Source organism: Delftia tsuruhatensis NBRC 16741, assembly GCF_001571325.1.
Classification (GTDB): Bacteria; Pseudomonadota; Gammaproteobacteria; order Burkholderiales; family Burkholderiaceae_C; genus Comamonas; species Comamonas tsuruhatensis.
The window spans coordinates 54,136-109,628 of record NZ_BCTO01000032.1; the positions used below are offsets into that span (position 1 = coordinate 54,136).

51 protein-coding genes and 1 tRNA gene (1 of these 52 running past the window's edge) are annotated in these 55,493 nt (G+C 67.1%); 24 read left to right on the forward strand and 28 right to left on the reverse strand.

The window, feature by feature from the left end; all coding sequences use genetic code 11:
* On the forward strand, nucleotides 1–481 hold the 3' end of the coding sequence (locus DTS01S_RS16325) for an NAD(P)/FAD-dependent oxidoreductase (RefSeq protein WP_370671618.1). The gene continues 854 nt to the left of window position 1, outside the view; only the last 481 of its 1,335 coding nucleotides appear in the window; the start codon falls outside the window, past its left edge; the stop codon is at nucleotides 479–481.
* A 20-nt stretch (nucleotides 482–501) separates the two neighbouring features.
* On the opposite strand, the gene DTS01S_RS16330 is transcribed toward DTS01S_RS16325, so the two are convergent.
* The 3 genes from DTS01S_RS16330 to DTS01S_RS16340 all read right to left on the reverse strand — a co-directional run bounded on the left by DTS01S_RS16330 (nucleotide 502) and on the right by DTS01S_RS16340 (nucleotide 2,357).
* Nucleotides 502–1,071 carry a flavodoxin family protein gene (locus DTS01S_RS16330; protein ID WP_016451661.1) on the reverse strand — a complete coding sequence of 190 codons (570 nt, stop codon included), beginning with the start codon at nucleotides 1,069–1,071 and terminating at the stop codon, nucleotides 502–504.
* A gap of 154 nt (nucleotides 1,072–1,225) precedes the next feature.
* The gene (locus DTS01S_RS16335) at nucleotides 1,226–1,633 is read right to left on the reverse strand and encodes a DoxX family protein (RefSeq protein ID WP_016447170.1); all 408 of its coding nucleotides are present in this window, start codon (nucleotides 1,631–1,633) and stop codon (nucleotides 1,226–1,228) included.
* Between the two features lie 22 nt (nucleotides 1,634–1,655).
* Entirely contained in the window at nucleotides 1,656–2,357 is a 702-nt protein-coding gene (locus DTS01S_RS16340; RefSeq protein WP_017403903.1) for a pirin family protein, read from the reverse strand.
* A 133-nt stretch (nucleotides 2,358–2,490) separates the two neighbouring features.
* On the opposite strand from DTS01S_RS16340, the gene DTS01S_RS16345 reads away from it, so the two are divergent.
* From DTS01S_RS16345 to DTS01S_RS16365, 5 genes are all read left to right on the forward strand, one after another.
* A complete protein-coding gene (locus DTS01S_RS16345; protein ID WP_016447172.1) occupies nucleotides 2,491–3,429 on the forward strand; it encodes a LysR family transcriptional regulator in 939 nt (312 codons plus the stop codon).
* A 134-nt stretch (nucleotides 3,430–3,563) separates the two neighbouring features.
* Nucleotides 3,564–4,691: an NAD(P)/FAD-dependent oxidoreductase gene (locus tag DTS01S_RS16350; protein ID WP_016447173.1), complete on the forward strand. Its 1,128-nt coding sequence runs from the start codon at nucleotides 3,564–3,566 to the stop codon at nucleotides 4,689–4,691.
* Between the two features lie 66 nt (nucleotides 4,692–4,757).
* The gene (gene gluQRS / locus DTS01S_RS16355) at nucleotides 4,758–5,696 is read left to right on the forward strand and encodes a tRNA glutamyl-Q(34) synthetase GluQRS (RefSeq protein ID WP_017403902.1); all 939 of its coding nucleotides are present in this window, start codon (nucleotides 4,758–4,760) and stop codon (nucleotides 5,694–5,696) included.
* A gap of 64 nt (nucleotides 5,697–5,760) precedes the next feature.
* The gene (trmB, locus tag DTS01S_RS16360; RefSeq protein WP_254787961.1) at nucleotides 5,761–6,516 is read left to right on the forward strand and encodes a tRNA (guanosine(46)-N7)-methyltransferase TrmB; all 756 of its coding nucleotides are present in this window, start codon (nucleotides 5,761–5,763) and stop codon (nucleotides 6,514–6,516) included.
* A gap of 34 nt (nucleotides 6,517–6,550) precedes the next feature.
* Nucleotides 6,551–7,573, forward strand: a complete 1,023-nt coding sequence (locus tag DTS01S_RS16365; RefSeq protein ID WP_016447176.1) for a GGDEF domain-containing protein — start codon at nucleotides 6,551–6,553, stop codon at nucleotides 7,571–7,573.
* A 22-nt stretch (nucleotides 7,574–7,595) separates the two neighbouring features.
* Here the strand turns inward: DTS01S_RS16365 and DTS01S_RS16370 are convergent, their stop codons facing one another.
* The 3 genes from DTS01S_RS16370 to alaS all read right to left on the reverse strand — a co-directional run bounded on the left by DTS01S_RS16370 (nucleotide 7,596) and on the right by alaS (nucleotide 12,663).
* The gene (locus DTS01S_RS16370; protein WP_017403899.1) at nucleotides 7,596–8,846 is read right to left on the reverse strand and encodes a GGDEF domain-containing protein; all 1,251 of its coding nucleotides are present in this window, start codon (nucleotides 8,844–8,846) and stop codon (nucleotides 7,596–7,598) included.
* Nucleotides 8,847–8,855: 9 nt separating this feature from the next.
* Nucleotides 8,856–9,947: an ABC transporter substrate-binding protein gene (locus tag DTS01S_RS16375; protein ID WP_017403898.1), complete on the reverse strand. Its 1,092-nt coding sequence runs from the start codon at nucleotides 9,945–9,947 to the stop codon at nucleotides 8,856–8,858.
* A gap of 91 nt (nucleotides 9,948–10,038) precedes the next feature.
* Entirely contained in the window at nucleotides 10,039–12,663 is a 2,625-nt protein-coding gene (gene alaS, locus DTS01S_RS16380; RefSeq protein ID WP_017403897.1) for an alanine--tRNA ligase, read from the reverse strand.
* Between the two features lie 83 nt (nucleotides 12,664–12,746).
* Between alaS and DTS01S_RS16385 the strand changes: the two genes are divergently transcribed.
* Together DTS01S_RS16385 and DTS01S_RS16390 are read left to right on the forward strand one after the other, a co-directional pair.
* Complete coding sequence (locus DTS01S_RS16385) at nucleotides 12,747–13,034, forward strand: hypothetical protein (RefSeq protein WP_017403896.1); 288 nt, start codon at nucleotides 12,747–12,749, stop codon at nucleotides 13,032–13,034.
* A gap of 66 nt (nucleotides 13,035–13,100) precedes the next feature.
* Nucleotides 13,101–13,400: a hypothetical protein gene (locus DTS01S_RS16390; protein WP_026062003.1), complete on the forward strand. Its 300-nt coding sequence runs from the start codon at nucleotides 13,101–13,103 to the stop codon at nucleotides 13,398–13,400.
* Nucleotides 13,401–13,541: 141 nt separating this feature from the next.
* Here the strand turns inward: DTS01S_RS16390 and DTS01S_RS16395 are convergent, their stop codons facing one another.
* Nucleotides 13,542–14,879 (reverse strand): MFS transporter, encoded by a 1,338-nt coding sequence (locus tag DTS01S_RS16395; protein ID WP_017403894.1) that lies wholly within the window; start codon nucleotides 14,877–14,879, stop codon nucleotides 13,542–13,544.
* Nucleotides 14,880–15,177: 298 nt separating this feature from the next.
* Between DTS01S_RS16395 and cyoA the strand changes: the two genes are divergently transcribed.
* The 7 genes from cyoA (at nucleotide 15,178) to DTS01S_RS16430 (ending at nucleotide 22,161) form a co-directional block, all read left to right on the forward strand.
* Entirely contained in the window at nucleotides 15,178–16,224 is a 1,047-nt protein-coding gene (cyoA, locus tag DTS01S_RS16400; RefSeq protein ID WP_061288122.1) for a ubiquinol oxidase subunit II, read from the forward strand.
* 65 nt (nucleotides 16,225–16,289) lie between these two features.
* On the forward strand, nucleotides 16,290–18,296 hold the full coding sequence (gene cyoB, locus DTS01S_RS16405) for a cytochrome o ubiquinol oxidase subunit I (RefSeq protein ID WP_016447183.1): 2,007 nt from the start codon (nucleotides 16,290–16,292) through the stop codon (nucleotides 18,294–18,296).
* Entirely contained in the window at nucleotides 18,289–18,921 is a 633-nt protein-coding gene (gene cyoC, locus DTS01S_RS16410; protein WP_016447184.1) for a cytochrome o ubiquinol oxidase subunit III, read from the forward strand. Before cyoB ends, cyoC begins: the two co-directional genes overlap by 8 nt.
* The gene (cyoD, locus tag DTS01S_RS16415; RefSeq protein ID WP_016447185.1) at nucleotides 18,922–19,356 is read left to right on the forward strand and encodes a cytochrome o ubiquinol oxidase subunit IV; all 435 of its coding nucleotides are present in this window, start codon (nucleotides 18,922–18,924) and stop codon (nucleotides 19,354–19,356) included.
* A gap of 71 nt (nucleotides 19,357–19,427) precedes the next feature.
* Nucleotides 19,428–20,156 (forward strand): SURF1 family protein, encoded by a 729-nt coding sequence (locus DTS01S_RS16420; protein ID WP_017403891.1) that lies wholly within the window; start codon nucleotides 19,428–19,430, stop codon nucleotides 20,154–20,156.
* 137 nt (nucleotides 20,157–20,293) lie between these two features.
* The gene (locus tag DTS01S_RS16425; RefSeq protein WP_016447187.1) at nucleotides 20,294–21,595 is read left to right on the forward strand and encodes an ATP-binding protein; all 1,302 of its coding nucleotides are present in this window, start codon (nucleotides 20,294–20,296) and stop codon (nucleotides 21,593–21,595) included.
* Nucleotides 21,596–21,624: 29 nt separating this feature from the next.
* Complete coding sequence (locus tag DTS01S_RS16430) at nucleotides 21,625–22,161, forward strand: response regulator transcription factor (protein WP_012205888.1); 537 nt, start codon at nucleotides 21,625–21,627, stop codon at nucleotides 22,159–22,161.
* A gap of 72 nt (nucleotides 22,162–22,233) precedes the next feature.
* Here the strand turns inward: DTS01S_RS16430 and cyoE are convergent, their stop codons facing one another.
* Together cyoE and DTS01S_RS16440 are read right to left on the reverse strand one after the other, a co-directional pair.
* Nucleotides 22,234–23,139 (reverse strand): heme o synthase, encoded by a 906-nt coding sequence (gene cyoE / locus DTS01S_RS16435; protein WP_016447188.1) that lies wholly within the window; start codon nucleotides 23,137–23,139, stop codon nucleotides 22,234–22,236.
* Nucleotides 23,136–24,323 carry a COX15/CtaA family protein gene (locus DTS01S_RS16440; protein WP_026062002.1) on the reverse strand — a complete coding sequence of 396 codons (1,188 nt, stop codon included), beginning with the start codon at nucleotides 24,321–24,323 and terminating at the stop codon, nucleotides 23,136–23,138. Before DTS01S_RS16440 ends, cyoE begins: the two co-directional genes overlap by 4 nt.
* Before the next feature lie 522 nt (nucleotides 24,324–24,845).
* Here DTS01S_RS16440 and DTS01S_RS16445 point away from each other — a divergent pair.
* The 4 genes from DTS01S_RS16445 to DTS01S_RS16460 all read left to right on the forward strand — a co-directional run bounded on the left by DTS01S_RS16445 (nucleotide 24,846) and on the right by DTS01S_RS16460 (nucleotide 26,075).
* Complete coding sequence (locus DTS01S_RS16445) at nucleotides 24,846–25,067, forward strand: hypothetical protein (RefSeq protein ID WP_017403888.1); 222 nt, start codon at nucleotides 24,846–24,848, stop codon at nucleotides 25,065–25,067.
* Between the two features lie 199 nt (nucleotides 25,068–25,266).
* Nucleotides 25,267–25,449: a hypothetical protein gene (locus DTS01S_RS16450; protein WP_016447190.1), complete on the forward strand. Its 183-nt coding sequence runs from the start codon at nucleotides 25,267–25,269 to the stop codon at nucleotides 25,447–25,449.
* A complete protein-coding gene (locus tag DTS01S_RS16455) occupies nucleotides 25,446–25,694 on the forward strand; it encodes a hypothetical protein (protein ID WP_017403886.1) in 249 nt (82 codons plus the stop codon). Before DTS01S_RS16450 ends, DTS01S_RS16455 begins: the two co-directional genes overlap by 4 nt.
* A 99-nt stretch (nucleotides 25,695–25,793) precedes the next feature.
* Nucleotides 25,794–26,075, forward strand: a complete 282-nt coding sequence (locus DTS01S_RS16460) for a hypothetical protein (RefSeq protein WP_016447192.1) — start codon at nucleotides 25,794–25,796, stop codon at nucleotides 26,073–26,075.
* 36 nt (nucleotides 26,076–26,111) lie between these two features.
* On the opposite strand, the gene DTS01S_RS16465 is transcribed toward DTS01S_RS16460, so the two are convergent.
* From DTS01S_RS16465 to DTS01S_RS31230, 6 genes are all read right to left on the reverse strand, one after another.
* Entirely contained in the window at nucleotides 26,112–26,900 is a 789-nt protein-coding gene (locus DTS01S_RS16465) for a class I SAM-dependent methyltransferase (protein WP_017403885.1), read from the reverse strand.
* A gap of 710 nt (nucleotides 26,901–27,610) precedes the next feature.
* The gene (locus DTS01S_RS30905) at nucleotides 27,611–27,748 is read right to left on the reverse strand and encodes a hypothetical protein (RefSeq protein ID WP_162233967.1); all 138 of its coding nucleotides are present in this window, start codon (nucleotides 27,746–27,748) and stop codon (nucleotides 27,611–27,613) included.
* 170 nt (nucleotides 27,749–27,918) lie between these two features.
* Complete coding sequence (locus tag DTS01S_RS29690) at nucleotides 27,919–28,455, reverse strand: cysteine hydrolase family protein (RefSeq protein ID WP_074931756.1); 537 nt, start codon at nucleotides 28,453–28,455, stop codon at nucleotides 27,919–27,921.
* A 442-nt stretch (nucleotides 28,456–28,897) separates the two neighbouring features.
* Nucleotides 28,898–29,401, reverse strand: coding sequence for a GNAT family N-acetyltransferase (locus DTS01S_RS16480; RefSeq protein WP_016447197.1), 504 nt, complete (start codon nucleotides 29,399–29,401; stop codon nucleotides 28,898–28,900).
* 415 nt (nucleotides 29,402–29,816) lie between these two features.
* Nucleotides 29,817–29,890 (reverse strand) — tRNA-Gly (locus tag DTS01S_RS16485).
* A 356-nt stretch (nucleotides 29,891–30,246) separates the two neighbouring features.
* Entirely contained in the window at nucleotides 30,247–30,693 is a 447-nt protein-coding gene (locus DTS01S_RS31230; RefSeq protein WP_017403883.1) for an adenine nucleotide alpha hydrolase family protein, read from the reverse strand.
* 208 nt (nucleotides 30,694–30,901) lie between these two features.
* Between DTS01S_RS31230 and DTS01S_RS16495 the strand changes: the two genes are divergently transcribed.
* Complete coding sequence (locus DTS01S_RS16495; RefSeq protein ID WP_139223835.1) at nucleotides 30,902–31,759, forward strand: hypothetical protein; 858 nt, start codon at nucleotides 30,902–30,904, stop codon at nucleotides 31,757–31,759.
* 378 nt (nucleotides 31,760–32,137) lie between these two features.
* On the forward strand, nucleotides 32,138–32,611 hold the full coding sequence (locus DTS01S_RS16500) for a hypothetical protein (RefSeq protein ID WP_043790505.1): 474 nt from the start codon (nucleotides 32,138–32,140) through the stop codon (nucleotides 32,609–32,611).
* 177 nt (nucleotides 32,612–32,788) lie between these two features.
* Here the strand turns inward: DTS01S_RS16500 and DTS01S_RS16505 are convergent, their stop codons facing one another.
* On the reverse strand, nucleotides 32,789–33,850 hold the full coding sequence (locus tag DTS01S_RS16505) for a helix-turn-helix domain-containing protein (RefSeq protein WP_016451626.1): 1,062 nt from the start codon (nucleotides 33,848–33,850) through the stop codon (nucleotides 32,789–32,791).
* 310 nt (nucleotides 33,851–34,160) lie between these two features.
* Between DTS01S_RS16505 and DTS01S_RS16510 the strand changes: the two genes are divergently transcribed.
* Nucleotides 34,161–34,988: an isocitrate lyase/PEP mutase family protein gene (locus DTS01S_RS16510; RefSeq protein WP_017403879.1), complete on the forward strand. Its 828-nt coding sequence runs from the start codon at nucleotides 34,161–34,163 to the stop codon at nucleotides 34,986–34,988.
* Here DTS01S_RS16510 and DTS01S_RS16515 read toward each other — a convergent pair.
* From DTS01S_RS16515 to DTS01S_RS16550, 8 genes are all read right to left on the reverse strand, one after another.
* Entirely contained in the window at nucleotides 34,973–35,278 is a 306-nt protein-coding gene (locus tag DTS01S_RS16515) for a hypothetical protein (RefSeq protein ID WP_017403878.1), read from the reverse strand. The two genes, DTS01S_RS16510 and DTS01S_RS16515, sit on opposite strands and share 16 nt — an antisense overlap.
* Entirely contained in the window at nucleotides 35,275–36,945 is a 1,671-nt protein-coding gene (locus DTS01S_RS16520; protein ID WP_017403877.1) for an SWIM zinc finger family protein, read from the reverse strand. The genes DTS01S_RS16515 and DTS01S_RS16520 overlap by 4 nt, the downstream gene beginning before the upstream one ends.
* Nucleotides 36,942–38,135 (reverse strand): VWA domain-containing protein, encoded by a 1,194-nt coding sequence (locus DTS01S_RS16525; protein WP_017403876.1) that lies wholly within the window; start codon nucleotides 38,133–38,135, stop codon nucleotides 36,942–36,944. The genes DTS01S_RS16520 and DTS01S_RS16525 overlap by 4 nt, the downstream gene beginning before the upstream one ends.
* 47 nt (nucleotides 38,136–38,182) lie before the next feature.
* A complete protein-coding gene (locus tag DTS01S_RS16530) occupies nucleotides 38,183–40,645 on the reverse strand; it encodes a DUF5682 family protein (protein ID WP_017403875.1) in 2,463 nt (820 codons plus the stop codon).
* A complete protein-coding gene (locus tag DTS01S_RS16535; RefSeq protein WP_016451620.1) occupies nucleotides 40,635–41,759 on the reverse strand; it encodes an ATP-binding protein in 1,125 nt (374 codons plus the stop codon). Before DTS01S_RS16535 ends, DTS01S_RS16530 begins: the two co-directional genes overlap by 11 nt.
* Nucleotides 41,759–44,686 (reverse strand): DUF4132 domain-containing protein, encoded by a 2,928-nt coding sequence (locus DTS01S_RS16540; protein WP_061288124.1) that lies wholly within the window; start codon nucleotides 44,684–44,686, stop codon nucleotides 41,759–41,761. The genes DTS01S_RS16535 and DTS01S_RS16540 overlap by 1 nt, the downstream gene beginning before the upstream one ends.
* A gap of 23 nt (nucleotides 44,687–44,709) precedes the next feature.
* Entirely contained in the window at nucleotides 44,710–47,694 is a 2,985-nt protein-coding gene (locus tag DTS01S_RS16545; RefSeq protein WP_061288126.1) for a DUF4132 domain-containing protein, read from the reverse strand.
* A gap of 76 nt (nucleotides 47,695–47,770) precedes the next feature.
* Nucleotides 47,771–50,713, reverse strand: a complete 2,943-nt coding sequence (locus DTS01S_RS16550; protein WP_061288128.1) for a DUF4132 domain-containing protein — start codon at nucleotides 50,711–50,713, stop codon at nucleotides 47,771–47,773.
* Nucleotides 50,714–51,105: 392 nt separating this feature from the next.
* Between DTS01S_RS16550 and DTS01S_RS16555 the strand changes: the two genes are divergently transcribed.
* Entirely contained in the window at nucleotides 51,106–51,828 is a 723-nt protein-coding gene (locus DTS01S_RS16555) for an alanyl-tRNA editing protein (RefSeq protein WP_017403871.1), read from the forward strand.
* A 45-nt stretch (nucleotides 51,829–51,873) separates the two neighbouring features.
* Here DTS01S_RS16555 and DTS01S_RS16560 read toward each other — a convergent pair whose 3' ends face one another.
* The gene (locus tag DTS01S_RS16560) at nucleotides 51,874–52,155 is read right to left on the reverse strand and encodes a hypothetical protein (protein ID WP_227468558.1); all 282 of its coding nucleotides are present in this window, start codon (nucleotides 52,153–52,155) and stop codon (nucleotides 51,874–51,876) included.
* Nucleotides 52,156–52,490: 335 nt separating this feature from the next.
* Here DTS01S_RS16560 and azu point away from each other — a divergent pair, with 335 nt between their 5' ends.
* Nucleotides 52,491–52,949 (forward strand): azurin, encoded by a 459-nt coding sequence (gene azu, locus DTS01S_RS16565; RefSeq protein ID WP_016446217.1) that lies wholly within the window; start codon nucleotides 52,491–52,493, stop codon nucleotides 52,947–52,949.
* Between the two features lie 170 nt (nucleotides 52,950–53,119).
* On the opposite strand, the gene DTS01S_RS16570 is transcribed toward azu, so the two are convergent.
* The 3 genes from DTS01S_RS16570 to DTS01S_RS16580 all read right to left on the reverse strand — a co-directional run bounded on the left by DTS01S_RS16570 (nucleotide 53,120) and on the right by DTS01S_RS16580 (nucleotide 55,493).
* Nucleotides 53,120–53,629, reverse strand: coding sequence for a hypothetical protein (locus tag DTS01S_RS16570; protein ID WP_017403869.1), 510 nt, complete (start codon nucleotides 53,627–53,629; stop codon nucleotides 53,120–53,122).
* Nucleotides 53,616–54,953, reverse strand: coding sequence for a hemolysin family protein (locus DTS01S_RS16575; protein WP_017403868.1), 1,338 nt, complete (start codon nucleotides 54,951–54,953; stop codon nucleotides 53,616–53,618). The genes DTS01S_RS16570 and DTS01S_RS16575 overlap by 14 nt, the downstream gene beginning before the upstream one ends.
* A 189-nt stretch (nucleotides 54,954–55,142) precedes the next feature.
* Nucleotides 55,143–55,493, reverse strand: a complete 351-nt coding sequence (locus tag DTS01S_RS16580) for a hypothetical protein (RefSeq protein ID WP_017403867.1) — start codon at nucleotides 55,491–55,493, stop codon at nucleotides 55,143–55,145.

Below are 55,493 nucleotides of genomic sequence, written 5' to 3' on the forward strand. Positions count from 1 at the left end.
GGCGGGCGCGCACATCCTGCCCGGGGGCGAGACAGGCTCGACCTCGCAGCGCCTGCTGCTGTACTTTCGCAAGGACGCACAAGGCCGTCTGCTCATGGGCGGGCGCGGACATTTTGCGGACCCGCAGGGTGCAGGCGACTATGCCCACCTGGAACGCGCCGTGGCGCTGATGTTCCCCGGACTGGGCCCCCTCCAATATGAGTACCGCTGGGCAGGGCGCATCGCCGTCACACGCGACTTCATGCCCCACCTGCACCAGCCTGCCCCCGGCATCACCATGGCCCTGGGCTACAACGGCCGCGGCATTGCCATGGCTACCCTGCTGGGGCGGGAGGCGGCCGTGCTGATGGCCGGCGGAAATGCGCCGGCATGCCCCTTTCCTGTAACGCCGGTTCAGCCGATACCGCTGCATGGGTTGCAACGGTTGTACATAGCGGCAGGGGTAGCTTGGTACAGCCTGCTGGACCGGCTGGGTGCGTGAGGTTCAGTGGAGCCGGCCGATCAAGCCGCGCCGGCCTGGCGCATCAACCGCAGCGCCTGCTGCGCCACGCGCTCGCCGAACAGGCGCGCGGTCTCCAGGTCGCCCGGCAGCATCTCGGCGGCCGAGGCATCCGAGGCCGATTGCGCCATGGCGCCGCTGAAGGCGCCTATCCAGTTGAGGTCGTTGCGCTGCGCGGCGCGCGCGTTGGACGGCAGCATGCCGCTGCCCACCCACAGCCCGCCGTGCTGCATGGCCAGCTGGAACAGGTAGTCCAGCGTGGTCTGCTTGTTGCCGTTGACGCTGGCACTGTTGGTGAAGCCGGCGAACAGCTTGTCCTTCCAGGCCTGCACGAACCACGGCTTGGACGAGGCATCGGCAAAGCGCTTGAACTGCCAGCTGGGCCCGCCCATGTAGGTGGGCGAGCCGAAGATGATGGCATCTGCCGCCGCCAGCAGCTCCCAGCCGCCGGCAGGCAGCTGGCCGTCGCTGTCTATGGCCAGCATGCGCGCACCCGCGCCATCGGCCACGGCCTGGGCCATGCGCTGGGTGTGCCCGTAACCCGAGTGGTAGACCACCACGATATCTGCCATACAAGAAATCCTCGGGCGCCGGCCACGGCTCCAGGCCGGCAGGCGCCACATTCATCGATCATCCACGCCAAAAGGCCCCACAGCGCTGCTGCGGGGCCCACTCAGGCCGGTAGCCTAACAAAAATAAAGGAGCCGGCGGCAGTGCGCGGGCCACTCAATGGCGCCGTGCATCCACACTCCAGCCACCGGCGCCATGGGCGGCAAAGCCCAGCAGGCCGCCCGTGACGGCGATGTTCTTCCAGAACAGCAGCTGCTGCATCATGGCCGCGTCGGCCGGCACGCTCCAGTAGGCATGGAAGAAGAAGCTGGCCACCAGCGTGAAGAAGGCCAGCGCCAGGGCCGCCCAGCGCGTGCACCAGCCCAGCAGCAGGGCCAGCCCGCCGACGATCTCCACCACCAGGGCCACGGCCACGCCGATCTGCGGCATGGGCATGCCCACCGAGGCCGCATAGCCCACCGTGCCGGCGAAGCCTCCGATTTTCTGAAAGCCCGCAGGCACGAACATCAGCGCGATCAGGATGCGGCCGGCCAGCGCCAGCGGGTTGCTCAGACGGTTCAGCATGATGGTTACTCCTCGTGAATGCTCAGGCTTGCAGATCGAACACCAGGACCTCGGACTGTTCCCCGTCGTGCAGGCGCAGTCGCGGTTCATTCTCCACAAGGGCCGCATCGCCCGTTGTCAGCCGTTGCCCATTGACGCTCAGCGCGCCGCGCACCAGGTGCACATAGGTTTTGCGGCCGGAGGGCAGCTCCATTTCGGCGTGCTCATCGCCGTCGAACAGGCCGGCATAGAGCCGGGCATCGGCATGGACGGTGACCGAGCCATCCGCGCCATCGGGCGAGGCCACCAGGCGCAGCCGGCCGCGCTTTTCCTCGTCGGCAAAGGCTTTTTGCGCATAGCCGGGCGCAATGCCCGTCTCGCTGGGCAGCAGCCAGATCTGCAGGAAATGCGTGGTCTGGCCCGGCGCATGGTTGTGCTCGCTGTGGACCACGCCCGAGCCGGCGCTCATGCGCTGCACCTCGCCGGGCGAGATGGTCTGTTCGTTGCCCATGCTGTCCTTGTGCGAGAGCCGGCCTTCGAGCACGTAGCTGATGATCTCCATGTCCTTGTGGCCATGGGAGCCGAAGCCCGTGCCCGGGGCGATGTGGTCCTCGTTGATCACGCGCAGGTTGCCAAAGCCCATGTGGCGCGGATCGTGGTAGCCCGCAAACGAGAAGCTGTGGTGCGAGCGCAGCCAACCATGGTCGGCATGGCCGCGTTCCCGGGATTTTCGCAGGGCGATCATGTTTTTGTCCCTTTCCAACGTGTCAGATCTTCGAAACTCTTGCGTCGATGGCTCCACTGTAGAAGCCGCTGTAGCAGGCCAGGCACAGCGGGATTGATGGCATCATTCAAAGCTTTTGAATCCATAACGCCCCATGCCCAGCCCCCGCGACGTGCTCACTCCCGACAGCCTGGCCATGCTCCAGGCGATTGCCGAGGCCGGCAGCTTTGCCGCCGCCGCACGCCAGCTGGGCCTGGTGCCAAGTGCCCTGACCTACCGCGTGCGCCAGATCGAGGATGCGCTGGACGTGCTGCTGTTCGACCGCCGCTCGCGCCACGCCCAGCCCACCGAGGCCGGCCGGGAACTGCTGCGCGAAGGCACCCGGCTGCTGCATGAGATCGACACCGTGGCCCACCGCGTGCGCCGTGTGGCCACGGGCTGGGAGCCGCACCTGACCATCGTGGTGGACGGCGCCGTGGCGCGCACGCCCATGCTGGAACTGGTCGAGGCCTTCTACGCCATGCAGCCGCCCACGCGGCTGAAGCTGCGCGACGGCATCCTCACCGGCACGCTGGAGACGCTGACCTCGGGCCGCGCCGACCTGGCCATCGGCGTGGCCGTCAACTCCAGCAACGTGGCAGGCCTGCAGGCCTGCGAGCTGGGCGAGCTGGACTTCGTCTTTGCCGTGGCGCCACACCATCCGCTGGCCACGGCGCCCGAGCCCATCACCGACGCGACGCTGCTGCAGCACCGCATCATCGCCGTGGCCGATTCAGGCCTGCGCGACAGCGCCAGCATGGGCCTGCTCAGCGGCCAGGACATCTTCACCGTGGACTCCATGCAGGCCAAGATCGAGGCACAGGTGCGCGGCATAGGCTGCGGCTTCCTGCCCCATTTCATGGCCGACGTCTATGTGCAGGCCGGCCTGCTGGTAACGCGCCAGGTCGCCCGGCCCTCGCGCAATGTGCGCATGCACTACGCATGGTCCTGCCCGCCGCAGCAGGACCCGCCGCGCGCGCTGCAGTGGTGGCTGCAGCAGCTGGAAAGCCCCGCCACGCGCCGCGCTCTCATGGAAAATCATCACCGACATTGAGCTGGCGCACGCCGCCGGGCGGTCTGTGCGGGTGTAGAGTGGTTACAGGTCCCGGCCTGCTCCGCCGCTGCGGCGAAGCAGGCCGGCAAGGACATGCTTCCCGGAATCTGCCACTGCCCGCAAAGGTCTGCTCCATGAACGCTTCCCGCGCCGCCTCCAAGTCCACGGTCAAGAAAAAGGCCACCAAGCCCCCCGAAGCCTCCAAGGCGCGCCCCAAGGCCGGCGCGCGCCGCATCGCCGTGATCGGTGCCGGCATGGCGGGCCTGGCCTGCGCCCGCACGCTGATGCAGGCCGGCCACGATGTCCATGTCTACGAACGGCTGCCCCAGGTGGGCGGGCGCATGCGCTCCGTCAACGCCGCGCATGGCGCCTTCGACATCGGCGCGCAGTATTTCACCGTGCGCGACAAGCGCTTCGAGCTGGCCCTGCAGACCGTGCCCGGCCTGTGCCGCCCCTGGAGCGTGAGCACGCTGCGCGTGCTGGATGCGCAGGGTCGCCAGTCCAGCGCCGCACCCGCACCCACCGAGGCCCATTGGGTGGCCACGCCCGACATGCAGGCCCTGCCCATGGCCTGGGCCGCGCCGCTGTGGGACGCCGACCGCCTGCATCTGGGCCAGCGCGTGACCAAGCTCGAACGCCAGCCCGGCTCGCGCGGCTGGAGCCTGCATGTGGAGACGACCGAGCCGACCACGCAGATCCGCACGGGATTCGATGAAGTGATACTCGCCCTGCCCGCGCCCCAGGCGCGCCAGCTGCTGCAGACCACGCCCCTGGCCCTGTCGCTGGTGCAGGGCATGGCGGCCGTGGAGATGGCACCCTGCTGGGCGCTGACGCTGTCCTATCCCATGGCCACCGAGGCCGGCCTGTCCACCCTGGGCCCACAGTGGAATGCAGCCCGTACCACCCATGAGCGCGCGGTCTGGGTGGCGCGCGAATCGTCCAAGCCGGGACGCTCCCAGAGCGAGCGATGGACCGTGCTGGCCAGCCCCCAATGGTCCCAGGAGCACCGCTCCGACGACGCGCCCCGCGTGCTGGCCAAGATGCAGAAGGCCTTTGGCGAGATCACGCGCATCCGCATCCCCCCCCGCCATGCCAGCGTCTATCTCTGGCCCCATGCCCAGACCCTGTCGCCGCTGGGCAGCAGCCATTTGCGCAACAAGGACGCCGGCCTGGGCCTGTGCGGCGACTGGTGCATTGGCCGCCGTGTCGAGGATGCCTTCGTCTCGGGGCTGGAGATGGCGCTGGCCATGGTTGCGGACTGAGCCGGGGCAGTGTCCGGCTCCCAGGTCATGGCAAGGGGCGGCGCGAGGCTTTAACATCCGGCCCCGATGATTTGCGCCGTCCCTCAGTCCCCCGATCCCGGCATTGCCACCGCGGCCTCCCCCTATGTGGGCCGCTTTGCGCCCTCGCCCACGGGCCTGCTGCACGCAGGCTCCCTGGTGGCAGCGCTGGCCAGCTGGCTGGATGCCCGGGCCCACGGCGGGCGCTGGCTGGTGCGCATCGAGGACATAGATCCCCCGCGCTGCCAGCCCGGTGCCGACATGGCCATCCTGGGCCAGCTCGCCGCCTGCGGCCTGCTGCCCGACGAGGAGCCGGTCTGGCAATCCCGCCGCGGCGCCCTCTACGAGGCCGCTGTGGAGCAGCTCAAGGCCAGCGGCCTGGCCTATCCCTGCGGCTGCACGCGCAAGGACATCGAGGCCGCCTGGGACCGCCTGGGCTGGATCCATGAACGCCATGTGGAGCGCCCCTACCCCGGCACCTGCCGCGGCGGCCTGCATGGCAAGAGCCCCCGCGCCTGGCGCTTTGCGCTGGACCACTTTGCCGGCCGCCACCCCGTGCTGCACTGGCAGGACCGCCGCATGGGCGCCCAGCAGCAGGATGTGATCCACGGCGTCGGCGACTTCGTGCTGCGCCGGGCCGATGGCCTGTGGGCCTATCAGCTGGCCGTGGTCGTCGATGACGGCCTGCAGGGCGTCACCCATGTGGTGCGCGGCGCCGACCTCGCCGACAATACGCCCCGCCAGATGCTGCTGCAGCGCGCCCTGGGCCTGCCCGCCCCGCAGTACCTGCATACGCCGCTGGTGCTCATGCCTGACGGCGAGAAACTTTCCAAGCAGCACGGCGCCCCCGCCCTGGACCTGAGCGTCCCCCTGGCCACGCTTCGCACCGCCGCCACCCACCTGGGCCTGCCCCAGCCTTCTCCACAGACCGCATTGGGCGAAGCGCTGCAGTTCTGGGTACGGAGCTGGCGCCATACATACAATTGAGCCCGTGAACCCAATTCCTTCCTCCCACGCCGAGCAGTCCATGGACGGCGACATCCCGAACACCATGCCCGCTGCCTCCGGCACGCCGCATGATTGCCCTTCACCCTCCACGCCTGCGGCCGCGCGTACCGGCCAGCCGCCCGAGGGCGTGGCCCATCCCAAGACCATCAAGAGCTATGTGCGCCGCGCCGGCCGCACCACGACCGGCCAGGCCAAGGCCTTCGAGGAACTGGGCCCGCGCTTCGTGCTCAACTACCAGGCCGCGCCGCTGGACGCCTCGGCCACCTATGGCCGCCAGGGCCGGCTGATCCTGGAGATCGGCTTCGGCATGGGCGAGGCCACGGCACACATTGCGCGCGTGCGCCCGGACGACAACTTCCTTTGCTGCGAGGTGCACGAGCCTGGCGTGGGCGCCCTGCTCAAGCGCATTGGCGAGCAGGACATCACCAACATCCGCATCCTGCAGCACGACGCCGTCGAAGTCATAGACAACATGCTGCCCGAGGCCAGCCTCGACGGCGTGCACATCTTCTTTCCCGATCCCTGGCACAAGAAGAAGCACAACAAGCGCCGCCTGATCCAGGAGCCGCTGGTGGCCAAGCTGGCGCGCCGGCTGCGCCCCGGTGGCTACATCCACTGCGCCACCGACTGGGAACCCTACGCAGTGCAGATGCTGGAAGTGCTGGGCGCCGAGCCACTGCTGGCCAACACGGCACAAGGCTATGCCGCCAAGCCCGACTACCGGCCGCTGACCAAGTTCGAGAACCGCGGCATCCGCCTGGGCCACGGCGTATGGGATCTGGTGTTTGAGCGCCGCTGAGCCGGTCGCGCCCTCCTCCAAGACAAGGCCTCGCATGCAGCCATTGCTACAGAATCTGGTCGAGATGACGGCCCACCGGGACCATCTGCGATTGGAAATCTCGGTGCTGTCCACCTTGTTCAAGCTCAACGGCGTGGTGCAGGTGCGGGCGCTGGAGCTGTTCGCCATGCCTGACGGCAGGCACTGCGTGCGTGCGCGCACCTGGAGCCAGGGCGATGAGGTCATGTCCACCGATGCCGAGGCCCTGTACGACCCGCAGAGCGTGGAGCTGTCCTCCATGCCCTCGCTGCAGCAGGCCCTGCAGCAGCGCGCCCTGGTCGCCTCGGCCGTGCAGCCCGATGGCCGCCATGTGCTGTGGCTGCCGCTGTGGCGCCAGGAGACGGCCTACCACTGCCTGGAGATTGCCCAGTCCACGGCCTTCTCGCCCAGCCGGCTGGATGTGATCCAGGGCATCTTCGGCGTCTATCACAACTACCAGAGCCTGCTGGACTACAGCGAGCGCGACGCGCTGACCGGCCTGCTAAACCGCAAGACCTTCGACGAGCAGTTCCTGCGCCTGTCTCTGCAGGAGCCGCCGGCAGCCATGCCTGGCGTGGCCACGCAAGATGTTCCGGGCCAGTGGCTGGCCGCCATCGACATCGACCATTTCAAGCGCATCAACGACCGCTTCGGCCATCTGTATGGCGACGAGGTGCTGATCCTGGTGGCCAACATCCTGCGCAGCTGCTTCGATGCCAAGGACCGCGTATTCCGCTTCGGCGGAGAGGAGTTCGTGGTGCTGCTGCGCTCGGTCAGCCTGGCCAATGCGCGCAAGGCGCTGGAGCGCCTGCGCCACGATGTGGAGAGCTACGAGTTTCCCCAGGTCGGCCGCATCACCGTGAGCGCGGGATTTGCCGCCATGGGCACCGGCGCGCCCGTGGAGGTTCTGGGGCATGCCGACCAGGCGCTCTACCACGCCAAGGAACATGGCCGCAACCAGACCTGGTACTACGGCGACCTGATCACCCAGGGATTGCTGGCACCCCAGGTGAACAGCAACGACATCGAACTGTTCTGAGCCCGACCTGAGGCCAGGCCGGTCAGGCCGTGTCGGCCACGCGCACGCAGTCGCGCCCGGCGTGCTTAGCCTCGTAGAGCATGGCATCGGCACGCTGCAGCAGTTGCTGCACGCCCTCGCCGCCACGCAATTGGGCCACGCCAAAGCTGGCCGTCAGCATCAGATCCAGCCCGTGGACATGCACGGGCGTGGTGCGCACGGTCTCGCGCAGTTGACCGGCCAGTGCCCCGGCCCGGGCCGCAGCGACACCAGGGATCACGATCAGGAACTCCTCCCCGCCGTAGCGCGCCATCCAGTGCGCCGACGAATCCAGCTCCAGCGCACGCTGGCAGCGCAGCGCCACCTCGCGCAGCGCGGCGTCGCCAGCGGCATGGCCGTGCCTGTCGTTCACCCGCTTGAAGTGGTCCACGTCCACGAACATCACGCTCAGGGCCGCACCCAGGCGCTGGCCCTGGGCGACCTCGGAGGCCAGGCGCTCGTCCATGGCGCGGCGGTTGAGGCATCCGGTCAGCGCATCGGTCAGCGACATGCGCTTGACCTCCTCCACCAGCTCCTCCAGCTGGGCCGTGCGCTGGGCCACCAGCAGGTCCAGATGCTCGATGTGGCCGCGCAGGTCATGCTGCAACTGGCCAAAGCCCTGCACCACCATGTCGATCTCGTCGCGCTGCCCGCGGCGCACCCGCTCCAGCACCAAGGGCCTCGACAACTCGTTGGGCTTGAGGCTGGCCGCAAAGCCCGCAATCTGCTGCAGCGGCTGGCGCAGCTCCCTGCGCATCACCCAGGCCACCATCAGGCAGACCAGGGCCGTGAACAGCGCATAGCCCAGCAGCACGCGCAGCGTGGAGTCGCGCAGCACCTCCAGGTAGTGGCCCCGGTTCTCCCAGACCTGCAGTTCACCCAGCGGCAGGCTGGACTGGCTGTGCCTGGGCGCCGCAATGGCCATGGACACGGCGGGAGCCTGGCCATCCCTGGGCTCGCCGGCCTCGTACATCTCGCCCGTGGAGGTGACGCGCAGCTGCACATGGCCGACCAGGGGCAGCCGGCCCAGCCACTGCACCTGCTCGTGCACCAGGGCAGGCTCTATATCCCACAGCGCGGCCGACAGCGAGATCATGCTGTTGGTCACCACCGTCTCCATGGAACGGCGAAACTCCTGCTGCCCCTTGCGGTACTCCCACCAGGCGTGGGCACCGCCGAACACCAGCATGCAGGCCACGGCCAGCAGCATGATGCGCACAATCAGCAAGGAGGCGATCGAACGGAAGCGGGGCATGGGAGGCGCTCAGCGCAGCAGGTGCTTCAACTCGAATCCGTAGCGCCGCAGCCGGGGATTGAGGTGCTTGCTGTAGCTGCGAAAGTCCAGCGGAGCCAGGGGCGCGCTGATCCTGTGCTCGTAGCGGTCGATCTGGGACTTGTCCAGCAAGGCGAACATGGGCCGCACCTGCTCCAGCCCTTCGGTGGCGAAATCGCTGCCGTGCGCATGGTCGTACAGCATGACCAGGGCCCAGGCGCCCGTGAGGAAATGGCCGCCCGCCAATGCGCTCAGCTCGCCCGTGCGCAGCGCCGTCATGGCGGCGGCCGATGAATTGATGGCACTGAAGAAGGCATCGTGCCCGGGCGCTCCCCCGCGCGCGCGCCAGGCCTGCATGGCGCCAAAGGCCATCTCGTCGTTGCCGGCCCATACCAGGCGCACTTCGGGATAGCGCTGGAACAGCACGGCCGCCTGCTGCTCGGCGCGTTCGCGGCGCCATTCGCCAAAGACTTCCTGCTGCAGCACCACGTCACCGGCCTCGGCCGCTGCGCGGCGCATGCCGGCATTGCGCTCCACCGACGAGGGCGTGGAGCGGTCGCCGGCAATGGCCACCATGTGCAGCCGGCCATCGGCCGCACGCGCGTGGCCCGACGCCCGCGCGGCGGCGAACAGGGCCTTGGCCGTGAGGTAGCCGGCCTCTTCGGCGCCCGGCTCCAGGCTGCCCAGCCAGTGGCGATAGCGCTCCCGCGCCACGCCGGTCTGGCCGCGCAATGTCTCGGGCACGCCACTGAAGGCCATGAAGCTGTCGATGCCTGCCGCCTCCAGCGTGCGCAGGATTTCGGGCGCCACGCTGTAGTCGTTGGTGAACATCACGTAGCGGGGCCGCTGCGCCTTGGGCAGGGCCGCGATCTGCCGCGCGATCTCGATGGGGCGCAGGTGGTCGCGCTGCGCATAGCGCACCTGCAGCTGCATGCCCAGGCTGCTGGCCGCGTCCTGCATGGCCTCGCTGACCGTGGTCCAGTAGCGCTCGTCGGATCGGCCGGGGTTGATGAAGACCACGCTTTGCGCGGCGGCAGCGGCCGACTGCGCCAGCACGCCCATCACCCAGGCCATGTAGGTCATACGCAGCGCCCACGGCAAGACGCCCCGGTGGAGGAATCCACCGGGGCGTCCCGAAGCGGGAGCAGCAGCAATCATCTGCCGCGCAGCTGGATCAGGCGCGCTCTGCCACCCAGGCCTGCACGGCGGCCAGCGCGGCCGGCAGGCCCGCTGCATCCGTGCCACCGGCCATGGCCATGTCGGGCTTGCCGCCGCCCTTGCCGCCGACCTGGCTGGCCACGAAGTTCACCAGCTCGCCAGCCTTGATGCGCGAGGTCTCGGCCTTGGTCACGCCTGCGGCCAGTTGCACCTTGTCGCCATCGACGGCGGCCAGCACGATGGCTGCGGCGCCCAGCTTGTCCTTGAGCTTGTCCATGGTGTCGCGCAGGGTCTTGGCGTCGGCGCCTTCCAGCCTGGCGGCCAGCACCTTGATGCCCTTGACGTCCACGGCCTGGCCGGCCAGTTCGTCGCCCTGGCTGGAAGCGAGCTTGCCCTTGAGCGCAGCCACTTCCTTCTCCAGCGCACGGATCTGCTCCAGCGCGCCGCCGATGCGGGTGTTCAGCTCGGCCGTCGGCGCCTTCAGCGCAGCGGCCGCCTGGTCCACCGTGGATTCCAGCGATTGCAGGTAGGCCAGCGCGTTCTCGCCGGTCACCGCCTCGATGCGGCGCACGCCAGCGGCCACGCCGCCTTCGCCCACCACCTTGAACAGGCCGATGTCGCCTGTGCGCTGCACGTGGGTGCCGCCGCACAGCTCGCGGCTGGTGCCGATGTCCAGCACGCGCACGGAGTCGCCGTACTTCTCGCCGAACAGCATCATGGCGCCCGTGGCCTTGGCCGATTCGATGTCCATCACCCGCGCGTCGGTGGGCGTGTTGGCCAGGATCTCGGCGTTCACGCGGCGCTCGATCTCGCGGATCTCGGCAGCGGTCACGGCCTGGTTGTGGGCAAAGTCGAAGCGCGTGCGCTCGGCGTTGACCAGCGAGCCCTTTTGCTGCACGTGGTCGCCCAGCACTTCGCGCAGGGCCTTGTGCATGATGTGCGTGACCGAGTGGTTGCGCATGGTGGCGGCACGCAGCTGCGTGTCCACCTCGGCCTGCACGGCATCGCCCACCTTCAGGCTGCCGGACTCCAGCACGCCATGGTGGCCGAACACATCGGCCTTGATCTTGAGCGTGTCCTCGACCGCGAAGCGCGCGCCTGCGGTGCTGATCACGCCCTGGTCGCCCACCTGGCCGCCGGACTCGGCGTAGAAGGGTGTGGTGTCGAGCACGACCACGCCGCTCTGGCCGGCCTTGAGTTCCTGCACGGCGCAGCCTTCGGCATACAGTGCCACCACCTTGGCGGCCTCGGCCAGCTTCTGGTAGCCGGTGAAGGCATTGGCCTGGCCCGTGTACTCGAGGGCGCGGTCCATCTTGAACTTGCCAGCCGCGCGGGCCTTGTTCTTCTGTTCTTCCATGGCGGCCTGAAAGCCTGCCTCGTCCACGCCCAGGCCACGCTCGCGGCAGACGTCGTTGGTCAGGTCCAGCGGGAAGCCATAGGTGTCGTGCAGCTTGAAGGCCACGTCGCCGGGCAGCACCTTGGCGCCACCGGCCAGCGCCGCATCCAGGATTTCCATGCCGTTGGCCAGGGTCTCGAAGAAGCGCTCTTCCTCGACCTTGAGCACTTCGGTGATGCGCGCTTCCTGCTCGCGGATCTTGGGATAGGCGTCGCCCATCACGGCCACGAGGTCCTTGACCAGCTTGTGGAAGAACGGAGTCTTCTGGCCCAGCTTGTAGCCGTGGCGGATGGCGCGGCGCACGATGCGGCGCTGCACGTAGCCGCGGCCTTCGTTGGACGGGATCACGCCGTCGGCCACCAGGAAGGAGGTGGCGCGGATGTGGTCGGCAATGACCTTGAGCGACGGGGTCTCGAGGTCGGCAATGTGCGTCTCGCGCGCAGCCGCCTTGATCAGTGCCTGGAACAGGTCGATCTCGTAGTTGCTGTGCACATGCTGCAGGATGGCGGCCAGGCGCTCCAGGCCCATGCCGGTATCCACGCAGGGGGCGGGCAGCGGCTTGACGTTGCCCTGTTCGTCCATGTCGAACTGCATGAACACGTTGTTCCAGATCTCGATGAAGCGGTCGCCGTCTTCGTCAGGGCTGCCCGGAGGGCCGCCGGCCACGTGCGCGCCGTGGTCGTAGAAGATTTCCGAGCAGGGGCCGCAGGGGCCGGTGTCGGCCATCATCCAGAAGTTGTCGCTCTTGTAGCGGCCGCCCTTGTTGTCGCCGATGCGGATCACGCGCTCGGGCGGCAGGCCGATTTCCTTGGTCCAGATGTCGTAGGCCTCGTCGTCCTCGGCGTAGACCGTGGCCAGCAGGCGCTCCTTGGGCAGCTTGTAGACCTCGGTCAGCAGTTCCCAGGCCCACTTGAGCGACTCGCGCTTGAAGTAGTCGCCAAAGGACCAGTTGCCCAGCATCTCGAAGAAGGTGTGGTGGCGGGCGGTGTAGCCCACGTTTTCCAGGTCGTTGTGCTTGCCGCCTGCGCGCAGGCAGGTCTGCACCGAGGTGGCACGCGTGTAGGGGCGCTTGTCGGTACCCAGGAACACGTCCTTGAACTGGACCATGCCCGAGTTGGTGAACATCAGCGTCGGGTCGTTGCCGGGCACCAGGGGGCTCGACTCCACGATGGTGTGGCCCTTGGATGCGAAAAAGTCCAGAAAGCTCTTGCGAATGTCGGCAACGGTGAAAGTGGGTGTGCTCATGGTGTCTAGGAGTTCGGAGCGCGCACGCGGGGCGCTGTCCCTGGCGGGAGGGTGTCCCGTCGGGACCAACGCGCATTATAGGTTTGCCCCATCGTCGCGGCAGCGAGCCCTGCCTGGCCTCCATCACGCACGTGGCCAAAGAAGGCCTCTCCTCCCATCTGCCCGCCCTTGAGCACGATCTCCAGCCCGCCGCGCTGGCCGGATCGCTGACATGCGCGCGCAACAGCGGCGCGCGACTGGCCGGTCCGCGGCGCCTGCAGCCGTGGGTGGCGCCCCATCCGGGCCGCAGGGCCGACATTCTTGCGCTGGAGAAATGGCTGATGCAGGAGATGGGGGAGATGGCTGGCACAGGCGATCTCGCCGTTCCCTGATCCCGCTCAGACTGCGCGCGATGGGCGCCCTGGATAATCGCCAGCCGGAACCACAGCAAGCACACCATGGCGCAACCACCGACACCCGAGCCTCATTCCGCCGAATCGGCCCAACCAGGCAAAAGCCGCATCGTGCCCTGGCTCATCGGCCTGCCCGTGGCTTTCTTCGCTGTGCTCATGCTGGCCGGGCAGCTGCTGTCCACGCCCGAAGGTGAGGCGCGCTGGGTGGAGCGCGAAACCATCAAGATCTGCCGCAAGGAAACCGCACGGCCAGAGGCCGAGCGCAAGACGCAGCAGTTTGAATCGGTGCAGGACTGCGACAGGCTCGAATTCGACTTCAAGCAGCGCTACGGTGAAAACCCCTGAGGCGGAGCCGCAACGGAAAATGCCCCCACGCTCCCCTGCTTCGCAAGGTCCGCTGCCCCCCAGGGGGCCAGCTTTTTGCCTTGGGGCGGCCCGGCGACAAAAAAGGCCGGCAGAGCCGGCCTTTGGCTTGCAAGGGCCCGTTCAGTCGCGCGTCTCGATGGCCCGGTTGATGCCCAGCGCCGCCAGCGTGCACAGCGCGCCCGACAGCAGATAGATGCCCAGCGCCACCAGGCCGAAGCGCGAGGACACGCCCAGCGCCACCAGCGGGGCAAAGGCCGCGCCGACCAGCCAGGCCATGTCCGAGGACAGGGCCGCGCCCGTATAGCGATAGCGCGAGGGGAAGTTGGCCGTCACCGTGCCTGCCGCCTGCCCGTAGGACAGGCCCAGCAGGATGAAGCCGACGATGATGAACACGTTGTTGCCCGTGGTGCCGCTGCCCAGCAGCCAGGGAGCCACAAAGCTGAAGATGCCGATCAGGCAGGCCATGGTGCCCAGCGTGTTGCGCCGCCCCACTCGGTCGGCCAGCCAGCCCGAAACCATGATGGCGCCGGCCGCACAGAAGGCGCCAACGATCTGCACGCCCAGCACATGGTTCACCGACTGGTCCGAATACAGCGAGATCCAGGACAGCGGGAAGATGGTCACCAGGTGGAAGAGCGCAAAGCTGGCAAGGGCTGCAAAGGCGCCGATGACCACGTTGCGGCCCTCGTCGCGCATCAGCGGCACCACGCCCATGGGCTCCAGCTCGCGCTGCGCCAGCAGCTCGGTGTAGGACTGGCCCACCACCAGGCGCAACCGGGCAAACAGTGCCACCACGTTGATGGCAAAGGCCACGCAGAAGGGATAGCGCCAGCCCCAGCTGAGGAACTCGTCGGCATCCACATGGGCATAGATGAAGGCAAACAGGCCTGCCGCCAGCACAAAGCCCAGCGGCGCACCCAGCTGCCCGATCATCGAATACCAGCCCCGCCGGTTCTGGGGGGCCGACATGGCCAGCAGCGACGGCAGGCCGTCCCAGGAGCCGCCCAGTGCAATGCCCTGGCCGATGCGCAGCAGCGCCAGCACGATGATGGCGTTCACGCCCGCCTGCTGGTAGCTGGGCAGGAAGGCCATGCCCACCGTACACACGCCCAGCAGGAAGAGCGCCAGCGTCAGCTTGGTCGCCCGGCCCCAGCGCCGCTGCACGGCCATGGACAGCGCCGTGCCCAACGGCCGCGCCACGAAGGCCAGCGCGAAGATGCCGAACGACATCAACGTGCCGTCAAGCTTGGAAAGATAGGGGAACAGCAGTGCCGGGAAGACCAGCACGCAGGCGATGCCGAACACGAAGAAGTCGAAGTACTCCGAGGATCGCCCCAGGATCACGCCGACGGCGATCTCGTTGGGCGTGACATCTTCGTGGGTGTCGGCGCGGGACAGAGATTCTTTGCTCTCATAGCTTCCGCCGGGGAAGCTTGCAGTTGTGTCGAGGCCGCTCATAGATGGATGCTCCTTGTCTCGTCTCACTGACAGCTCTGTTCTACGCCCTCGCTTGATCTGGCGCAAGGCGGTTTCCACCTCGACCGGCCTCGGTGTTTGTCCTGCTGCGCGCGACGCGAAAATGCGGCCTCCGGACCGCCAGGCACCTGCCGTGCACCCGCCCAGGTAGCAGAAAGTTCCCGGCTTCTCCTTGACGTTGGACAAAATGTCCAATGGACAAATTTATACTTCGTAATACATTTGCCCGGATCTTGTAATCCGCGTTTCTATGTAAACGCGCTCTTGTTGCGCCCCTAGCATGCTAAAAATCAAGGAACTCCGTGGGCCTGCGTGGCTCACCGCGGCCGCTTTGACAGCCAGTCTCACTGGCTGCAGCAAAGCCGTCGTGCTCAACCCGGCCGGCGATATCGCCGCGCAGCAAGGCGACCTGGTGGTCACGGCCACCTTGCTGATGCTGATCATCATCATCCCGGTGATCATCCTCACGCTGCTGTTCGCCTGGAAATACCGCCAGTCGAACACCGAGGCCCACTACGACCCCGAATGGCACCACTCCACCACGCTGGAGCTGGTGATCTGGTCCGTGCCGCTGATGATCATCATCGCGCTGGGCGCCATCACCTGGATCAGCACCCACAAGCTCGACCCCTACCGCCCGCTGGACCGCGTCTCGGCCTCCAAGCCCTTGAGCACCGATGTCAAGCCGCTGGAAGTGCAGGTCGTGGCCATGGACTGGAAGTGGCTGTTCTTCATCCCTGAAAAGGGCATCGCCACCGTCAACGAGCTGGCCGCTCCCGTGGATCGTCCCATCCACTTCAAGCTGACAGCCACCTCGACGATGAACGCCTTCTACGTGCCTGACCTGGCCGGCATGATCTATGCCATGCCCGGCATGCAGACCGAGCTGAACGCAGTGATCAACAAGACCGGTGTGTTCCACGGCCTGGCATCGCACTACAGCGGCGCCGGCTTCTCGGGCATGACGTTCAAGTTCCACGGCCTCAGCGACGAGGAATTCGAGCAGTGGGTTGCCAAGGCCAAGTCCGAAGGCAAGGCCCTGAACCGCGACACCTACCTGAATCTGGTCAAGCCCAGCGAGCGCAACCCGGTCGAGCGCTTCGCCACCGTGGACGAAGGCCTGTACGACAAGGTGCTCAACCGCTGCGTCGAGGAAGGCAAGATGTGCATGCACCACATGATGGCCATCGATGCCGCAGGCGGTGAAGCCTATCTCAAGGCCGTGGGCATGAACCTGCCCCAGGATGTGTGCACGGTGCAAAACGCCGACCGCGTCGTGGCCTTCCTGGACCAGCGCGACGGCTCGGCCGCCAGCGCACAGCAATAAGCAGATAGCGGAAGCGGACGACGGCCAGCCCGCCGCCCGTTCCAAAACGACCTAAGAGACTCGATATGTCTGAACATACCTCCCCGGCACAGGCCCACTGGCTGCTGGGACGCATCACCTGGGACTCCATCCCGATGGCGCATGAGCCCATCGTGCTGGTGACCTTCATCGCCGTGGTGCTCGGCGGCCTCGGCGTGCTGGGCCTTCTCACCAAGTTCCGCCTGTGGGGCCCGCTGTGGCGCGACTGGCTGTGCAGCATCGACCACAAGAAGATCGGCATCATGTACATGATCCTCGGTCTGGTCATGCTGCTGCGCGGCTTCGCAGATGCGCTGATGATGCGCCTGCAGCAGGCCATGGCCTTCGGCGACAACCTGGGCTACCTGCCTCCGCACCACTACGACCAGATCTTCACCGCCCACGGCGTGATCATGATCTTCTTCGTGGCCATGCCCTTCGTGACCGGCCTGATGAACTACCTGGTGCCGCTGCAGATCGGCGCCCGCGACGTGTCCTTCCCGTTCCTGAACAACTTCAGCTTCTGGATGACCACGGGCGGCGCCGTGCTGGTGATGATCTCGCTGTTCCTGGGCGAGTTCTCCACCTCCGGCTGGCTGGCCCTGTCCAACCTGGGGGCGCAGAACCCGGGGGTCGGGCTTGACTACTACATCTGGGGATTGCAGGTGGCCGGTGTCGGCACCACGCTGTCGGGCATCAACCTGATCGTGACCATCATCAAGATGCGCGCACCCGGCATGAACCTGATGAAGATGCCCGTCTTCACCTGGACTGCCCTGTGCACCAACGCGCTGATCGTGGCCTCGTTCCCCATCCTGACAGCAGCCCTGGTGCTGATGTCGCTGGACCGCTACGTCGGCACGAACTTCTTCACGAACGACCTGGGCGGCAACCCCATGCTGTACGTGAACCTGATCTGGATCTGGGGCCACCCCGAGGTCTACATCCTGATCCTGCCGTGCTTCGGCATCTTCTCCGAGATCGTCTCGACCTTCAGCCGCAAGCGCCTGTTCGGCTACACCTCCATGGTGTACGCGACGGTGTGTATCACCATCCTGTCCTACCTGGTGTGGCTGCACCACTTCTTCACCATGGGCTCGGGCGCCAGCGTGAACACGTTCTTCGGCATCACGACGATGATCATTTCGATCCCGACGGGCGCCAAGATCTTCAACTGGCTGTTCACCATGTACCGCGGCCGCATCCGCTTCACCGTGCCGATGCTGTGGACCGTGGGCTTCATGTGCACCTTCGCCATCGGCGGCATGACCGGCGTGCTGCTGGCCGTTCCCCCGGCCGACTTCGTGCTGCACAACAGCCTGTTCCTGATCGCCCACTTCCACAACGTGATCATCGGCGGCGTGGTGTTCGGCGTGTTCGCCGGCATCAACTTCTGGTTCCCCAAGGCCTTCGGCTACAAGCTCGATGAGTTCTGGGGCAAGTGCTCCTTCTGGTTCTGGCTGGTCGGCTTCTGGGTGGCCTTCACGCCGCTGTACGTGCTGGGCCTGATGGGTGTGACGCGCCGCGCCAACCACTTCGAGGACCCCTCGCTGCAGATCTGGTTCATCATCGCCGCCTGCGGCGCAGGCCTGGTGGCCCTGGGCATCGGCAGCTTCCTGATGCAGCTCGTGGTCAGCTACTTCAAGCGCGACCAGCTGCGTGACGAAACCGGCGATCCATGGGAAGGCCGCACGCTGGAGTGGGCCACATCCTCGCCCCCGCCCCAGTACAACTTCGCCTTCACGCCCGTGGTGCATGAGATCGATGCCTGGTGGGATATGAAGAAGCACGGCTACCAGCGTCCGCTGACCGGCTTCAAGCCCGTCCACATGCCCGCCAACACCGGCGCCGGTGTCGTGATCGCTGCGCTGTCCACGGTCTTCGGCTTCGCGATGATCTGGCACATGTGGCCCCTGGCCATCGTGTCCTTCGCCGCCACCGTGCTGGCGTCGATCATCCACACGTTCAACTACAAGCGCGACTACTACATCCCCGCCGCGGAAGTCGCGGCCACGGAAGAACTGCGCACACAACAGCTGGCACGTCATGTCTGATATCCGTTACACCGCAGGCGGCGCTGCCGCCCTGGCCCCGCGTGAGTACCACCTCGCCGAGGAGCCCCATCCCGAAAACGGCACCGCTCTGGGCTTCTGGCTCTACCTGATGAGCGACTGCCTGATCTTTGCAGCGCTGTTCGCCACCTATGGCGTGCTGGGCCGCAACTACGCTGCAGGCCCCACGGGCGCCCAACTGTTCGACCTGCCCCTGGTGGCGATGAACACGGCATTCCTGCTGCTGTCGTCCATCACCTTCGGCTTCGCCATGCTGCAAAAGCAGCAGGGCAAGCTGGGCGGCACGCAGATGTGGCTGGCCATCACCGGCCTGTTCGGCCTGTGCTTCCTGGGCCTGGAACTCTATGAGTTCTCCCACCTGCTGCACGAGGGCGCTGGCCCTCAGCGCAGCGCCTTCCTGTCCTCGTTCTTCACGCTGGTGGGCACCCACGGCCTGCACGTGACCTTCGGCCTGATCTGGCTGGTCACGCTGATGATCCAGATCAACAAGCACGGCCTGACGCACGAGAACAACCGCCGCCTGATGTGCCTGTCGATGTTCTGGCACTTCTTGGACGTGGTCTGGATCGGCGTCTTCACTTTTGTTTATCTGATGGGGGTGCTGTAAATGGCTGCACACGACATCCACGCCGGCCACGGTCACCACGACCATCACGGCCATGACGACCACCACCACGATGCCGGCCCGCACAGCACGTTCTCGGGCTACATGTGGGGCTTCGTGCTCTCGATCATCCTGACGGCCATCCCGTTCTGGCTGGTGATGGGCAACATCATCTCTGACCGCTCGACGGCCGTGATGGTGCTCGGCGGCTTCGCCGTGGTGCAGATCCTGGTCCACATGGTCTTCTTCCTGCACATGAACGGCAAGATCGAAGGCGGCTGGACCCTGCTGTCCACCATCTTCACCGTGGTCTTCGTGGCCATCGGCATTGCGGGCACCCTGTGGGTCATGTTCCACATGAACACCAACATGATGCCCCAGCACACCATGCCGGCCGACCCTGCCGCGCAGACGGCACCGGCCGTGGTCACGCCTTGACCGCATCCGGAAACTCCGGGCCCTCCAGCCGCGCAGGCGCATCGCGCCGGCGCGGCCCACTCGCTCAGGCGATGCTCATCTCGGTGGGTATCGCCTTGTTTTTGGGCTTCATCTTCCTGGGCAGCTGGCAGGTCCAGCGCCGTGCCTGGAAGCTGGACTTGATAGAGCGTGTGGACCAGCGCGTGCACGCCGCGCCCGCTGCCCTGCCCCCGCCCGCCGAATGGCCGCAGATCACGGCCGCCGACCACGAGTACCGCGCCGTGCAGGCCAGCGGCCACTGGCTGGCCGGCAAGACCGTGCTGACCCAGGCCGTGACCGAATTGGGTGCCGGCTTCTGGGTGCTGACGCCGCTGCAGATGGACGACGGCAACCAGGTGCTGGTGAACCGGGGCTTCATTCCCACAGCGCAGCGCGCGCGCTGGCAGGATCAGCCCGCACAGGCGCCCCAGGACCCGGTGACGGTGGCCGGCCTGCTGCGCATCAGCGAGCCGCGCGGCGGCTTCCTCCGCGAGAACGATCCCGCGCAGCAGCGCTGGTTCTCGCGCGATGTGGCGGCCATTGCACAGGCCCAGGGCCTGGACCATGCAGCTCCCTACTTCATCGACGCAGGCCTGCCGGGCCAGCCCGTGGCAGACGGCACCTGGCCGCGCCCGGGCATGACCGTGATCCGCTTCCCCAACAGCCACCTGGTCTATGCGCTGACCTGGTACGGGCTGGCGCTGATGGTGGTCGGCGCGGCCTGGCTGGTCAAGCGCAATGACCGGCAGGCAAGCAGCAAGCAGCAAGCCGTAAAGCCGTAGAGCCGTAGAGCCGTAGAGCCGCAAAGCCGTCGCTCCAGGCAACAGGGCCACCGATGACATCGGTGGCCTTTTTTACGCCAGTCCTCTACAAGACCCTGCCGCGCCACGGCTGCCTGCGGTAGCGCACAATCGCCCGCGTGAATTCGCCTTCAGAGTCCCTGTTCCGCGTCGAGCGCACCACCGAACGCCAGAACATGCAGCTGCTGATACAGCTGCGCTGGTTTGCCGTGGTCGGGCAGGTGATCACCATCTCCCTGGTGCACTATGGCTTCGGCATCAACCTGCCGCTGCCGGCCATGGCCCTGGTGCTGATGGCCAGCGTATTCACCAACCTCGGCTACATCTACTGGTACCGCAGCCACCGCCGCCAGATCTCGGCGCGCAACCTGTTCCTGGCCCTGCTGGCCGACGTGCTCGCCCTGGCCATACAGCTGTATCTGAGCGGCGGCGCCAGCAATCCCTTCATCTACCTGTTCCTGCTGCAGGGCATTCTGGGCGCCGTGCTGCTCAGGCCCGTGCACGCCTGGATCATCGTTGCCAGCACCTCGCTGTGCACCCTGGTGCTGGCCATCGTGCACTGGCCCCTGCCCATTGGCGCGGCGGGACCGGACGGGCTGCCCGGCCTGTACGTGAGCGGCATCCTGATCAGCTTCGGGCTGACCACAGTGCTGCTGGTGGTCTTCCTGCGCCGCATCGTCTCCAACCTGCGACGGCGCGACGCGCGGCTGGCCAACATGCGCCAGCGCGCCAGCGAGGAAGAGCACATCGTGCGCATGGGCCTGCTGGCCACGGGCGCGGCGCACGAGCTGGGCACGCCGCTGTCGACCATGTCCGTCATCCTGGGCGACTGGCAGCGCATGCCCGTCATCACGCAAGATCCCGATCTGCTCGCCGACCTGCAGGAGATGCAGCAGCAGCTGCTGCGCTGCAAGTCCATCGTCTCCAGCGTGCTCATGTCCGCCGGCGAAACCCGCGCCGACGCGCCCCAGGCCACGACCTTGCATGCCTTCATGGATGGAGTGGTCGCCCAATGGCAGTCACGCCATGCGGTGGAGCGTTTCGACTATGTCCAGGCCGAAGAGGACTTCCCCATTCTTTCGGATACCGCGTTGCAGCAAATGGTTTGCAATGTGCTCGACAATGCCGCCGAGGCATCTCCCGGCCATGTGGCGCTGCACCTGTCCGTGCGCACCGGCATGCTGTGCATCACCGTGCGCGACAAGGGTCCCGGCTTTGCACCTGCCGTGCTGGAGCAGCTGGGCCAGCGCCATATCTCCACCAAGACGGAGCGCCCGGGCCGCGGACTGGGCCTGTTCCTGGTGCTCAACGTGGCGCGCTCGCTGGGCGGACGCGTTCAGGTGAGGAACACCCCGCCCAGGGGCAGCGAGGTGGAGATCCGCCTGCCCCTGTCATCGATTGCCATTGAACCCGGCGCCTGAAGCGGCGCCCACAGGAACCCGAATCGCCCATGGACAGCTCCCGCCTCCTGCTGCTGGTTGAAGACGATGCAACGTTTGCACGCACGCTGACGCGATCGTTCGAGCGGCGCGGCTACCGCGTGCTGCAGGCCGCCAGCGCCGAGGAAGTGCGCGAGCTGCTGCAGACGCACTCGCCGCAATACGCCGTCATGGACCTCAAGCTGGCGGGTAACGCGTCGGGCCTGAGCTGCGTGCAGATGCTGCACCAGCACAACCCCGAGGCGCTGATCGTCGTGCTTACCGGCTATGCCAGCATTGCCACGGCCGTGGAGGCCGTCAAGCTCGGCGCCTGCCACTACCTGGCCAAGCCGTCCAACACCGACGACATCGAGGCCGCCTTCGGCCGCCTCGAAGGCCGCACCGACGTGGAGCTGTCGCGCAACCCCACTTCCATCAAGACACTGGAGTGGGAACACATCCACGAAACCCTGGCCGAGAGCGACTTCAACATCTCCGAGGCCGCACGCCGCCTGGGCATGCACCGGCGCACGCTGGCGCGCAAGCTGGAAAAGCGGCAGATCAAGTAAGACTGCAGGCACCAAGACAAACCGGGCCTCAAGGGCCCGGTTTGTCATTGCGCGGCCATGGCCCTCAGGCCATCAGCCCAGCCAGAGGTAGTGATCGATCAGCAGTGCCAGGAACAGCACGCTCAGATGCACCAGCGAGAAGCGGAAAGTCCTGCGCGACAGCTCGTCCGAGTAATTGCGCCACAGCGCGAAGGCATAGCCGCAAAAGCCCACGCTCAGCACCACGGCCACCACCAGGTACAGCCAGGAGCTCATGCCGTACATGAAGGGCAGCATGCAGGCTGCGAACAGGATCACCGTGTACAGCAGGATCTGCAGCCGCGTGTACTCGCTGCCATGCGTGACGGGCAGCATCGGCAGGCCCGACTGGCGGTAGTCCTCCACGCGGTACAGCGCCAGCGCCCAGAAATGCGGAGGCGTCCACAGGAAGATGATGAGAAACAGGATCAGCGCCTCGGGTCCGACCTGGCCCGTCATCGCGGCCCAGCCCAGCACGGGCGGCATGGCGCCGGAGGCGCCGCCGATCACGATGTTCTGCGGCGTGGCGGGCTTGAGGATCACCGTGTAGATCACGGCATAGCCCACGAAGGTGGCCAGCGTCAGCCACATGGTCAGCGGATTGGTGCACAGCAGCAGCACCAGCGCACCCAGCGTGCACAGGATGGCCGAGAAGGCCAGGGCCTGCTGGCTGGTCAGCTCCCCGCGCGCCGTGGGCCGCCAGGAGGTGCGCTTCATGCGCGCATCGATATGGCGCTCCACCAGGCAGTTGAAGGCCGCTGCGGCGCCCGCCACCAGCCAGATGCCCAGGCAGGCCAGCGCCATGTGCAGCCACTGGTCGGCGTTGGGCCAGCCCGGCACGGCCAGCACCATGCCGATCAGCGCGCAGAACACGATCAGCTGCACCACGCGCGGCTTGGTCAGGGCATAGAACTGCGTCCAGCGTGAGGACTCGACACTCAGGGAAGCTTGTTTACTCATGCAATCTCTCCACGGGCAACCGGTAACCCGGCCCGCAGCGTGCCCGGGCGACTGGCCGCCAGGCACCAAACAATCACGGTCACCAACGCGGCTGCGCCACCCGTATGCAGCACTGCAGCCACCAGCGGCCAGTCCAGCACCACGTTCGACAGGCCTGTCAGCACCTGCAACACCAAAAACGCAGCCAGCACGCGGCGCTGCGGCGCCAGGGCAGGCGCCTCGCCCAACCGCCACCACAGCCCGGCAAGCGCGGCCACTACCACATAGGCCGCCAGGCGGTGCAGATAGTGGATGGCCGTGAGGCCCGCAAGGCTGATGTTGCTGCCGTCCTGCAGCAGGCCCAGCGGACGCCAGATCTGCAGCGCCTGCGAAAAATCCATGGCCGGCCACCAACTGCCCTGGCAGGTCGGAAAACTGCTGCAGGCCAGCACCGCATAGTTGGTGCTGACCCAGCCACCCAGTGCCACCTGCAGCACCAGCAAGCCCAGGCCCAGCCACAGCAGAGCACGCAGGCCCGGGGAAATCACCGTTGCCTGCTGCTGGCGAGCCGCCCGGCTCAGCCCCACGGCGGGCACGCACAGCAAGGCCAGCAGGCCCGTGCCGCCCAGCAGGTGCAGGGTCACGATGGCCGGAAACAGCTTCATGGTCACGGTCCAGGCGCCAAAGGCACCCTGCAGGCAGACCCAGAACAGCGCCAGCGTGGGCCACCAGGGGCTCATGGCCCCCCGCCGTGCGCCTTCCACGCCTTGGGCGCCCGCCCTGCCCTGGCGGCGCGCACGCCGCCAGGCCATGATGGTCATGGCGATGATGAGCACGCCCACGGTGGTGGCCAGATAGCGGTGGACCATCTCTATCCATGCCTTGCCATGCGTCACCGGCCCGGTGGGCATGGCGGCCTGCGCCTCGGCAATCTGCGCGCGGGCGCCCATGGGGCTGGCGCTGCCATAGCAGCCCGGCCAGTCAGGGCAGCCCAGGCCGGAATCGGTCAAGCGCGTAAAGGCGCCGAACAGCACCAGGTCGAAAGTCAGGAACAGCGTCAGCACCGACAGTGCCTGCAGCCGCTTGAGCGAGCCACCGTTGCGGTTGCGCAGCCACACCCAGGCCAAGGGTCCCAGCGCCAGCAACAGGCCCAGCAGCATCAGCTCCAGAACGGGGGCCAGATCGTACAGCGCCTGCTCGTTCACCTCCGCCCTCCGCAGCGCAGCGTCCACCGGACGGAACTGACCCCAGGCAAGCCGCAAGGCAATGCCACAGGCGCATCCGGTTGGCGACAGCAGAACTTCATAAATGAGAGCAATTTGACGAGAAGGCTCAGCCCCATGCGCGAGATTGGATCGCAGGCCGGGCCCACAGAGAATCAGGACATGCACCCAGATACAGGCTGCGGGACGGCACCCCATGCACAAGGCCCGCCAAGCGGGCCCGGTCGCTGCAACTTTCAGAGCAGCATGTCTTTGATATGAAACAATTCTACTTGCCTGCGCACCACTCAAGCGCCCAAGCGCGCAGTGCCCCTAGACCGCAGCCAGCTTCTTTTGGCCGGCGTGATGCGGCTTGGGCCGGGCGCACACGAATTTGCGCAGGGTGCCACCCGAGGCATCGGTGGCCCGGCTTTGCACAACTGCTCAGATTCGCTCAGACTCAGACGCCCAGCGTTCCTTAGATTGACGCTTTTACTTGGGGACCGGCAACCGCCGGGTGAGGCCATGATTGCAGGACGCTCGTGGACTGTGCTTGATGGGCGCGGACACGAAATCGGGCGTGTCGAAGGCGATGAATTCGTCCGGTGCGGGACCAGGCTCATCTACCGCATCGATGGGCCGGCGCTGTACTCCATGGACGGCTCGGCCAGACTGATGGGCTTTATCGAAGGGACCGAGGTCAGAACGCGGCAGGGGCGGATCTTTCTCAAATTCCTCGCGCATTGAACTGCGCTGCTCTGATCTGCGCAGCACCGTGCGCGTGCAGCGGCAAGCTTTCGGCCCCCTTCTGCGCCAGCCGATGACAATCTATATCAATTCATTCATAGCCAGTCGCTAAGACGCACAGATAATTGCCGGCATCGTGTGAATTGTGAGAAGGGACCGGGCCACGTGCCACGCCCTTCGCATGCTGGAGGATTGGCAGATGAGCGCCCCGGAAATGGAGGCCATACAGGAGCGGCTGAAGAAGCTGCGGGCCGACGAGGCGCAGGTAGCCGAGCAGCTGGAACGGCTGCAGACCCAGAAGGCTGCGCTGGAGCACAGGCAGGCCATGATCCAGGGCGCCTTGGAGGTGCTGGAAGAGATGCGGCAGGAGCTGGAGCCATGAACCGCGGCAAGCCCGGTTCGTCCCCGTCCTCGTCACCGCCCGCCACTGCCCTGCCAACAACCCAGGACTGGCTGGAAAGAATTGCAGCCCTGGATGCCACGCAGCCGCCGCCTACCCCACCTCGTCCGCGCAACACCCGCAAAGCAGCGCGCCGCAAGGCGGTCACCATCGTGGCAAGGCTGGTGCTGCTGGTGCTGCTGGCCATCGCCCTGGCCGTGGCGGCGCAATTGATGTGGGTCAAGTAGCTGCCTGCGGTATACCCTCGCATCCTGGCGAAGTTCCCATATTGTTTGCATGCTCACTTGCGCCTAGCATGGAGGCACACTCAACGCAGTGGAGGTGTCATGGCCGATCCCGAAGAACCGCTGGAAATACGCTCAGAACGCTGGCAGTCGCTGAAGGGGCTGGACATCGCCTCCGTGGATCTGGGCCCCATCTGCGTGGTGCTCTTGCTGACGTTGATCTGCATGGCCGTGATGCTGCTGCTGGCCAAGTCCGGCGCCGAGCAGGTGCGGCAGGCCCAGCCATCGCCCCAGGCCAAAGGCCCTGCTCCCCGACCGCAACCGGCGCAGCCCGTGGCAGAACCCGCCCAGCAACAGACCTGGATACCGGCCTTGCGCACCTGAGCGCGGCAAGGCCGGTCCAGGCCGTAGGTAGCGCGTTCAGACCTTCATCGAACGTGTCGCAATGAAGGTCGGCACGAACTTCTCGATCACAAAACGGGCGTGGGGCTGCCAGTCCTCGTGGAAGCCCGTCAGCACAAGCCCCGCATCCAACTGCCCCCCGATCTGATCGGCCAGCGTATGGCCGAACACCAGGGCCTCGTTGCGCTCGCGCTTGGCCGCAATCGCCTCGGGCGGCAAATCCGCCACATCGGAATACGGCAGGCGCCAGGCGGGCCGCACGAGTCCTTGCTCGCGCAATGCAGGATCACGGTCCTCCACGAAGACCACCGGATTCCAGAAGCTGGACAGAAGACGCCCGCCCGTCGTCAGCACCCGCGCGCATTCACGCCACACGGGCCGCACATCGGGCACGTAGAGGTTGGAGATGGGGTGAAAGATCACATCAAAGCTGGCGTCTGCAAAGACCCCCAGATCGCGCATATCGCCCTGCACGCAGGTCAGCGCAAGGCCTTCGCGCTCGGCCACATGCCGGTCCTGCGCAAGCTGGCCGGCTGAGGCGTCGAAGACGGTGACCTGGGCGCCCGCTGCCGCAAGAATGGGCGCCTGCTGGCCGCCGCCGCTGGCAAGGCAGAGGATGCGCAGGCCGCGTACATCATCCAGCCAGCCGGCAGGCAAGGGGCCTGGCGTGAGCCGCGCCTGCCAGCTTCCGGCGCGGGCCCGTGCTATTTCGGCGCTGTCGACCGGGCGCGACCAGTCGCAGGACTTGGCAGCCTGCTGGTTCCAGGCGGCCGTGTTGTGGGCAAGGATATCGATGGATTCCGTCATGGGCACTCTTTCAAAAATTCCGAAAGGAGGCCGCACGGCGACGCCGGGTTGCGTTCAGGAAACGCAGAGCAATCAACGAACAGGCAGGAGGTGACGCAGGCGTCCGCCGTCGGCCGGCAAAGGGCTTCGGGGGATTGGTCGGACGAAGGTCCGAAGGCGTCACAGGTTCATGTCAGGCTCGCAATGGTCGCAGGAACGCAAGCAAAAATTCTAGGGCTGCCCGAAGCACGCTGTCAAACAGCTGCGGCGCCTTCCCCACACGGTCATGCAAAAGTCACAACCGTGAGACGGCCTGGCTGTAAGTTGAACACGCACCCTCGATGGCGCCGGCTTCTGCTGCGCCTTGGCGCGCCCGCTGACGACCGCCTTTTCCAACCCGGCGCCCAATGGATACCGAGGAGCAACACTTTGAAGGAGAGCTATGCGTAGTCCCAAGAAAGGCAGAGAGCCGATCCGGCTCCTGGACCTGGCCCCCGCCGTCTTCTGCATGCAGTGCGAACAGGAAAAGCCCGCCACAGGCGCCCGCCAATTCCATGCGTGGCACGTGTGCAGCGATTGCTCGCAGAAGCTGGCCCGACTCCCCACGGCGCAAGCACCCACGGCGCACCCTGCGCACTGAGGCAAGCGATTCCCCAAAACGACAGCCCGCCAAATGGCGGGCTTTCTCATGCCCTTTCGGGCATGGGCGGGACCATGACAGTGGATCGCGCCTACCAGGGCGCAAACACCATCATCAGCGCCACGGCCACGACGGCTGCGGCGATGTACATGGTCCGCTTGGTGGCGAACCGGTTGCGGGACGACGACGTGGGCACTTGGCCAGGGGTGTTGGGAGGAGGTGTGTTCATGGCCTCAAGCATGGGTGCCGCCCAGGCACGCCCTTGTCGGACAAGCACAGGTCAGGGAATCAGCGCAAGGCAGGACTAGGCCGTCGGCATTGGCCCATGGCCCGGTGGTCTGAAAGACAAATGGCGCTGCAATCGCTAGCGTGTGCCTCAATATGGGCGGACTCCGCAGATCAGGTGTGAACCGGTGCCGAGAAATCCCAGGCGTTTGCGGACATGACCGCGCAAAACGCCCCTGCCAGCGTCGCGTTGTGGTGTTCCACAATCTTCTGCGCTGCAAGCTGGGGGGTGTCGGCACAAGTATGTCCATCCGCAATAAGGACGGCATCAAGGCCCAGATCGCGAGCGACCCGGCAATTGGTGTCCACGCAGTACTGAGTCTTCATGCCGGTGATGACCAGGCCGGTCACGTTGCGTGCTTGAAGCTGCTGCAACAGATCGGTGCCTGCAAAGGCGCTTGGGCGGTGTTTTTCGAACACAACCTCACTGCCGTCCAGTTGCAGTTCGGGTGCGAGTTGGGTCAGTGGGCTGCCTGGGCCAATGGGCGTTCCCACGGGACCGATGTGACGAGCCAGAAAAATTGGCGCTCCCGCGCGGCGGGCCTGTGCCATCAAGGTATTGATGGTGTCCAGCACCTCGGTGCAGCGCCACATGGGTTCAGGGCCTCGGACCAGGCCGACCTGAACATCGAGGACTAACAGAGCAAACATGAATGCAACTCCTTGCGTGGTGCCGGCGACGCAAGGGCAAAAAAAGGGCCCTGTCCATCGCTGGCGGGCCTGGGAAGTGGTTCAACTGAGACTCACGGCACTTCACACGGTCCGCAGGAAGCGGTCGTGGAGGTGGTAGTGGTGAGAGTGCAGTAAACCATGGAGTTCCATTGTAACGAGCGCCTTCGCCTGTCATCTCAGCACCTATGCGGCTTTTTTGCGTTTGTCGCGCCGCAGATCTCGCCCCTGTAGTTCCGGACGCTGTCCAGCTGTTTTCGGGGGAGACGTCAGGCAAGAACAAGCCCACTGTTAGGGCTTGTCTGCACCTCGGTGTGCTTTACCTTCTTCGACGTCTCGTCACTTCCCAGGATGACAAGGTGCTGCGTCCTTTGCGAGACCAGTTCATGGAGAACCCCCAGGCGCTGACGGATCCGGGCAGCGACTACGCCGACAAAAGCGCCCAGCGTTCGTGATCTCGCCAGCGACCACCGACCTTCATGAATGCGGGCGACAACCCCTCCAACTTGAAACCACAGGACTTCACCAGTGCTATGGCTGCCTTGTTCTCAGGCTGAATGTTGGCTTCCAGCCGATGCAGCTTCGAAGTCCTGAAGACCTGCTTCACGACATGCGCGAGGCCCTCCTTCATCAGGCCCTTCCCTTCGAAGCCCGAGAATGCAAAGAAGTCGATATGGGCAGAGCGGAACGGGTCCATCAGGATGTTCGTGATCTGCACGACCCCGGCAAAACCATCGCTGCGCCACTCCCAGATCACAAATGCCGCACCCGACGGCTCCTGCACGCGAGCCAGGTAGCCCTGGAACTCCTGTGCCGTGCTGGGCGGCGAAACCCATGGAGCGTGCAGTTTGCGGCTCTGTCCGACCGCGTCGATGAACTGCTGCTCCAGATCGGCGGTCAGCGTCGAAACGTAGATATCTGTGCCCATGACTTCCCTTCTCTGTGGAAAGAAAAGTGTAGCCAGCCCAGGAATCCGTCGGAAGCCTGGCAGCGCGCTTGCACCCTACAGCCTTGTCAAGTGCACCATAGCAACGACGAAGCCCGCTCGAGGCGGCAGCCTAAGAATTCGAGTTCAAGCTCGGCGCACCATCAAGAGGCGATGCGCAAGCGCTCGGGTCGAACGATATGGAAGAAATGGCGCGACTGCCAACGGCGCAGCGTTGTGGAGGCGAAGAAGAACTTGCTTTAAGCGGCCGGGCGAAATGGTGACCGTACGCATGTTCGACTGCCAGCTTGTGGAACTGCATGTCCACGTCGGCTTGCTCACTCGCTTTAGCCAGATTGGCCACTCTCAAGCCGCATTCTGTTTGTGCACCAGAACCGACGTCAGTAGGGAGTCTATCTGGAGCGGGCGATGGGAATCGAACCCACGTCTTGAGCTTGGGAAGCTCAGGTCCTGCCATTGAACGACGCCCGCCTTGGCCAAGCCATTGTCGAATCATGCATTTCTTCGCCAAGGGCTTGCATTTCTTGGAAATTTCACGGCGCGCTTGCCGCAGAACCTCAACTTGGCACCCAGCGAATCCATCTTCACTTACGAACTTGGCGTAGGTTCTGGCGTAGGTTTTTGCTCCCTACGCCGTTGGCAATAAAACCTACGCCATGACTCTGGAAGAGATTCTAGTGCTATTCGGTCCGCGTTCTTTCAAGCAGCTTGCTGCGTGGGCACGGGACTCACGGAGTGGTCGAGCATACGAACCTGGGCGGTCTTCGTCAGGGGCTTGCCAGGGGACGGTACGGTCGATGAGGTAGCCAGGAGGAAAGTCTTGGCCGTTATGGAGTTCGCGCGGCACCAGCATGCGCAACGTGATAGCCACGATCCTCCCAAGGCTCGCCCTTGAGCCACACGGTCGCGAACGCCAGGCGGTCGCGCGTGGTGGTCGTGTTCATGGGGTCGCGCAGGTCGCGGGCCGGCGTGCTGTTGAACCCGCCGTTGGCCTGGACCATGAAAGCAGAGGCGAGGTTTTGGCCGCCGCCGCTGGCCGTCGCGGGGCCCAAGGAGCCCTTGATGTATTTGGCGCCGTGGCTCCAGCGCTTGTTGCCGTCCTTGCCCTCGCCGTGTTCCGGACAGGCGAAGTCGTCATAGACAGCTTGATGCTCGTTGTCGGTGTCGCAGAAGACCGGGACCATGCTGCAGGATGGGCAGCGCTCCATGGCGAGCAGCAGCACGGCTGTGCTGTCCTTGCCGCCAGATACGGAAATGACGTGCTTTGTCGCCATGGATTGGGAATTCAGAACATCAAAAGCCCGAGTTGCCTGCACCGTTCGGGCTTCGGGGCGGGTTGCCGGCCTCTTGATGCAAGAGTTAGTGCGCAAATAGATTACCCAAATTGAATCCAAAACTTGACTTGAATTGGAATATCGCAGTCACATGATTGCCAGTTATAGTCAATCGTTTTTTTGCAGTTCAAACATCAATGGAGTCGTTATGAATCGTTTTGCCCGTAGTGCTGTGTTCTCTGCGCTCGTATCCTGCCTGGCTGCGCCGGCAATGGCGGCCCTGCCTGATTCAGGTATGTGGACGATTGACGGGGAGCTGAACGGCAAGCCAGGACGCGGCATTCAGATCGACAGGCAAAGCGGGCTGAACGTCATCGTCACCTATTACGGCTATAGGACGGACGGGTCGGCACTCTTCCTGCAAGCGGCAGGCCGGTTGAAGGACGAGAAGATCTTCGAGGGGGAGCTGGCCGAATACCAGGGCGGTCGCGTGCTGGGAGGTCCGGCGCAGAACGGCGAAGTTGCACAAGTCGTGGGCCCTGTTCGCATCGTCTTCGACACTGAGACATCGGCGTCCATCACGCTCCCCGGCGAAACCACTCAACTGATGAAGAGATTTCGCTTTGAAGACCACTTGAGCCGCCTTCACACAAAATCTTTCAGCTATTCCACCGCGGAGGAAATGGTCAGAAAGGTGACCCCTGGGACGATCCATATCTACGCAAAGGATGGCATCTTTCGGATGGAAGAAGAGTTGGTCAACGGCGGTTCATGCTTTTACGAAGGTGGACTCGAAGTCTCGGGGCAGTCTGTCAACTCCGCCGGGTCCGTGACCTGCAAGGACCCGTCTACTCGACCGAATGTCCATTCCTACAAGGTTGAGAACCTGCAAGTAGACGAGTATGGGGTCTTGACTGGGCGCTTCAACTGGTCCGGGTGGGACACGGCGGGAAATACGCTGAGCAATACGCGCACCGTGGTCGGCATCTGCAGCTCCAATCTGGAGCCGCTTGACGCAAAGGCCTGTCTTGAAAATGGTCACAGCTTCTATACGAAGCCGAATTGATCCGATTCCTTGATCCCAGGCCCACAGTACCGTGCTGAAAGAAAAAAGCCCCTGGCGCGTGCGCGCCCAAGGGCTTGAGGTGCCGCCTAGACTTGGCGCGCACCTGCCTGCTTGGTGTATCGGCAGTCCGTTGCCTAACTTTTGGCTGTTTCGATCAGGAATTGCTCCCTGTCCTTGCCGTCGATCCAGTTCGAGGTCTGCCTCGGTACTTCGGGGTGCCCACGCTGCCCAGGGGGACGACATCGGCAGCCGGCAGGGCGTCGCCGCGGCGGTGGTCTTCGGGCTGGCTACGGGCGTGGGCGCGGCGATTTGTGCGACAAATCCGAGCCAAGCGGGCTACAGTCGCAAGCAACGTTCCATCCAACCTCGGCAGACAGCATGCAGGACACCGTCTCTTGCGAGAGCACCAACGCAGAAATCCGGCTGAGCGGCTTGCGCGTGCAAAGCATGCGCCTCTGCGATTCCTACGTACGCATGCACATGAATCTCGAAGCCTGTGGCTCGCCCGACGCACTGGGCGTCATGCACCACTTCTTCAACTGCTACTGGCTCAACGACCTGGAGCTGCCCTATCTCACCGATCTGCTGGATTTGCGCAATCCGCAGGTGTGCCCCGTCAGCCTGCGGGAGGACGGCTGGGCGCAGATGGAGCCGGACCGACGCCAGGTACGAATCTGCAGCACCTATGGTGATTCACCCTGCGCGTTGATCGCCTGGGAAGAGTTCAGCGCGGCCATGCAGCTCAAGCACCGCTTTCTTTGCCTGATGCGGCAGTACGAGGGTCAGGGCATCCCTCGCTACAGCATCGCTGAAGGCTTCAGGGTTCGACTGCGTGCACCTGCTCGTGCATAGGCCGGGTGTCCACCCTGGAGACTAGGGACACGGAAATCTTTCCTCCTGATGCAAGCATGAAAAGGCTTTCAGAGGCCAGGGAGACCAGGTGCAGTTGCACACAGAGCATCCTGCATGCAGAAGCCCCTGACGTTTTCGACTGAGCGTCAGCCTGGGGCAAGACCATCCATCCGGCACTCAGGCCATGAGCCCCAGCAGCCAGTCCGCATACTCCACGGTGGCGGGAGTGGTCCCGGAAGGAGGCTTGATGCATGCCGCGCGTGTGGAATTCGCCATGGCGCGTATGTCGCTGGGTGTGTGGCCGAATTTGGCCCGGAATGCGCGGCTGAAGTGGGCCTCACTGGCAAAGCCCAGGCGCGCGGCCACCTCGGCGACACGCAGGCGTCGGTAGGCAGGGTTTGACAGGGCATGGAAGGCCTCTTGCAACCGTCGCTGCTGCACATAGCGCATCACACCCCCCAAAGGTTCGAAAAGGTGATAGAGCCGGTGACGTGAGATGCCGAAGCACCGGCAAAGCAGCTCGGGCGAGAGGGGAGCGGCCAGGTTTCGTGCGATATGGCGCTTGATACGGTCCAGCATTGCTGCCTGCAATTCAGTCCGAGCCTCGGCCACCGTCCGTAGACTGGGGCGCAGGCAGGCTGCCAGCATCTGGGTAGTGGCATGCACTATGTCGTCAGCCTGCTCCAGGCCGATGGAAGGCAGGCGTCGCTGCAGAGCGCAAAGATGATCTGCCAATAGCCCGGCGAAGATGCTGCTGCCGGTCAACACGGTTCCGTGCAAGCCTGAACTCGATGCACCCATTGCCTGGTCGCCAAGGCTGCGGGGCACGATCAACGAGAGCACATGGGAGTCGTCCGCAACGGTATGCTGGCAGCGAGCCATGTCGAAGAAGACCACATCACCTGCTTGCACCGTCAGCTCGTGACCATCGTCACAGCGCCCTGTGAAGCCGCCTCCCCGGTACCACTGCACCAGATAGTGGTCCAGCCCGTCATGGGCCGCGCGTGCATGTCCGCGCGAGAAGCGCTGTGCACCGAAGCGCAGGTCTCCCAAAAGCAATTGACCCAAGTGGACTGCATCTACCGAGGCGTGGAAGCCACCGCGCACCGTACCGCGTTCCAGCGGGGTCACATCGAACAGTACAGAGATGCCGCTGCGCCAAGCGTCGAACCTGTCCGCCTCCAGGCACTGCTCGGTGGTGAAGGTGGTGCTCGGCAGGGCTGAGGTCGGAGTCTGCATGTCGAATGATCTGGGCAAAAGAATGCCGTGGTGAAGCCGTCCCTCCGATAGCAGCCAAGGCGTTGCGACACACTCGCCCAGGACGGCTTTCATTTGAGAGCCGCGGCATCGTAACGCAATGTGTGCTGGGGCGAATCAAACTGACGAACGGTAGCCCGTCAAGATGCAACCCAGGCAGTGATGCAGGAAGATGCGCAGAAGTTGGTGCCTCGGCAGGTCCAGCAGCCATTCAGCCTGTGGCGGTGGATAGCGTTCACAGGCCTTGGAGAATCGATGCTTGAGTTTCTCAAGAGTCAAAACGGAGTGTTCCATGACCCCTACCACCGAACAAAAACGTGCCAGCTTCCGGGCCCTGCACCGCCAGGGCTGCTTTGTACTGCCCAATCCATGGGACGCCGGCAGCGCCCGCATGCTGCAGGGCCTGGGCTTCAAGGCGCTGGCCAGCACCAGCTCGGGCCATGCATGGTCGCTGGGCCGGCCCGATGGCGCCATCTCGCGCGACATGACCCTGGCGCATCTGCGCACCCTGGTCGCGGCCACCGACCTGCCCGTGAACGCGGACTTTGAAAGCGGCTTCGGCCTGGGTCCGCAGGAGGTGGCAAAGAGCGTTCGCATGGCCTTGGACACCGGCGTGGCAGGGCTGTCCATCGAGGATTCGACAGGCGATGCGGCCAACCCCTTGCGCAGCATCGAGGACGCCGTGGCCCGGCTGCGCGCCGCCCGCGCTGCCATCGACGAGGCAGGCGGCAGCACCTTGCTGGTCGGGCGTGCGGAGAATTTCTTCGTGGGCCGGCCCGATCTCGACGACACCATTGCCCGGCTCAAGGCCTATGCCGAGGCCGGCGCGGACTGCCTGTACGCACCCGGCATCCGCAGCGCCGAGCAGATCCGTGCCGTGGTGGCGGCCGTGGCACCCAAGCCGGTGAATCTGCTGATCGGAGGGGCCAGCGAATGGAGCCTGCAGGATGCCGAGGCCATGGGCGTGCGCCGCATCAGCGTGGGCGGCGCACTGGCGCGCGCAGCCTGGGGCGGCTTTCTGCATGCGGCGCGCTCCATTGCCGAGACGGGGCGCTTCGACGCGTTCGCCCAGGCCACGCCGGGCGCCGAGCTCAATGGCTTTTTTCAGGGCAAGGACTGATCCGCACCGGCCTGCAGCCGCTGCGCGGTCATGACCCAGACCGCGATATCGAGCAGGGCGGCCGCGCGCTCCACCGGCGCGAGCTGCGGGTCCAGCACGCCGTCCATCTGCCGTGCCAGGGCGGACCAGCCCAGCAGTGCGGCCTGATCGGCCCAGGCCCGGCCTGCGGCCAGCAGCGGTGCGCCGGCACCCACCAGGCCTGCGGCCTGCATATCGGCCAGCCAGACCTGGCCCTGTGCCAGCCAATGGCGCAGCGGCGCCTCGGCGTTTTCGTTCGGTGCCGTGCTCATGGCTGTTTCTCCCTGCTGCCCTGCGCTGGCGGCGGCTTCCAGGCCGTGCTGGGATGGTGCCAGTCCGTACTGTCCCGCCAGCGCACCGATGCCACGGCCATCTGCAATCGCCCGGCCACGAATTCCACGCGGCCAAAGACCTCCTGCAGCACCCGGCCGCACGCCAGCTCCCGGCGCAGGGCCTCGCCCGCCCTGCCCTGCATGCCGTGCAGATCACCAGCAAGGCATATGACGGGGCCGGAGGTTGGCAGCTGCGGTTGCAGCTCCATCGTCCAGCGCTGCAGCAGCAGGTCAGTCTGCGGCAGGCCGCTGCCGCTCACCTGCCATCGCGCCCAAAGGGGCGGCTGCTGGCGCCAGGGGTCTGCATGCAGCTCCTGCAGATGGCGGCGCAGCAGGACCTGGGGGTCGTCGGCCTCCGGCAAGGGGCCGGCCGCCTGGGCCGCCACCAGCCGGGTGGCATCCCGCGCCGAAAGGCGGCCGTCGTCGCTGACCCAGCCGTCCACCAGCACATGAGGACCTTGCAGCAGCTGCCTTGCCGTGAGGCCGCCCAGGGTTTCCGATTCCAGCGCCTGGGCAGGCTCCCATTGCGGATCAAAGCCCTCAGCGCGCGATGCCGACCAGGTCAGGAACCGGCCGCTGGCCGCATCCTGCAAGTGCACCGAAAAACCGCGCTGCCCTCCGCGCGCCAGCCACAGCTCGGCCGCCACGGCATGCAGGCACAGGCCTTGCACGCGCCGGTAGCTGCGCCTATGCACGCCAGCCAGCTCCTGCAGGGGCCGCGGCAGGGGTTGCTGGGCCAGGCCGCGCAGCAGCATCCACAGCGCGGCCAGCAGGGGCGCCACGCGCTCGGCCGCGCCGGCACGGCCCGCGCGCTCGTCGCGCAAGGCGCGCACCAGCAGGTTGAGCACGCTGGCGGGGCGCGGCAGGTCGGCCTGGCGCAGTTCGGTGGACAGTGCCTCGCCCTGGTCGAGGAAGGCCGGGCTCATGCCGGCACGGCCCTGCAGCACCCAGCCGGTCAGCCAGAGCCTCACCTGCGCCAGACGCTGCAGTGCGCCGGCTTCCAGCGCATGCGCAGGCAGCTCGGGCATGGATGCGCCCGCTGCGCGCCGGGCCTGCAATGCCACCAGGGCGCGGTGCGCGCAGGTGGCGGCCTTGCAGCTGCAACTGGCCGCCGCCAGGCCGCCAGCACGCGGCAGGCGCACGGTCACTTCGTCGGGATTGGAGAGTTCACCGACCAGCGCGGCCGGCGTCTCTTCCAGCACGGCCTCGAAACCCTGTGCCATCCAGCGCAGGGCCTTGCGCTGGGCAGCGCTGCCGAAGGCCCGCGCCACGGCCTCGGCATCGCCCTCCAGCCATGGCGCGATAGGGGCCTGTGCTGCCTCATCGGCCGCCCCTCCGCTGGCCAGGCGCGCGCGCAGGCCCAGCAGCAAGGCGCACAGATGGTGGCAGGGTCCATAGGCAGGGCAGCTGCATTGCAGCGTGGCAAAGCCCGCGCCGGCCAGGGTCTGGACATGGCCTTCGATATCGGCCCGGGCATGGCTGGCATCCAGCTCCCAGGCCGCCGCATCCAATGTCGCCAGGGCCTTTGCGCCTCGCTTGAGCAGGCCCTTGTTGGCCCAGTCGGCAATGGCGTCATCGTCCAGGGTGCGCAGCCATTCCTGCATCATGAGTAACGCCCTCCCTGCATGGCACAGGCCAGCCAGTCCACCAGATGGTCGGGCGTCATGGCGCCGACCTGCGCACCGCGTTCCACCAGTTGCGCAGCCAGGTCCCGGTCGTAGTCGGGATGGGCGCGGCGATCCAGGGCGGCCAGCACCAGCACGCGCGCACCGCTGGCGATCAGCCGCTCGGTCTCGGCGATGACGCGGGCCTCGTCATGGCCTTCGTAGAGATCGGTGATCAGCACGATCACGCTGCGGCGCGGCGCGGCCAGTTGCCCGGCCGCATGCGCCAGGGCGGCACCGATATTCGTGCCTCCGCCCAGTTGCGCGCCCAGCAGCAGTTCTTCGGGCGCATGCAACTGGCTGGTGACGTCGGCCACCTCGTCGGCGAACAGCAGCACATGGGTGCGCAGGGCGCGCACGCGCGCGAAGATGCTGCCCATCACGGCGCTGTGGATGACGGATTCGTACATTGAGCCGCTCTGGTCCACCAGCAGCCACAGGTCCCAGGTCAGGCGCTGCGCCTCGTTCTCCCTGAAGAACAGGCGCTCCAGCACCAGCACCTGCTCCTCGCTCTGGTAGTGGCGCAGGTTGTGGCGCAGGGTGCGCGGCCAGTCCAGGTCGGCCATCTGCCCCTGGCCCCAGCTACTGCGGCGCCTGCGCCGCCGCCCGAAGGCCGAGCGCACGCGCGAGGAAAGCCGTGCCTGCAGATCCGCCACCACGCGTGCCACCAGCCGCCGGGCCTCGTCCAGCACCTGCACGGGCAGGCTGGCGCGCACGGCCATCAGCGCGGCCACCAATTCAATGCTGGGCGTGGCCTGGGCCAGTACCTGGGGGTCGCCGAGCAGGCCGTGCAGCCCGTAGCGCGACAGCGCATCACGCTGCAGCGTTTCCACGGCGCTGTGCGGAAACAGGTCGCGCACCTCGCCCAGCCAGTGCACGGCCTGGGGCTCGGGCACGCCGCTGCCGCCCTGGCGCGCGGACAGCCCGCCCGTGCCCTGCCAGGCGTCGGTGCCTGCACCGTCGGGCTGCTCGCGCAGGCGGTGCTCGCGCTGGTAGAGATAGTCCAGTGCCGCGTCGCGGCGCGCATCGGCGCCATCGAGCGGCTGCGCCGCAGCCAGGGGCTGGGCCGCCTCGGGCCCGAGGATGAGGCGCCAGCGCCGCAGGGTGGCGGCATCGATTGCCTGTTCCTGCATTGGCGGCTCGTGCATTGGCGATTCGTGCATTGGCGGATCTTCCCGGCTCATGACAGTCCCCAGGGATGCAGCAGCCGGCCCACCTGGGCCGCCAAGGCGCGGCTGTGCGCCAGGGCCTCGTCCGATGGCAGGTGCACGCAGGCCAGCGTGGTTGCGCCGGGTGGCGTGGCCGCGCCCGACAAACCGGCCAGCCGCCCGGCCAGTTGCCGCAGTTCGGCACGGGTCAGCTGGGCAAAGGCCAGCCGCAAGGCCGGCAGGCCGGCCAGGAAGGCGTCTTGCGGCCAGTGCGCAATGCCGTCGCTGAGCAGGCGCAGCAGCGGCGGATGACTGAGCAGCCAGCCCTTGGCCACGCGCACAAAGCCCTGCAGGTACTCGCCCATGGCGGCAGCATCGACCTGCGCCAGGCCCAGCATGGCGCGCAGGGCGGCATCGGTCTGCGCAATCTGCCAGCGGCCGGCCATGCTCAGGATGCCGGCCGTGGCGCCGCGCACGCGCGCGGGCGTGCTGTCGGCGCCTGCCTCATGCAAGGCGGCACAGGCATCGTGGAACAGGCCGGCGTCGGCCCAGGGCACGGCGCGGCAGACCATGCCGTGCAGATCGGCCAGGGCATCCAGGGCCTGTGCCTGCTGGGATGCATCGCCCTCGCCCAGCCAGGGCAGGCGCAGGCAGGCCTGGGCAAAGCAGCGCCGCAGCAGCGGCAGCAGGCGCGCCAGGCCCACGCCGCCCAGCGCATGGCGGGCCTCGTAGGCCAGGGCCAGGCAGCCGGTGGCGCGGGCCAGGGCCAGGGCGTCGTGGCTGCGCTCCATCCAGGCCTGCACGGTGTCCAGCACCTGCTGGGCAATGCCGTCCAGGCCCATGACCAGCACTTCCAGCACGCGCTGCGCCGGCTCGGTGTCGGCGGTCTGCGACAGCCGCTCCAGCACGCGGTGGACAGCGGCCTCTTGCAGGCTGGAGCCGTGGCGCATGGCCTCGGTGAGTGCCACCGTGGTCTCGACCTGCCAGCCCAGCGTCCAGACCTCGCGCACGCGCGCCAGGCCGGTGCCCGCCACAAAGTCCGGTCCCGCCAGGCATTGCGCATAGGGCACGCCCAGGTAGCGCAGCCGGTGCAGTCCCTGCGACAGGCGGCGGTGGCGGGCGCTGCGGTAGATGTCCAGCTCCTTGCGCACGGGTGCGGCAGGCCGCACGGGCAGGCGGTGGCGCAGGCAGAAGGCCTGTACATCGACCAGCAGCGGGGCGGCCGGCGCGTTGGGTGGCAGCTGGCCGTAGTCGTCGGCGTCCAGCAGCCATTGACCAGTCTGCTGCCCGGCCTGCGGCTCCATAGGCTGCGGACGCAGGGCCTGGGCATGCTCCTTGAACACGGCGCTGTCCAGCGCTTCCAGCAGCTCGGCCCGGCCGCCGTGGCAGGCGCGCAGTGCAGCCAGGCCATGGGCCAGGCGCACGGCCTCTGCCGCGTCGGGCAGGCTGGCGGGCAGGCCCCGGGCACGCAGGCCGTTCACGGTGCGTGCCGCCATCTCGGGCCAGGCCTGGGCATCGGGTTGCGAGGCGCCCTGCTCCAGCGCCTGCCAAACGCCCTGGTAGTAGCCGGGCATGGGCATGCCGGCCGCGTAGCCGCTGGCACGCTCCAGCCGCTGCAGCGTGTAGGGGATGAGATGCACGCCCACATCGATGGGCTGACCGGCCGCAGCCGGACGCTCGGGCGCCGACAGGCCAGCGGTGATGCCAGCCACGATGCCCGCCACATGAAAGCCGCCGCAGACCACCAGGCAGCGCCCGCCTTCGGCCAGGGCCTCGCGGACCTGGGCGGCCATGTGGGCCTCGCGGGCCCTGTCTTCGGCATCAGGGCCCGCGCCGCCCGCTGCCTCGTCCCGCTCGCGCAGCAGCTGGCTGAAGGCCAGCACGCCGGCAAAGTACGCCTGGGGCGAGGCGTCCTCATTGCCCGATTCGTAATGCCGGTCCCACCATTCGTCGAAGTCTCGGCAGCCGCCGGCCTGGATGAGGCCGGCCAGCACGTCGGGCGCGCGCCGCGAGGGTTCGTCGGCCAGCAGGGGTTCGGGCGCGCAGGCGAAGTAGTCCAGCTGCGCGGCCTGGGCCAGCCGCGCCGCATAGGGCAGGTCGATGAAGCGCACATGGCTGCGCAGCCGCACCGCCTCGCGCAGGGCCACCCATTCAGGAGAGAAGGCCGCAAAGGGCACATAGCAGCGGCAGCGCCAGTCGTCCTCCAAAGCGCCATTCGCGCCATTCGAGCCATTCGTTTCATGTGCGCCATCGCCGCCTGCCACGGTCGCATGCAGGTAGGCCGCCAGCGGCGGACGCGCCTGGGCGTGCTGCAGCGCAGGCAGCAGGGCATCGAGCTCGCCCGGGCCTTCGATCAGCACGTGGCTGGGCTTGAACTCGCGCATCAGCGCGCGCAGGTGGTGGGCGCAGCGCGGGCTGTGGTGGCGCACGGGCACCAGGCGCAGCTGCGGCAGCGGCGCCAGCCAGGCGATGGCCTCTGCGGCCTCAGTGCTCACGGCCGCCTGCGACAAAGTCCTGCCAAGCCGGCTGCCCTGCACGCTGGCGTGCCACCACGCGCAGGTATTCGGCGAAGCGGCGACGGTCCTCGTCGTCGTCCTTGATCACCGTGCCCAGCAGGTGGCGCGCCAGGTGGGCCGGACCCACGCGCTCCTGCCCGAAGTACCAGCACTGGCAGGCGGCGTTGAAGGCCACGTCGATGGCCTCGGCCGTGGACAGCACGGTGCCCGGCCGCTCCACGGCCGTGCCCTCCACGCTGCCGCTGCGCAGCTCCTGGAAGGCCGTGGCCAGCAGGGCCAGCACATCGGGCGCGACGGTGGTGCCGATGCGCTGCTGCGCCAGTGCGCGGCCCACCTCCTGCCCTATCAATGCGGCCTGCGCGGCCACGCCTTCGAGCGGGCGCATGGTCTCGAAGTTGAAGCGGCGCTTGAGCGCGGCCGACATCTCGTTGACGCCGCGATCGCGCAGGTTGGCCGTGGCAATCACATTGAAGCCCGGCCGTGCCAGCAGCCAGGGCTGCTCGTGCTTGAGTTCGGGAATCTGCAGCAGCCGGTCGGAGAGCACGGGCACCATGCAGTCCTGCACTTCGGTGGAGCAGCGCGTGATCTCCTCGAAGCGCAGCAGCCGCCCTTCGCCCATGGCGCGGTGCAGCGGGCCGGGCACCAGGGCCTCGGGGCCGGGGCCGTCACGCAGCAGCAGGGCGTAGTTCCAGCCATAGCGGATCTGCTCCTCCACCACGCCGGCACCGCCCTGCACGGTGAGCTTGCTGTCGCCGCTGATGGCGGCGGCCAGCAGCTCGGACAGCAGGGACTTGGCCGTGCCCGGCTCGCCCACCAGCATCAGGCCGCGCTGGCCGGCCAGGGTGACGATGGCGCGTTCGACCAGGGCATCGTTGCCGTGGATCTTGCGCGCGATGGCCGGCCCGCCGCCGTCAGGTTCCGCACCGCCCAGGATGAAGCGCCGAACGGAGCGCGGGCTCAGGCGCCAGCCGTCGGGGCGCGGGCCCTGGTCGGCGGCCTGCAGGGCCGCAAGTTCCTGGGCGTGGGCCATCTCGGCCGGCAGCCGCTGGGCGGCAGGTTCCGGGGTGGGCGCTGCAATGCGTTTGGTGGCCATCAGTCGCTCTCTTTGGTGCTGGCCGATTTGGCGGCGATGGCCGCGAACTGCGCCATCAGCGTGGCCTGCAGCGCGCGCGGCCACTGCTGCGGCTGAAGCCGGGGCCAGCGGCCATCCTCGCCGCGGTGGCTGCTGTCATAGACCACGGCGTGGGCGATGTCCACGCGGTGGTCCAGTTCCATGAACGGCATGTAGCGCCCGTGGTGAAGCTCGATGTACAGCTGCGGGCCCGCCAGGTCCAGCCTGTGCTCGTAGATGCCGGGGCCGTCTTCCACGGGGCCAGGGCGGTAGTTCCACTTGGCCAACAGGCCGGACAGCGCGCCCTGGCGTATCTGCAGCGGGCCGGCAGGGTGCAGGGCATGGTTCTTCCACTGGCTGGCGTCGGGCAGTTGCGCACCCGCGCCCAGTTGGTCGATCAGCGGCTGCAGCTCGTAGTCGGCCAGGCAGGTGCGCCAGGCCTCAACCTCGCCCGCTGCGGCATCGACCGGATGCCAGAGCAACACCTGCGCATCGTCGGGCAGCTCCACGGCATCGTCTGCGGCATCGAGCAGGGAAAAGTCCTCGGCAATGCGAAAGCTGGCGCCCTGCTCCAGCCGCCAGATCAGGGTGCGGCCCATGATGCGCAGCAGGGGATGCTGCAGGAACAGGCGGCGCCAGCGCGGGACGGACCAGCGCTGTCCCGTCATGAAGGCGGTACCCATGCGCGGCGCCTGCTGCCTGGCGATGGCCTTGACGCCAGCGGCAACGGTCTTGAATTCGGCCTGTGCCGCATTCCACTGAAGGCGCAGCGATTCGTCCTTGAGCGCAGGCAGGGTCTTGGAGGCCTTGCCCTTGTCGCCCACCACGCGCAGGCTCAGGTCGCCCTGCAGCTGCAGGCGGTAGCGCTGCGGGCCCACCTCCAGCACCAGGCCTTCGCCGCCCAGGCCGAAATCGGGCGTCAGCTCGTCATACAGCTCGATCAGGCTCAGGCCGCGCCGCTGGGCGGCTGCCTCCAGCGCGTCATGCGCTGCCGCAATCACCAGGTCCTTGAGCTTGCGCGAGGTGGACAGGGTCTGGACCTGGGACAGCGCGTACAGCGTGTCCAGCGCACCGAGCTGCTCCACGGCGATGATGGCGCGCAGCTTCTTGCTCCAGCCCCAGGCCTTCACGGCGGCCACCAGGGTCTGCACCAGGCGGTCGTCGACATGGCCGTTGGCCAGTCGCAGCGCCCAGCGCGCCTTGGGCTCGCCCTCCAGGGCCACCCAGGCATTGACCAGGTGCAGGGACAGCTGGGCGCGGCTTTCGGCCGGCACATGGGCCAGCAACTGCTCCACCAGCGGCGGCAGCTCTTCCTCGGCCGTGGCCACCAGATGCAGCACGGTGCGGGCCGCATGCTCGGACAGCGGCGCGAACAGGGCCAGGGTCTCTGGCTGGTCATAGGCCTTGATGCTGCTGGAAAAGCGCTTGAAGCGCGCCACGCGGGCCTCCAGTGCGTCAAGCGGCACCCGGCCCCCCTCCCCCTGCGCCACGGTCAAAGTACCCGGCACTGGCACACCCAGGGCCAGCAGCCGGCCCTCGACCATGCTTTCGGAGCCCAGGTCCAGGCCCGTGCGCAGCAGCGCCTGCAGCAGCGGTGCGACCCCGGGATCGGGGTGGACCAGCAGGATGTCGCGGCAGGCCAGCTGCATCGCCTTCTCGCGCCGCTGCAGCCAGGCGTTGGACTCGAAGACAGCGCCTACGGCCTGCGCATCCAGTCCCTGCATGAAGCGCGCCACCGCTTCGCGCAGCGCCCGCGAGCTGCTGGCAGCCAGCAGTTCGCCCAGCAGGGGCAGCCGGGCATGCAGCATGGCCGGGTCCAGCTGCGCCAGCAGCGGGGCCAGGCGCACGGTGGGAATCTCGCGCAGATAGTCGGGCTGCTCGGCCAGCATCTGGTTGAGCAGGCCGATGAAGGGCTCGATCCGCGATTTCTGCAATATGCAGCGCAGCAGATGGGGCAAAAGCTCCGGGTAGCGTGCCTTCCAGATCTGCTGGGCGACCACCGCATCGAAGTGGTACTTGGGCTGCCATCCTTCGATCCAGGCGACAAAGGGTGCGGAATCCTCCCGCACCAGGCGGTCGAAAATGGGGATGAAGTAGTCGGCCGGCTCATGGTCCGCCCTGCCCAGCAGCAGGTTGACCAGTTCCAGGCGCCGCTGGGCATCGGCGCCGAGGTCCCAGCGCAGCGCGATCAGGCCCGGGTCTTCGTTGATGGGCTTGTCGTCGAACCAGTCGGGATGGCGGCGGTAGAAGTCGTACCAGGGCGCGCAGCGCTGCGGGTGCGGAACGTCGCTGTGCCGCGTCAGGTAGACATCGCGGATGTCGGCATAGAGCGCGCCACCGCGCTCGGCCAGCTCCATCAGGTCCTGGTCGTCCAGGCTGCCCAGCAGCAGCTTCCAGTCGGCTCTGTCATACCCGCCACCGGACTGGACGTTCAGCTCTGCGGCCCAGTCCAGCAGCTGCATCACCCGTTCACGGCTGATGCCCGGGTACCAGAGCCAGCCGAACATGTCCAGGATGCGGATTTCACGGTAGTCGTTGTCGCCGTCCGGCGCAGGTGGACGGGCCAGGCTGGCGCGCGCCATCTGCTCGAACTCGGCCGCAAGCTCGGGGCTATGGCGTGGAATGTCGCCGTCCAGGCTGCCGTCGATCCTGCACCCGAAGGGGATGGTCTGCCGCGCGAAGGCCAGCCACAGGTCATGGTCATGGGTCCAGGGCAGATCGAAGTTGCCCAGGGCGCGGATGGGGTTGGAATAGTCGTCGAAGGCCTTGCGCGTGAAGGCGCCCACTTCGTCATGCCGGCCCGCGCGCATGCGGCTGGCCAGCACCTGGACCAGTTCGGCGGTTGGCAGCGAGGCGCTCAGTTCCTCGAGCGTGGCCTGGTCGGTGTGTTCTAGGGTCGAAGAGTTCATGGATTCAGGGGTTCTGGAGGGAGTCAAACCTGGGCTGCAGCCGCGCCCGCAGCACGCGAGGCCAGGGCCTGGAGCATGGCGCACAGCGATGCCTGCAGCGGCAGCGGCCATTCGGCCGGGGGCAGCAGGCGGTCGGCGGCCATGTCGCGCAGGGCAAAGCCTTCGATGTCGATCTCATGGCCGGGCTCGTAGTACGGCATGGCCGCGCTGTGCAGCAGTTCCACGCGCCAGTGCTGCACGGCAAAGTCCCGCAGGTGCAGGTAGATGCCGGGGCCATCGCACACGGGGCCGGCATGAAAGCGCCATGGCCCTGCCAGGCCGTCCAGCGCCTGCTGCGTGAGCCGTATCGGTGCCAGGGGCTGCAGCAGTTCCTGCTGCCACTGGCTGGACAGCGGCAGGTCGGCGGGCGCATCGACCTGCTCGACCAGGGCCTTGAGGCCGTAGTCGGCCAGGCATTCGCGCCACTGCGCACGCTCCTGCTCGGTGGCCTGCGCGGGGTGCCACAGGGCGATGCGGCCCTCGGCCGGCAGTTGCACCGCGTCGCTCTCGGCATCGACCAGGGACAGGTCCTCGGCAATGCGCAGGCTGAACGGCTGGCCGGCCGCGGGCTCCACCCGCCAGACCAGGCCCTGGGCCACCACGCGCAGCAGCGGGTGTTCCAGGAAGAGGCGGCGCCAGGTGGCCAGCGGCCAGTGCCGGCCCAGCATCAGGCAGGACTGCAGGCGCGGCGCCTGCTGCTGCAGCACGGCCTTGATGCCCTTGGACAGCGTCTTGAGCCGCGCGGCGGCCGCCTCCCACTCCGTGCGCAGGCCCTCGTCGGCCAGGGCCGGCAGGCTGCGCACCAGCTTGCCGGCCGGCGTGCGCAGGCGCAGCGACAGGTCGCCCTGCAGCAGCACGTCATAGGTCTGCGCGCCCACCTGCAATTGCACGCCCCGGCCCAGGTCGAAGTCCGGGGTCAGCTCGTCGCCGAGGTCGGCCAGCGCCATGCCGCGCCGCGTGGCGGCCTCGGCCAGCACGGCCTGTGCAGCGGCCAGCACGCTGGGCTTGAGCGTCTTGCCGGTGGCCAGGGCCTGCACGCAGGACAGGGCATAGACCGTGTCGAGCCGGCCCAGCTGCTGCAGCGCGACCACGGCGCGCTCCTTGCGCGTCTTGTGCCAGGCCAGGGCGGCCGAGGACAGCACATCGACGATGCGGTCGTCCGCCGCGCCGGGCAGCAGCTTGAGCACCCAGCGTGATTCGGGCGCGCCATCGGCAGCCACCCAGTGCTGGACCAGGGCCAGGGCCAGCCGCGCGCGATTCTCGGCGCTGGCCTGGGCCAGCAGTTGGCGGGCCAGCGCAGGCAGCTCCTGCGGGCTGGTGGCCGCCAGGTGCAGCAGCGCACGCGCGGCCTGGGCGGACAGGGGCGCGAGCAGGTCCAGCAGCGCCGGCTGGTCCAGCGCGGCAATGGCGGGCGACAGGCGCTGCAGGCTGACGGCCTGGGCTTCAAGATCTGCCAGGGAGCCGGCACCATCGCTGCCTGCCGGCGCGGCCTCGCCGGCAGGTGGCCTGGCTGCGTCCGCAACCGGGGCTGCGGCACCCAGATCCTTCAGGCGCGCCTGCACCGGGCCTTGCTCGGCCACGTCCAGCAATCCACCGGACAGCAGTGCCGACAGCAGGCTGCCAGACGCCGGATCAGGATGGGCCACCAGCACATCGCGGTAGGCCAGCACCAGGTTCTTGTTGGGCTTGGCCAGCCAGCCGGCGGCCTGGGGCGCATCCACGGGCAAGGCAGACAGGGCCTGTGCCAGCGCCGCACGCAAGCCCTTGGAGGCACTGCTGGAGGCGGCCTTGCCCAGTTGCGGCAGCAGCCGCTGCAGCGTGTCCACGCGCAGCACGGGCAGCAGGTGCGTGAGCGGGCCGGCGGCCAGCCGGGCCAGGTCGCCAGGGCGATCGGCCAGCAGGGTCTCGGCCACCGGGGCGTAGCCGGCGCGGTCGGATTCGTGCTTGCAGCCGTCTGCGCAGGCCGGCAATAGCAGCGGCAGCAGGGCCGGCCACCGGGCGTCCCACAGCCGCTGCGCCACGACGGGATTGATCGCCAGGTGGCCCAGTTGCTTGAACCAGGCGGCCAGGGGCGCAGCGTCGGTCTGCAGCATGCGCTCCACCAGGGCACGGTCATGCGGCCAGTCATCGTCCGAGGCAAAGCACAGGGCCTTGAACAGGTCCTGGGCCAGCAGGTCGCGGCGCGCGGCATCGGCCGTCTCCCAGCGCGATGCGATCAGCACGGGCTCGGGCAGGCGCAGTTGGTCAAGCACGGCGGGGAATTGCGCAAAAAAATCCCGCCACAGCGCCCAGCGCTGCGCTGCAGGCCGCGTGCGCTGCAGCGGCAGCTGGCGTTGGACGATGTCGCGGCTGAGCTGGCCGCCGCCGTCCTCGATGGCCATGGCCAGCAGTTCGGGCTCGGGCAGCTGGTGCAGCAGGTGCTGCCACTGGCAGTAGTACTGCGCGCCGGGCGCAATGCCGGCCTTTGCGCTCAGTTCCCGCGCCCAGCGCAGCAGGGCGGTGATCTCGGCACTGGACATGCCTTCATGGCCCAGCACGCCGAACACCTGCCTGAGCACGAGGTCGTAGCCATCGCGCAGTCTCCAGGGCTGGTGGGTGCGGCTGCCCCAGTCATCCAGCCAGGCGCGGGCCAGTGCCGTCAGCTCTGCGGTCAGCTCGGCACTGCGCCGGGGCACGCCCGGGTTGCCTCCATAGAACTGTCCCAGCGGAAGGCTGATGCGCGCCAGCGCCAGCCACAGCGCGTGGTCGCGCTGCCAGGGCGCATGCTCGACGGGCAACTGGTGCAGCCGCTCCTGGCACAGGCTGCTGCTGTCGCGCAGGAAGTCCGCCACCTCGGCATCACGCCCCTGGGCCAGGCGCTTTGCCAGTTCGGCGGCAAAGGCCGGCATGCCCTCGCGCCCGGCCGGCGCGGCCGTGTGCAGTTCGTACAAAGCCTGCAGGGGAAGCGCTGCTGTCTCGTTGTTGCTCATGGTCTGTGGAGTCTTCGGTGATGGGCGATCGGCCGGCCAACGTTTCAAGGGAGCAAAGGTTCACAAAGACAAGGGCTCAGGCAGCCGCCTTGGCCGCCAGGGCCAGCCACTGGCCTTGCAGCGTGGCCAGCAGCGGCTTGGGCAGCCGCGCCGGGTCGGCGCTGGCCCCGTAACCCTTGCTCAGGTCGTGCACGCGCAGGCCTTCCACGGCCACGGGCAGGCCCAGGTCCAGGTAGGGCGGGAAATAGCCGTGCGACAGCTCCAGGCTCAGCTCCAGCGCGGGCAGGCGCCACACATGCTCGTTGATGCTGGGGCCATCGCCCACGGGGCCGGGCCGGTAGCCGAACTTCTTGAGCATGGCGCCGAGCTGCTCCTGCGCCAGCGTGATCGGCGCGGGCGGCAGCAGCATGCCGTTCTTGAACTGGCCGGGCGCTGGCTGCTCGGCGCAGGCGCCCAGCTGGTCGACCAGGGGCTCCAGCTCATAGTCGGCCATGTAGGCCTGCCAGGCCTCGCGCTCGCCGGGCTGGGCCGTGGCCGGGTGCCAGAGGCTGATGCTGCAGCCAGCGGGCAGGGTCACGGTTTCATCCTCCACATCGACCAGCGAGAAATCCTCGGCCAGGCGGAAGCTGGTGCGCGCCAGGCCCGGCGCATCCTCTGCGCGCCAGATCAGGCTGCGCCCCACGATGCGCAGCAGCGGGTGGGCCACGAACAGCCGCTGCCAGCGATCCAGCGGCCAGCGCTTGCCGCTGACCAGGGCCGCCAGCATGCGCGGCGCCTGTTGCTTGACCACGGTCTTGAGGCTGGTGGACAGGGTCTTGAGCTGCGCGGTAGCGGCCTCCCATTCGGGCTTGAGCGCCTCGTCCTTGACCGCAGGAATGGTCTTGCTGGCCTTGTTCCTGTCGTTGATGACGCGCAGGCTCAGATCGCCCTGCAGCTCCACGCGGTAGCTGTGCGGCCCGACCGTGACCGTCAGGCCCTGGCCCAGGCCGAAGTCGGGGGTCAGCTCGTCGAAGAGCTCGGGCACGCTCATCTTGCGGCGGGCAGCGGCAGCGCGCAGGGCGCTGCGCGCCGTGCGCTGCACCTGGTCCTTGAGCGAGCGCGATTCGGAGATCTCCTGCACGCGCAGCAGAGCGTAGAGGCTGTCCACCTCGCCCAGATGCTCGACAGCGGCGGCCGCGCGCTGCAGGCGCGGGCGGTTCCAGGCCTGGACGGCGGCCACCAGCGCATCGACCACGCGGTCATCGGCATGGCCGGGCAGCAGCCTGAGCGCCCAGCGCTGCTTGGGCTCGCCCTCGCAAGCAATCCATTGCTGCACCAGGGCCAGCGCCAGGCGGGCACGGTTGTCGGCCGGAATGCGCGCCAGCAGCTCGCCGGCCAGCGGCGGCAGGCCGCCTTCGGCAATGGCGGATACGTGCAGCAGCACGCGGGCCGCGTGCTCGGACAGCGGCGCGCACAGCGCCAGCAGCTCGGGCGTGTCGAAGGGCTTGATGGCCGCGCTCAGGCGCTTGATGGAGGCGATCTGGGCTTCCAAGTCCACGCCGCCAGCGGCAGACGCTGGCGATGCGGCATCCGCCTGGCTTTCTTCCGATGCCGAGGCGCCCTGCCCGGTCAGGCCCAATTGGTTCAGCCGCTGCTGCACGCTGCTGGCCGAGGCCGCATCCAGCTTGCCGCCGGCCAGCAACTGCGCCAGCAAGGGACCGACGGCGGGGTCGGGGTGGGCCAGCAGCACGTCGCGGCAGGTCAGCAGCAGGTTCTTGGGCGGCTTGTTCAGCCAGCCGGCATCCACCAAGCTGGCCAGCGGAATATGGGCGGCCAGGCCGGCCATGGCGGCGCGCAGGCCCTTGGCGCTGCTGCCTGCGATGAGCGGGGTCAGGGTGGGCAGCGTGGCCTTCAGGCTGGCGGTGTCGAACGCGGGCAGCACATTGACCAGGTCCTTGACAGGCACCTCGGCCAGATCGGCCGGGCGGCGGGTCACCAGTTCGCGGATCGCGCTGCGGTAGCGGCGCAGCTCGTCCTCGCGGTCGCAGTGCTGGGCAATGGCCGGCAGCAGCAGGGGCAGCAAGGCGGCATCGTCCTGCTTCATGACATGCATGGCCAGCGCCAGGCTGATCCGATAGCCGCCGTTCTCACGCAGCTGCCTGGCAAAGGGCGCGGGATCCTCGGCCACCAGGCGGTCCAGCAGCTGCAGCGCACGGGTACGCTCCCCGCCCTGGGCATGGCCCAATTGGCCCATCAGGGTGCCCGCCAGTTCCTCACGCCGTGGGGCATCTGCGCTGGCCCAGCGCTGCTCTATCAGGTCCGGATCGCCTATGTAGGTCTGGTCATACAGCTCGGGATGCGCGGCAAAGAAGCCCATCCAGGACTTCCAGCCCTGCCCCTTGGGCTGCTTGGGTTGGCGCTCTTCGCGGTAGTGCACTATCACGTCGGCGAACAGCTTGCCGCCCACGGCGGCGTAGCGCTGCAGGTCGGCATCGTTCAGCTGGGCGATCAGCCGCTTCCAGGGCGCGTGGTACTCGGTGTCGGGCTTGTACTCACCTTCCTTGCGCAGCGCCAGCGTCCAGTCCAGCGTGGCCGTCACTTCCTCGTAGGGCATGCCTGGATAGCAGAGCCAGGGCACCAGGTTGCCCAGCACCATGCCTATGCCTTTGAAGACCGGCAGATCCGCGCTGCGGGCATGGGCCAGCCATTGCTCGGCCATCACGCGCACTTCGGCGGCCACCTTGGCATTGGTCAGCTTCTCGCTGAGCCCTGCCGGCGCATGGCCGCGCGGCACCGTGAGCCGTGCCAGGGCCAGCCAGCGCTCACCGTCATGTGTCCAGGGCGATTCGCTGCTGTTCAGGCGCCCCAGCATGTAAAGGCAGCGCTCCTCGCAATCACGCAGGAAAACCTGCACCTCATCGGCCCGCCCGTCATGAAGCCGGGCATCAAGTTCGGCGGCAAAGGCCTCTTCGCTGAGGCCTTCGTCCAGCCGGTCATAGAGATCGCTCAGGGAAGCTGCGTGAAGATCGGTAGTGCTCATAAAGATGAGGAGATGAACAATGTGGGCAGCCGCAAACCGGGGCCTGCCGGGATGGAGACGGGGGTGGAGCCTGCACGGGATGGACGCAAAGGTTCTTGATCCATTCGGACAGTTCCTCGGAAAACTCACAGATTCATGCCCTGCGTATGTCGTCAGCTTCGGAAAAATCTGTAGCGCCGTCGGCAAGGAATGCGCCATTGTTCAGCGGCACGCGCGCGGCGCGGGCGCCGATCTTGTCAGGTCGCGGACCCGGGCACTTGACAGGCTGTCAAGCAGCCGACTGCCACCGCTGCGGGCCATGGACTGTACTGGGGACTTTTCGCCCAGGCGTACTGCCCGGCCCCGCCATGCCGCCGATACCATGGACCGCGACATGACCCCGGAGACACCCCATGCCCATGCCCCTGTCCCAGACGCACAAGCTCTTTGACGACGACGCCTACCTGGACCGCTGCGAAGCCACCGTGATCGCGGTCAGCCCCGAAGGCATCGAGCTGGATGCCACGGTCTGCTATGCCCGCAGCGGCGGCCAGGCCGGAGACACCGGCACGCTGATCCTGGCCGACGGACGCAGCCTGGCGGTCATCGACACCGTCTATGCCGATGACCGCCAGCGCATCCTGCATGTGCTGCAGACCGATGCGCCGCCCCAGGTCGGCGAGCGCGTGCAGGTAGCCATCGACTGGGACAGGCGCCACCGTCTGATGCGCCTGCACACCTGCCTGCACCTGCTGGGCGTGCTGGTGCCCGTGCCCGTGACGGGCTGCAGCATCTCGCCGGACTCGGCACGCCTGGATTTCGACCTGCCTGAATCCACGCTGGACAAGGCCGATCTGACGGAGCGCCTGAACGCCCTGATCGCCGACAGCCATGCCGTGAACGTGGACCGCATCACGCCCGAGCAATTGGCCGCCCAGCCCGACCTGGTACGCACCGCAGGCGCGGCGCCCCCTGGCGGCACGGCGACGATCCGCATCATCGACATCCCCGGCCTGGACCGCCAGCCCTGCGGCGGCACGCATGTGCGCAGCACGGCCGAGATCGGCACGGTGGCCGTCACCAAGATCGAGAAGAAAAGCCGCACCAACCGGCGCGTGGTCGTGCAGTTCGCCTGAGGCCTGCCGGACCTGCCTGGCCTGCCTTGGCTGCCGCCCCGTGCCTCAGGACATCCAGGACCTGGGCGCCGAGGGGCCACCCGGCTCACGGGACCCCTCGCCGCCCGGAGCCACCCCTTCGGGCTGGCTGCCGGACTTTCGCATCAGCTGCAGGATCTGATCGAGCTTGTCCTGCTCGACGGCGATCGAGTGCAGCCTGAACAGCACGTACGGAATGAGGACGCTGGCACAGGCCATGCCCGCCAGCGCCGTCTGTTGCTGGGAGCTGTCGACGAAGAACGCCGTCAGCAGAAAGATGGCGCCAATGACAGCGCCTATGAAAACCATCACTCTCATAAACCCCCTCTATGTTCCGCAATCGTACCCAAATGTGACTGAGGTGAGTAGAGGCATGCGAGCTGTGGGGTTGCCCGTCGCCAAAAGACGACGGACGGCAAGTGATTCCCGGCGACAGCCACCGCGCATACCGTGCCGGCGTGACGCCATACCGCATGCTTGGAGCGCAGGTCTTCGAACTGTTTTGACTTGATTCAAATCAACCCGCCCTCCCCCATCCTGTCTATGCTGGAGGCAGCCATACAAAGCATCCATGGCGACAGACCGCCTGCCGGTCCATGGCCACCGGATGCCAGCCACCTCACCCGCTTTTCAAGGAGAAAACAATGGCAATGCAATGGAAACCCGTCCTCTTGGCCCTCGCAATGACTGCCGTCGCCGCACCTGTGCTGGCCGCCGACTGCGCCGTCGAGATCGAAGGCAATGACGCCATGCAGTTCAACAAGCCCACCATCAGCGTGCCCGCCAGCTGCAAGCAGTTCACGGTCAAGCTCAAGCACGTGGGCAAGCTGCCCAAGACGGCCATGGGCCACAACTGGGTACTGAGCAAGACGGCCGACCTGCAGCCCGTGGCCAATGACGGCATCGCCGCCGGCGCCGCCAAGGACTTCGTGAAGGACAAGGACGCCCGCGTGATCGCCCACACCAAGGTGATCGGCGGCGGCGAGACCGACTCCGTGACCTTCTCCACCGCCGCCCTGAAGGCGGGCGAGGCCTACAGCTACTTTTGCTCCTTCCCCGGCCACTCCGCGCTGATGAAGGGCACGCTGACGCTGGCCAAGTAAGCCGGCGATCTGCCCTGGCCCGGGACCTTGCGCCCCGCGCCCTACCCGGCGGCACTTCGGTGCCGCTTGTCGTTTCCGCCCCTCACATTTGCGGGACCGGGCAAGCCACGCTTGCCTGGCCTGCCGGTCCCTGCCGATGCATGCCGATCCGTGCCGTTGTGCGCTGCCTCTCAGTGCCGGCTGGCGGTCCTGCCGTGCGGGCGGCCCTGCATTTCCATGCAACCCTTTTGCATCAGGCGCAGCAGCAGCTGGGTCCAGCTGGCGTCGGCCCATTTGGTGCTTTCCAGCACCAGGGACCGTGCCGACTGCAGGCCGTCGCCGGGCTGCAGCTCCACGCGGAAACTGCCGCGTTCACGCTGGGACGTGACGGCCACCACGCTGCCCAGCAGGGCGATATCGAGGGAAGGGCGCGGGCCTTGCGGGCCGTCCAGGTCCACGCGCAGCACGCAGCCGGGGCGAAGTTCGTAGGTCCAGCGGTGGTCGGCATGGCCGGCCGCGCCCATGGCGTTCATTTCGGCAAGCCGCTGCTCCTGCGTCATGTCGTAGGGGCTGATGATGGGCGCCTGCTGCTGCGGGTAGCCCTGCACGCCGTCCAGGCAGGCGGCCATGAAGACCACGGCCGCCGCGCATGCCAGCAGTTTCCAGGCGCAGCGCGGGGCCCGTCGTTCAACGCGGTGCATGGGCTGCTCCTGCGTCTTCGTCGCCGGGCACCTGCAGCGACACGTCAACGCGCATGGCCAGCACCTTGTCGATGGCCTTGCCGTCCATGTCCACCACCTCGAAGCGCCAGCCTTCCCATTGCACGGTGTCGGTGACACGCGGCAGCCGGCCCGTGAGCAGCATGACCATGCCGGCCAGCGTGTGGTAGCGGCCGCGCTCTTCCTCGGGCACGGTGGCCAGCTCCAGCCGGTCTTTGAGTTCGGGCACGGGGATGTGGCCGTCCAGCAGCCAGCTTCCGTCCTCGCGCTGCAGCGCCCAGGAGTTGCGCGGATCGCGGGGCTGGAATTCGCCCGTGATGGCCTCCACCAGGTCCTGCAGGGTGACGATGCCCTGGACCTCGCCGTACTCGTCGATCACAAAGGCCATGTGCACGTCGGACAGCCGAAAGCTCTCCAGCAGCTCCATGCCGGTGATGGTCTCGGGCACATAGAGCGCGGTCTGCATGGGCTGGTCGGTCAGGCCCTGATCCTTGCCCTGCAGCGCGCGCGACAGCCACTGGCGCGCGTTGAGCACGCCGATGATGGAGTCCATGCCGCCGCGCACCACGGGAAAGCGCGCGTGGTCGGACTGCTCGATCACGCGCAGGTTGTCCTCGAACGGCGCATCGGCATCCAGGCAGACCACGTCGCTGCGCGGCACCATCAGCGAGCCGATCTGGCGGTCGTCAAGGCGGAACACGTTGCGCACCATGGTGTGCTCGTGCGATTCGATGACGCCGGCCGTCGTGCCTTCGGCCAGCATGGCGTGGATCTCTTCCTCCGTGACGGCGCTGCCGCTGTTTTCCTTGACGCCCAGCAGGCGCAGCAGCGCATGGGTGGACACGGACAGCAGCACCACGAAGGGCTTGGTCAGATGGGCCAGCCAGTTGACTGGGCGTGCGATCAGGCGCGCAAAGGTCTCTGGGTAGGTCTGGCCGATGCGCTTGGGCACCAGCTCGCCGACGACGATGGAGAAATAGGTGATCAGCACCACCACCAGCGCCGTGGCCGTGTAGCCGCCATAGGGCGCGGGCACGCCCATGCGCTGCAGCCACTCGGCCAGGGGAGCGGCCAGCGCGGCCTCGCCGACGATGCCGTTGAGCACGCCGATGGAGGTGATGCCGATCTGGATGGTGGACAGGAAACGCGTGGGGTCGGCCCCCAGTTGGGCGGCTGCGGCGGCGCCGGCGTCCCCCTCGTCTATGAGTTTTTGCAGGCGAGCCTTGCGCGCCGTCACCAGCGCGATCTCGGACATGGCGAAGACGCCATTGAGCAGGATCAGCGCAAAAAGAATGGCAATTTCCATGATGCTTGTTCTGGGAACCGGGAGCCGCCGCTGCGGCAAAAAGGGCCCATGCTGCGCTGGGTCCGGAGAGATTGGAAGCGATAGGCCAGCCCCGCAGACAGGGCATGCCGGACAGGACCCGGCGAACGGCGTGGATGCCGCATGCGCCGACCCGGCGGAGCCAACGGCCCCGGCAGGTCGCAAAGGGGATCAGGCCGCCCGGGGAGGCCGGTCGGGCGGGGCCAGGCTGCGCCACGGTCCTTCGCGAAGGCTGCTGGCGACATGGCGATCGGCCTGCAGCCGGGGGGCATCCACGCCATCGACGGCATGCATGACATCGGGGAGGTCCTGCTGATCGTCCATCAGCGCATGGTCGAAGTCATCGAGCAGGGAGGCCGTGTCCACCAGCGGCGCTGCCGTGCGCTGCACGCTGGCGCAGGCGGCGCCGGCCGGCTCGCAAGCGACCCCCGGCAGGGCCCGCCATGGCACAAGCCCCAGCGTGGACAAGGCCACGCTGACGACGAAGTGCAGGGAAAAAGCCACGATGAACCATCTGGACAT

Excerpts from the sequence above, each read along its gene's own strand:
- DTS01S_RS16330 (WP_016451661.1), bottom strand. The coding sequence starts at position 1,071 with ATGGCAGATATCGTGGTGGTCTACCACTCGGGTTACGGGCACACCCAG.
- DTS01S_RS16335 (WP_016447170.1), bottom strand. The coding sequence starts at position 1,633 with ATGCTGAACCGTCTGAGCAACCCGCTGGCGCTGGCCGGCCGCATCCTG.
- DTS01S_RS16340 (WP_017403903.1), bottom strand. The coding sequence starts at position 2,357 with ATGATCGCCCTGCGAAAATCCCGGGAACGCGGCCATGCCGACCATGGT.
- DTS01S_RS16345 (WP_016447172.1), top strand. The coding sequence starts at position 2,491 with ATGCCCAGCCCCCGCGACGTGCTCACTCCCGACAGCCTGGCCATGCTC.
- DTS01S_RS16350 (WP_016447173.1), top strand. The coding sequence starts at position 3,564 with ATGAACGCTTCCCGCGCCGCCTCCAAGTCCACGGTCAAGAAAAAGGCC.
- gluQRS (WP_017403902.1), top strand. The coding sequence starts at position 4,758 with ATGATTTGCGCCGTCCCTCAGTCCCCCGATCCCGGCATTGCCACCGCG.
- trmB (WP_254787961.1), top strand. The coding sequence starts at position 5,761 with ATGCCCGCTGCCTCCGGCACGCCGCATGATTGCCCTTCACCCTCCACG.
- DTS01S_RS16365 (WP_016447176.1), top strand. The coding sequence starts at position 6,551 with ATGCAGCCATTGCTACAGAATCTGGTCGAGATGACGGCCCACCGGGAC.
- DTS01S_RS16370 (WP_017403899.1), bottom strand. The coding sequence starts at position 8,846 with ATGCCCCGCTTCCGTTCGATCGCCTCCTTGCTGATTGTGCGCATCATG.
- DTS01S_RS16375 (WP_017403898.1), bottom strand. The coding sequence starts at position 9,947 with ATGACCTACATGGCCTGGGTGATGGGCGTGCTGGCGCAGTCGGCCGCT.
- alaS (WP_017403897.1), bottom strand. The coding sequence starts at position 12,663 with ATGAGCACACCCACTTTCACCGTTGCCGACATTCGCAAGAGCTTTCTG.
- DTS01S_RS16390 (WP_026062003.1), top strand. The coding sequence starts at position 13,101 with ATGGCGCAACCACCGACACCCGAGCCTCATTCCGCCGAATCGGCCCAA.
- DTS01S_RS16395 (WP_017403894.1), bottom strand. The coding sequence starts at position 14,879 with ATGAGCGGCCTCGACACAACTGCAAGCTTCCCCGGCGGAAGCTATGAG.
- cyoA (WP_061288122.1), top strand. The coding sequence starts at position 15,178 with ATGCTAAAAATCAAGGAACTCCGTGGGCCTGCGTGGCTCACCGCGGCC.
- cyoB (WP_016447183.1), top strand. The coding sequence starts at position 16,290 with ATGTCTGAACATACCTCCCCGGCACAGGCCCACTGGCTGCTGGGACGC.
- cyoC (WP_016447184.1), top strand. The coding sequence starts at position 18,289 with ATGTCTGATATCCGTTACACCGCAGGCGGCGCTGCCGCCCTGGCCCCG.
- cyoD (WP_016447185.1), top strand. The coding sequence starts at position 18,922 with ATGGCTGCACACGACATCCACGCCGGCCACGGTCACCACGACCATCAC.
- DTS01S_RS16420 (WP_017403891.1), top strand. The coding sequence starts at position 19,428 with ATGCTCATCTCGGTGGGTATCGCCTTGTTTTTGGGCTTCATCTTCCTG.
- DTS01S_RS16430 (WP_012205888.1), top strand. The coding sequence starts at position 21,625 with ATGGACAGCTCCCGCCTCCTGCTGCTGGTTGAAGACGATGCAACGTTT.
- cyoE (WP_016447188.1), bottom strand. The coding sequence starts at position 23,139 with ATGAGTAAACAAGCTTCCCTGAGTGTCGAGTCCTCACGCTGGACGCAG.
- DTS01S_RS16445 (WP_017403888.1), top strand. The coding sequence starts at position 24,846 with ATGATTGCAGGACGCTCGTGGACTGTGCTTGATGGGCGCGGACACGAA.
- DTS01S_RS16450 (WP_016447190.1), top strand. The coding sequence starts at position 25,267 with ATGAGCGCCCCGGAAATGGAGGCCATACAGGAGCGGCTGAAGAAGCTG.
- DTS01S_RS16455 (WP_017403886.1), top strand. The coding sequence starts at position 25,446 with ATGAACCGCGGCAAGCCCGGTTCGTCCCCGTCCTCGTCACCGCCCGCC.
- DTS01S_RS16460 (WP_016447192.1), top strand. The coding sequence starts at position 25,794 with ATGGCCGATCCCGAAGAACCGCTGGAAATACGCTCAGAACGCTGGCAG.
- DTS01S_RS16465 (WP_017403885.1), bottom strand. The coding sequence starts at position 26,900 with ATGACGGAATCCATCGATATCCTTGCCCACAACACGGCCGCCTGGAAC.
- DTS01S_RS30905 (WP_162233967.1), bottom strand. The coding sequence starts at position 27,748 with ATGAACACACCTCCTCCCAACACCCCTGGCCAAGTGCCCACGTCGTCG.
- DTS01S_RS29690 (WP_074931756.1), bottom strand. The coding sequence starts at position 28,455 with ATGTTTGCTCTGTTAGTCCTCGATGTTCAGGTCGGCCTGGTCCGAGGC.
- DTS01S_RS16480 (WP_016447197.1), bottom strand. The coding sequence starts at position 29,401 with ATGGGCACAGATATCTACGTTTCGACGCTGACCGCCGATCTGGAGCAG.
- DTS01S_RS31230 (WP_017403883.1), bottom strand. The coding sequence starts at position 30,693 with ATGGCGACAAAGCACGTCATTTCCGTATCTGGCGGCAAGGACAGCACA.
- DTS01S_RS16495 (WP_139223835.1), top strand. The coding sequence starts at position 30,902 with ATGAATCGTTTTGCCCGTAGTGCTGTGTTCTCTGCGCTCGTATCCTGC.
- DTS01S_RS16500 (WP_043790505.1), top strand. The coding sequence starts at position 32,138 with ATGCAGGACACCGTCTCTTGCGAGAGCACCAACGCAGAAATCCGGCTG.
- DTS01S_RS16505 (WP_016451626.1), bottom strand. The coding sequence starts at position 33,850 with ATGCAGACTCCGACCTCAGCCCTGCCGAGCACCACCTTCACCACCGAG.
- DTS01S_RS16510 (WP_017403879.1), top strand. The coding sequence starts at position 34,161 with ATGACCCCTACCACCGAACAAAAACGTGCCAGCTTCCGGGCCCTGCAC.
- DTS01S_RS16515 (WP_017403878.1), bottom strand. The coding sequence starts at position 35,278 with ATGAGCACGGCACCGAACGAAAACGCCGAGGCGCCGCTGCGCCATTGG.
- DTS01S_RS16520 (WP_017403877.1), bottom strand. The coding sequence starts at position 36,945 with ATGATGCAGGAATGGCTGCGCACCCTGGACGATGACGCCATTGCCGAC.
- DTS01S_RS16525 (WP_017403876.1), bottom strand. The coding sequence starts at position 38,135 with ATGCAGGAACAGGCAATCGATGCCGCCACCCTGCGGCGCTGGCGCCTC.
- DTS01S_RS16535 (WP_016451620.1), bottom strand. The coding sequence starts at position 41,759 with ATGGCCACCAAACGCATTGCAGCGCCCACCCCGGAACCTGCCGCCCAG.
- DTS01S_RS16540 (WP_061288124.1), bottom strand. The coding sequence starts at position 44,686 with ATGAACTCTTCGACCCTAGAACACACCGACCAGGCCACGCTCGAGGAA.
- DTS01S_RS16545 (WP_061288126.1), bottom strand. The coding sequence starts at position 47,694 with ATGAGCAACAACGAGACAGCAGCGCTTCCCCTGCAGGCTTTGTACGAA.
- DTS01S_RS16550 (WP_061288128.1), bottom strand. The coding sequence starts at position 50,713 with ATGAGCACTACCGATCTTCACGCAGCTTCCCTGAGCGATCTCTATGAC.
- DTS01S_RS16555 (WP_017403871.1), top strand. The coding sequence starts at position 51,106 with ATGCCCATGCCCCTGTCCCAGACGCACAAGCTCTTTGACGACGACGCC.
- DTS01S_RS16560 (WP_227468558.1), bottom strand. The coding sequence starts at position 52,155 with ATGGTTTTCATAGGCGCTGTCATTGGCGCCATCTTTCTGCTGACGGCG.
- azu (WP_016446217.1), top strand. The coding sequence starts at position 52,491 with ATGGCAATGCAATGGAAACCCGTCCTCTTGGCCCTCGCAATGACTGCC.
- DTS01S_RS16570 (WP_017403869.1), bottom strand. The coding sequence starts at position 53,629 with ATGCACCGCGTTGAACGACGGGCCCCGCGCTGCGCCTGGAAACTGCTG.
- DTS01S_RS16575 (WP_017403868.1), bottom strand. The coding sequence starts at position 54,953 with ATGGAAATTGCCATTCTTTTTGCGCTGATCCTGCTCAATGGCGTCTTC.
- DTS01S_RS16580 (WP_017403867.1), bottom strand. The coding sequence starts at position 55,493 with ATGTCCAGATGGTTCATCGTGGCTTTTTCCCTGCACTTCGTCGTCAGC.